This is a genomic window from Mannheimia granulomatis, assembly GCF_011455695.1.
Classification (GTDB): Bacteria; Pseudomonadota; Gammaproteobacteria; order Enterobacterales; family Pasteurellaceae; genus Mannheimia; species Mannheimia granulomatis_A.
Window position 1 is genome coordinate 230,686 of the sequence record NZ_CP015030.1, and the last position, 57,671, is coordinate 288,356.

57 protein-coding genes and 1 pseudogene (2 of these 58 only partly in view) are annotated in these 57,671 nt (G+C 38.3%); 34 read left to right on the forward strand and 24 right to left on the reverse strand.

Going from position 1 to position 57,671, the window contains the following annotated elements; genetic code table 11:
* From pyk to tyrA, 4 genes are all read left to right on the forward strand, one after another.
* Positions 1-1,073, forward strand: partial view of a pyruvate kinase gene (gene pyk, locus A4G16_RS01105; protein WP_165888332.1) — the 3' portion only. Its footprint begins 367 nt before the window's first position; only the last 1,073 of its 1,440 coding nucleotides appear in the window; the start codon falls outside the window, past its left edge; it ends in the stop codon at positions 1,071-1,073.
* A 93-nt stretch (positions 1,074-1,166) separates the two neighbouring features.
* The gene (locus tag A4G16_RS01110) at positions 1,167-2,204 is read left to right on the forward strand and encodes a glycosyltransferase family 9 protein (protein ID WP_165888333.1); all 1,038 of its coding nucleotides are present in this window, start codon (positions 1,167-1,169) and stop codon (positions 2,202-2,204) included.
* A 37-nt stretch (positions 2,205-2,241) separates the two neighbouring features.
* Positions 2,242-3,306 (forward strand): 3-deoxy-7-phosphoheptulonate synthase, encoded by a 1,065-nt coding sequence (locus A4G16_RS01115; protein WP_165888334.1) that lies wholly within the window; start codon positions 2,242-2,244, stop codon positions 3,304-3,306.
* 56 nt (positions 3,307-3,362) lie between these two features.
* On the forward strand, positions 3,363-4,484 hold the full coding sequence (tyrA, locus tag A4G16_RS01120; RefSeq protein WP_165888335.1) for a bifunctional chorismate mutase/prephenate dehydrogenase: 1,122 nt from the start codon (positions 3,363-3,365) through the stop codon (positions 4,482-4,484).
* A gap of 37 nt (positions 4,485-4,521) precedes the next feature.
* Here the strand turns inward: tyrA and recF are convergent, their stop codons facing one another.
* On the reverse strand, positions 4,522-5,607 hold the full coding sequence (gene recF / locus A4G16_RS01125) for a DNA replication/repair protein RecF (RefSeq protein WP_165888336.1): 1,086 nt from the start codon (positions 5,605-5,607) through the stop codon (positions 4,522-4,524).
* 138 nt (positions 5,608-5,745) lie between these two features.
* Between recF and A4G16_RS01130 the strand changes: the two genes are divergently transcribed.
* The 6 genes from A4G16_RS01130 (at position 5,746) to A4G16_RS01155 (ending at position 9,201) form a co-directional block, all read left to right on the forward strand.
* A complete protein-coding gene (locus A4G16_RS01130; RefSeq protein WP_042802372.1) occupies positions 5,746-6,075 on the forward strand; it encodes a YbaB/EbfC family nucleoid-associated protein in 330 nt (109 codons plus the stop codon).
* A 2-nt stretch (positions 6,076-6,077) separates the two neighbouring features.
* Positions 6,078-6,683: a recombination mediator RecR gene (gene recR, locus A4G16_RS01135; protein ID WP_165888337.1), complete on the forward strand. Its 606-nt coding sequence runs from the start codon at positions 6,078-6,080 to the stop codon at positions 6,681-6,683.
* Between the two features lie 80 nt (positions 6,684-6,763).
* The gene (gene grxD, locus A4G16_RS01140; RefSeq protein ID WP_027075207.1) at positions 6,764-7,090 is read left to right on the forward strand and encodes a Grx4 family monothiol glutaredoxin; all 327 of its coding nucleotides are present in this window, start codon (positions 6,764-6,766) and stop codon (positions 7,088-7,090) included.
* 127 nt (positions 7,091-7,217) lie between these two features.
* Positions 7,218-8,270 (forward strand): branched-chain amino acid aminotransferase, encoded by a 1,053-nt coding sequence (locus A4G16_RS01145; RefSeq protein WP_336217456.1) that lies wholly within the window; start codon positions 7,218-7,220, stop codon positions 8,268-8,270.
* Positions 8,271-8,346: 76 nt separating this feature from the next.
* Positions 8,347-8,847: a membrane lipoprotein lipid attachment site-containing protein gene (locus A4G16_RS01150; protein ID WP_165888339.1), complete on the forward strand. Its 501-nt coding sequence runs from the start codon at positions 8,347-8,349 to the stop codon at positions 8,845-8,847.
* Between the two features lie 9 nt (positions 8,848-8,856).
* Positions 8,857-9,201: a RidA family protein gene (locus tag A4G16_RS01155; RefSeq protein WP_165888340.1), complete on the forward strand. Its 345-nt coding sequence runs from the start codon at positions 8,857-8,859 to the stop codon at positions 9,199-9,201.
* An 80-nt stretch (positions 9,202-9,281) separates the two neighbouring features.
* Here the strand turns inward: A4G16_RS01155 and A4G16_RS01160 are convergent, their stop codons facing one another.
* Positions 9,282-9,851 (reverse strand): elongation factor P hydroxylase, encoded by a 570-nt coding sequence (locus A4G16_RS01160; protein WP_165888341.1) that lies wholly within the window; start codon positions 9,849-9,851, stop codon positions 9,282-9,284.
* 18 nt (positions 9,852-9,869) lie between these two features.
* Positions 9,870-11,573 carry a protein-disulfide reductase DsbD gene (locus A4G16_RS01165; protein ID WP_165888342.1) on the reverse strand — a complete coding sequence of 568 codons (1,704 nt, stop codon included), beginning with the start codon at positions 11,571-11,573 and terminating at the stop codon, positions 9,870-9,872.
* A 226-nt stretch (positions 11,574-11,799) separates the two neighbouring features.
* Here A4G16_RS01165 and artP point away from each other — a divergent pair, with 226 nt between their 5' ends.
* The 4 genes from artP to artM are packed head-to-tail and all read left to right on the forward strand — an operon-like array spanning position 11,800 to position 14,640.
* A complete protein-coding gene (gene artP, locus A4G16_RS01170) occupies positions 11,800-12,534 on the forward strand; it encodes an arginine ABC transporter ATP-binding protein ArtP (RefSeq protein WP_165888343.1) in 735 nt (244 codons plus the stop codon).
* A 26-nt stretch (positions 12,535-12,560) separates the two neighbouring features.
* The gene (locus A4G16_RS01175) at positions 12,561-13,286 is read left to right on the forward strand and encodes an arginine ABC transporter substrate-binding protein (protein ID WP_165888344.1); all 726 of its coding nucleotides are present in this window, start codon (positions 12,561-12,563) and stop codon (positions 13,284-13,286) included.
* Positions 13,286-13,957: an arginine ABC transporter permease ArtQ gene (gene artQ / locus A4G16_RS01180; RefSeq protein WP_165888345.1), complete on the forward strand. Its 672-nt coding sequence runs from the start codon at positions 13,286-13,288 to the stop codon at positions 13,955-13,957. Before A4G16_RS01175 ends, artQ begins: the two co-directional genes overlap by 1 nt.
* Positions 13,957-14,640 carry an arginine ABC transporter permease ArtM gene (gene artM / locus A4G16_RS01185; protein ID WP_165888346.1) on the forward strand — a complete coding sequence of 228 codons (684 nt, stop codon included), beginning with the start codon at positions 13,957-13,959 and terminating at the stop codon, positions 14,638-14,640. Before artQ ends, artM begins: the two co-directional genes overlap by 1 nt.
* A gap of 259 nt (positions 14,641-14,899) precedes the next feature.
* On the opposite strand, the gene potC is transcribed toward artM, so the two are convergent.
* From potC to potA, 3 genes are read right to left on the reverse strand one after another with little or no spacing between them, the layout of a single operon-like run.
* Entirely contained in the window at positions 14,900-15,667 is a 768-nt protein-coding gene (gene potC, locus A4G16_RS01190) for a spermidine/putrescine ABC transporter permease PotC (protein WP_165888347.1), read from the reverse strand.
* Complete coding sequence (potB, locus tag A4G16_RS01195; RefSeq protein ID WP_165888348.1) at positions 15,667-16,530, reverse strand: spermidine/putrescine ABC transporter permease PotB; 864 nt, start codon at positions 16,528-16,530, stop codon at positions 15,667-15,669. Before potB ends, potC begins: the two co-directional genes overlap by 1 nt.
* Positions 16,517-17,632, reverse strand: a complete 1,116-nt coding sequence (gene potA, locus A4G16_RS01200; protein WP_165888349.1) for a spermidine/putrescine ABC transporter ATP-binding protein PotA — start codon at positions 17,630-17,632, stop codon at positions 16,517-16,519. Before potA ends, potB begins: the two co-directional genes overlap by 14 nt.
* 248 nt (positions 17,633-17,880) lie before the next feature.
* On the opposite strand from potA, the gene rep reads away from it, so the two are divergent.
* The gene (gene rep, locus A4G16_RS01205; protein WP_165888350.1) at positions 17,881-19,899 is read left to right on the forward strand and encodes a DNA helicase Rep; all 2,019 of its coding nucleotides are present in this window, start codon (positions 17,881-17,883) and stop codon (positions 19,897-19,899) included.
* A 61-nt stretch (positions 19,900-19,960) separates the two neighbouring features.
* On the opposite strand, the gene aspA is transcribed toward rep, so the two are convergent.
* From aspA to rsmD, 7 genes are all read right to left on the reverse strand, one after another.
* Positions 19,961-21,388 carry an aspartate ammonia-lyase gene (gene aspA / locus A4G16_RS01210; protein WP_165888351.1) on the reverse strand — a complete coding sequence of 476 codons (1,428 nt, stop codon included), beginning with the start codon at positions 21,386-21,388 and terminating at the stop codon, positions 19,961-19,963.
* Positions 21,389-21,538: 150 nt separating this feature from the next.
* On the reverse strand, positions 21,539-21,808 hold the full coding sequence (locus A4G16_RS01215; protein WP_165888352.1) for a DUF1294 domain-containing protein: 270 nt from the start codon (positions 21,806-21,808) through the stop codon (positions 21,539-21,541).
* Between the two features lie 77 nt (positions 21,809-21,885).
* Positions 21,886-22,923: a phosphoribosylformylglycinamidine cyclo-ligase gene (gene purM / locus A4G16_RS01220; RefSeq protein ID WP_165888353.1), complete on the reverse strand. Its 1,038-nt coding sequence runs from the start codon at positions 22,921-22,923 to the stop codon at positions 21,886-21,888.
* Between the two features lie 156 nt (positions 22,924-23,079).
* Positions 23,080-23,952 carry an SAM-dependent methyltransferase TehB gene (tehB, locus tag A4G16_RS01225; RefSeq protein ID WP_165888354.1) on the reverse strand — a complete coding sequence of 291 codons (873 nt, stop codon included), beginning with the start codon at positions 23,950-23,952 and terminating at the stop codon, positions 23,080-23,082.
* Between the two features lie 125 nt (positions 23,953-24,077).
* Positions 24,078-24,590, reverse strand: coding sequence for a 4-hydroxyphenylacetate 3-monooxygenase, reductase component (gene hpaC / locus A4G16_RS01230; protein WP_165888355.1), 513 nt, complete (start codon positions 24,588-24,590; stop codon positions 24,078-24,080).
* 12 nt (positions 24,591-24,602) lie between these two features.
* Positions 24,603-24,914: an HI1450 family dsDNA-mimic protein gene (locus A4G16_RS01235; protein WP_027075226.1), complete on the reverse strand. Its 312-nt coding sequence runs from the start codon at positions 24,912-24,914 to the stop codon at positions 24,603-24,605.
* A gap of 83 nt (positions 24,915-24,997) precedes the next feature.
* Positions 24,998-25,588, reverse strand: a complete 591-nt coding sequence (rsmD, locus tag A4G16_RS01240; RefSeq protein WP_165888356.1) for a 16S rRNA (guanine(966)-N(2))-methyltransferase RsmD — start codon at positions 25,586-25,588, stop codon at positions 24,998-25,000.
* A 78-nt stretch (positions 25,589-25,666) separates the two neighbouring features.
* Here rsmD and ftsY point away from each other — a divergent pair, with 78 nt between their 5' ends.
* The 3 genes from ftsY to ftsX are packed head-to-tail and all read left to right on the forward strand — an operon-like array spanning position 25,667 to position 28,745.
* Positions 25,667-27,154 carry a signal recognition particle-docking protein FtsY gene (gene ftsY / locus A4G16_RS01245; protein WP_165888357.1) on the forward strand — a complete coding sequence of 496 codons (1,488 nt, stop codon included), beginning with the start codon at positions 25,667-25,669 and terminating at the stop codon, positions 27,152-27,154.
* Positions 27,147-27,800, forward strand: a complete 654-nt coding sequence (ftsE, locus tag A4G16_RS01250; protein ID WP_027075229.1) for a cell division ATP-binding protein FtsE — start codon at positions 27,147-27,149, stop codon at positions 27,798-27,800. The genes ftsY and ftsE overlap by 8 nt, the downstream gene beginning before the upstream one ends.
* A 9-nt stretch (positions 27,801-27,809) precedes the next feature.
* Positions 27,810-28,745 (forward strand): permease-like cell division protein FtsX, encoded by a 936-nt coding sequence (gene ftsX / locus A4G16_RS01255; protein WP_165888358.1) that lies wholly within the window; start codon positions 27,810-27,812, stop codon positions 28,743-28,745.
* Positions 28,746-28,856: 111 nt separating this feature from the next.
* Here the strand turns inward: ftsX and A4G16_RS01260 are convergent, their stop codons facing one another.
* Both A4G16_RS01260 and A4G16_RS01265 read right to left on the reverse strand, forming a co-directional pair.
* Entirely contained in the window at positions 28,857-29,783 is a 927-nt protein-coding gene (locus A4G16_RS01260; protein ID WP_165888359.1) for a LysR family transcriptional regulator, read from the reverse strand.
* 247 nt (positions 29,784-30,030) lie between these two features.
* Positions 30,031-30,774 (reverse strand): YdcF family protein, encoded by a 744-nt coding sequence (locus tag A4G16_RS01265; protein ID WP_165888360.1) that lies wholly within the window; start codon positions 30,772-30,774, stop codon positions 30,031-30,033.
* A 125-nt stretch (positions 30,775-30,899) separates the two neighbouring features.
* Here A4G16_RS01265 and A4G16_RS01270 point away from each other — a divergent pair, with 125 nt between their 5' ends.
* From A4G16_RS01270 to A4G16_RS01315, 10 genes are all read left to right on the forward strand, one after another.
* A complete protein-coding gene (locus tag A4G16_RS01270) occupies positions 30,900-31,541 on the forward strand; it encodes an acetyltransferase (protein WP_165888361.1) in 642 nt (213 codons plus the stop codon).
* Positions 31,541-32,578 (forward strand): N-acetylneuraminate synthase, encoded by a 1,038-nt coding sequence (gene neuB / locus A4G16_RS01275; protein ID WP_165888362.1) that lies wholly within the window; start codon positions 31,541-31,543, stop codon positions 32,576-32,578. The genes A4G16_RS01270 and neuB overlap by 1 nt, the downstream gene beginning before the upstream one ends.
* 64 nt (positions 32,579-32,642) lie before the next feature.
* Complete coding sequence (locus tag A4G16_RS01280) at positions 32,643-33,902, forward strand: cytidylyltransferase domain-containing protein (protein ID WP_165888363.1); 1,260 nt, start codon at positions 32,643-32,645, stop codon at positions 33,900-33,902.
* A complete protein-coding gene (gene neuC, locus A4G16_RS01285) occupies positions 33,903-35,063 on the forward strand; it encodes a UDP-N-acetylglucosamine 2-epimerase (RefSeq protein WP_165888364.1) in 1,161 nt (386 codons plus the stop codon).
* A 33-nt stretch (positions 35,064-35,096) separates the two neighbouring features.
* On the forward strand, positions 35,097-36,302 hold the full coding sequence (locus A4G16_RS01290) for a flippase (protein WP_165888365.1): 1,206 nt from the start codon (positions 35,097-35,099) through the stop codon (positions 36,300-36,302).
* The gene (locus A4G16_RS01295; protein WP_165888366.1) at positions 36,299-37,237 is read left to right on the forward strand and encodes a glycosyltransferase family 52; all 939 of its coding nucleotides are present in this window, start codon (positions 36,299-36,301) and stop codon (positions 37,235-37,237) included. The genes A4G16_RS01290 and A4G16_RS01295 overlap by 4 nt, the downstream gene beginning before the upstream one ends.
* A 1-nt stretch (position 37,238) precedes the next feature.
* Positions 37,239-38,021 (forward strand): glycosyltransferase family 25 protein, encoded by a 783-nt coding sequence (locus tag A4G16_RS01300; RefSeq protein WP_165888367.1) that lies wholly within the window; start codon positions 37,239-37,241, stop codon positions 38,019-38,021.
* Positions 38,022-38,031: 10 nt separating this feature from the next.
* On the forward strand, positions 38,032-39,219 hold the full coding sequence (locus A4G16_RS01305; protein ID WP_165888368.1) for a hypothetical protein: 1,188 nt from the start codon (positions 38,032-38,034) through the stop codon (positions 39,217-39,219).
* Positions 39,212-40,096, forward strand: a complete 885-nt coding sequence (locus tag A4G16_RS01310) for a glycosyltransferase family 2 protein (RefSeq protein WP_165888369.1) — start codon at positions 39,212-39,214, stop codon at positions 40,094-40,096. The genes A4G16_RS01305 and A4G16_RS01310 overlap by 8 nt, the downstream gene beginning before the upstream one ends.
* Complete coding sequence (locus tag A4G16_RS01315; protein WP_165888370.1) at positions 40,096-40,896, forward strand: glycosyltransferase family 2 protein; 801 nt, start codon at positions 40,096-40,098, stop codon at positions 40,894-40,896. Before A4G16_RS01310 ends, A4G16_RS01315 begins: the two co-directional genes overlap by 1 nt.
* Before the next feature lie 50 nt (positions 40,897-40,946).
* Here A4G16_RS01315 and msrA read toward each other — a convergent pair whose 3' ends face one another.
* Complete coding sequence (gene msrA / locus A4G16_RS01320; protein ID WP_165888371.1) at positions 40,947-41,453, reverse strand: peptide-methionine (S)-S-oxide reductase MsrA; 507 nt, start codon at positions 41,451-41,453, stop codon at positions 40,947-40,949.
* 288 nt (positions 41,454-41,741) lie between these two features.
* Between msrA and A4G16_RS01325 the strand changes: the two genes are divergently transcribed.
* From A4G16_RS01325 to A4G16_RS01350, 6 genes are all read left to right on the forward strand, one after another.
* Positions 41,742-43,004: a NupC/NupG family nucleoside CNT transporter gene (locus A4G16_RS01325; protein ID WP_042802426.1), complete on the forward strand. Its 1,263-nt coding sequence runs from the start codon at positions 41,742-41,744 to the stop codon at positions 43,002-43,004.
* A 144-nt stretch (positions 43,005-43,148) separates the two neighbouring features.
* Positions 43,149-43,925, forward strand: a complete 777-nt coding sequence (gene deoC / locus A4G16_RS01330; RefSeq protein WP_165888372.1) for a deoxyribose-phosphate aldolase — start codon at positions 43,149-43,151, stop codon at positions 43,923-43,925.
* Between the two features lie 26 nt (positions 43,926-43,951).
* Positions 43,952-44,671, forward strand: coding sequence for a purine-nucleoside phosphorylase (deoD, locus tag A4G16_RS01335; protein WP_027075246.1), 720 nt, complete (start codon positions 43,952-43,954; stop codon positions 44,669-44,671).
* A gap of 183 nt (positions 44,672-44,854) precedes the next feature.
* Positions 44,855-45,796, forward strand: coding sequence for an N-acetyl-gamma-glutamyl-phosphate reductase (gene argC / locus A4G16_RS01340; RefSeq protein WP_165888373.1), 942 nt, complete (start codon positions 44,855-44,857; stop codon positions 45,794-45,796).
* A 52-nt stretch (positions 45,797-45,848) separates the two neighbouring features.
* Positions 45,849-46,706, forward strand: coding sequence for an acetylglutamate kinase (argB, locus tag A4G16_RS01345; protein WP_165888374.1), 858 nt, complete (start codon positions 45,849-45,851; stop codon positions 46,704-46,706).
* A 3-nt stretch (positions 46,707-46,709) separates the two neighbouring features.
* Positions 46,710-47,894, forward strand: a complete 1,185-nt coding sequence (locus A4G16_RS01350; protein ID WP_165888375.1) for an aspartate aminotransferase family protein — start codon at positions 46,710-46,712, stop codon at positions 47,892-47,894.
* Between the two features lie 44 nt (positions 47,895-47,938).
* Here the strand turns inward: A4G16_RS01350 and rho are convergent, their stop codons facing one another.
* The 8 genes and pseudogenes from rho to A4G16_RS01390 all read right to left on the reverse strand — a co-directional run.
* The gene (rho, locus tag A4G16_RS01355; protein ID WP_027075250.1) at positions 47,939-49,201 is read right to left on the reverse strand and encodes a transcription termination factor Rho; all 1,263 of its coding nucleotides are present in this window, start codon (positions 49,199-49,201) and stop codon (positions 47,939-47,941) included.
* Positions 49,202-49,382: 181 nt separating this feature from the next.
* On the reverse strand, positions 49,383-50,330 hold the full coding sequence (gene cysK / locus A4G16_RS01360; protein ID WP_165888376.1) for a cysteine synthase A: 948 nt from the start codon (positions 50,328-50,330) through the stop codon (positions 49,383-49,385).
* Positions 50,331-50,541: 211 nt separating this feature from the next.
* On the reverse strand, positions 50,542-51,489 hold the full coding sequence (thrB, locus tag A4G16_RS01365) for a homoserine kinase (protein WP_165888377.1): 948 nt from the start codon (positions 51,487-51,489) through the stop codon (positions 50,542-50,544).
* Positions 51,489-53,945: a bifunctional aspartate kinase/homoserine dehydrogenase I gene (thrA, locus tag A4G16_RS01370; protein WP_165888378.1), complete on the reverse strand. Its 2,457-nt coding sequence runs from the start codon at positions 53,943-53,945 to the stop codon at positions 51,489-51,491. The genes thrB and thrA overlap by 1 nt, the downstream gene beginning before the upstream one ends.
* Before the next feature lie 226 nt (positions 53,946-54,171).
* Positions 54,172-54,984, reverse strand: a complete 813-nt coding sequence (locus tag A4G16_RS01375; protein ID WP_237052400.1) for an HlyD family type I secretion periplasmic adaptor subunit — start codon at positions 54,982-54,984, stop codon at positions 54,172-54,174.
* 23 nt (positions 54,985-55,007) lie between these two features.
* Positions 55,008-56,191 (reverse strand): annotated as a pseudogene (locus A4G16_RS01380) (ABC transporter transmembrane domain-containing protein); the annotation flags it as partial.
* A 505-nt stretch (positions 56,192-56,696) separates the two neighbouring features.
* Positions 56,697-57,230 carry a hypothetical protein gene (locus A4G16_RS01385; protein ID WP_165888379.1) on the reverse strand — a complete coding sequence of 178 codons (534 nt, stop codon included), beginning with the start codon at positions 57,228-57,230 and terminating at the stop codon, positions 56,697-56,699.
* Positions 57,227-57,671 carry the 3' portion of a hypothetical protein gene (locus tag A4G16_RS01390; protein WP_165888380.1) on the reverse strand. It continues 248 nt past the right edge of the window, so only the last 445 of its 693 coding nucleotides appear in the window; its start codon lies off the right edge, out of view; its stop codon occupies positions 57,227-57,229. Before A4G16_RS01390 ends, A4G16_RS01385 begins: the two co-directional genes overlap by 4 nt.

Below are 57,671 nucleotides of genomic sequence, written 5' to 3' on the forward strand. Positions count from 1 at the left end.
TGGGTGATATTCTTTTATTAGACGACGGTAATGTTCAACTTAAAGTATTAGAAGTTGATGGCATGAAAGTTCATACTGAAGTTACTGTTGGTGGTCCGCTATCGAATAACAAAGGGATCAATAAATTAGGTGGTGGTTTATCTGCACCTGCATTAACTGAAAAAGATAAAGAAGATATCAAATTAGCAGCAAAAATCGGAGTGGATTACCTAGCGGTTTCATTTCCACAATCAAGCGCAGATTTACACTATGCTCGTGAATTAGCGAAAGAAGCTGGTTTAGATGCGAAAATCGTTGCTAAAGTTGAACGTGCAGAAACTGTTGCAACCGAAGAGGCAATGGATGACATCATTTTAGGTGCAGATGTTGTAATGGTTGCTCGTGGTGACTTAGGTGTTGAAATCGGTGACGCTGCCTTAGTCGGTGTTCAAAAACGTTTGATTCGCCGTGCACGTAAATTAAATCGTGTTGTTATTACTGCAACGCAAATGATGGAATCTATGATCAAAAAACCAATGCCGACCCGAGCAGAGGTTATGGACGTTGCTAACGCGGTATTAGATGGTACTGATGCTGTAATGCTTTCTGGCGAAACGGCAAACGGTGATTACCCGGTTGAAACGGTAAAATCAATGGCGGAAGTGTGCTTAGGCGCGGAAACTATGCCAAGCATTAATATCTCTCGCCACCGTATGGAAGGTTCATTTAAGTCTATTGACGAAGCTGTTGCAATGTCTGCAATGTATACGGCAAACCATTTAGAAGGCGTTTCTGCTATCGTTTCATTAACACATTCTGGTGAAACGGCAAAATTAATGAGCCGTATCAGCTCAGGCTTACCTATCTATGCGATGTCTCGTAATCAAAAAGCCTTGAATCTCTCTGCTCTTTACCGTGGTGTAACACCGGTATATTACAATGAAGAGAGCCGTACAATGGAAGGTGCAAAAAAAGCGATTGCGACATTAAAAGAGCAAGGTTATTTATTAACCGGTGAATTAGTGCTTTTAACTCACGGTGATGAACTAAGAGCCGGTGGTACAAACACTTGCCGTATTTTAAGAGTTGAATAATTTAAAGTTTTGAAACAAAAATCCACGTAAGAATTTACGTGGATTTTTTTATGTCTTAATATAAAACAATGATTTTTAACTAATGTAATCTTTATGAATTCTAAACCTCTTTCTATTTGTATTCTGCGTTTATCTGCTATTGGTGATGTATGCCATACGCTTGCTGTCATTCAAGCTATTCAGCGTCATTACCCAACAGCTGAAATTAGCTGGATTATCGGCAAAACAGAAGCTGTTTTGATGAAAGATATTCCAAATGTAACACTCATTCCTTACGATAAAAAAACAGGGTGGAAAGGAATATTTACACTATGGAAGCAACTTTCCTACAAGCGGTTTGATTTTCTATTAAATTTGCAAACAGCATTTCGAGCCTCAATACTCTCATTAGGAATTAAAGCCAAGAAAAAAATAGGCTTTAATAAAGATCGAGCCAGAGAAGGGCAATGGTTGTTTACTAATCAAAAAGTGGAAATAACAGACTCACCACACGTTTTAGACGGACAAATGATGTTTGCTAAAGCGATTGGAGTAACCGATTTATCTGCAAAATGGTATTTACCTGTGAGTGAGCAAGACAAAGAATATGCAACTCAATTTGTTGATATAAAAAGAAAAAATGTGCTTATTTCACCTTGCTCTAGTAAAAAAGAGAAAGATTGGTTACCCGAACGTTATGCCGAAATTGCAAATTGGTTGATTGAGCAAAATATCAATGTAATTATTGCAGGCTCCCCTTCAATTTATGAGATGGAAACTGCTGCAAAAATTCAAAAACTTGCGCCAAAATGTGAAAATATTTCGGGGAAAACAACATTAAAGCAATTAACAGCAGCCATTAGACAAGTGGATTTGGTCATTTCCTCTGATTCCGCTGCAGCACATATTGCAACCACTCAGCAGACACCTGTAATTGGGCTTTATGCCATTCATAACCCTAGACGAACAGGGCCTTATCAAGACTTAGATAGAGTAGTGTCGGTCTATGATGAGGCAATTTTACAAAGTTATGGTAAACCTTGGCAGCAATTGGCTTGGGCGACCAAAGCAAAGGGAAAAGATTGGATGGAAAAAATTACGGTTGAAACAGTAAAAGAAAAAATAGTTGAAACTTTAAAAATAAAGTTGTAAAGTTTGTGTATTAAAACTTTTACATAAGGAAACAAAAATGAACACCGTATTCAATCAGGATAGTGTACACAACGTCAACATTAAAGATGAGAAGATTTTATTAACACCTCATGAGCTAAAACAAGAATTTCCATTGCCGGAACATTTACGCAAGCAGATTGAAACCTCGCGTAAAGAAATTTCTGATATTATCCATAGACGTGATAAACGTCAGTTAATCGTTATTGGACCTTGTTCGATTCACGATACCAAAGCGGCTATTGAATACGGCAAAAAATTAAAAGCCTTGGCAGATAAATTAAGCGATAAGCTTTATATTGTCATGCGTGTTTATTTCGAAAAGCCACGTACGACCGTCGGTTGGAAAGGCTTAATTAACGATCCGAAAATGGATGGCTCATTTGATATTGAAACAGGCTTACGTGTTGGACGTAAGCTTTGCTTAGAGTTGGCAGAACTAGGCTTGCCACTTGCAACTGAAGCGCTAGATCCCATGACGCCACAATATTTGGCAGATTTGTTTAGCTGGTCGGCAATTGGCGCGAGAACCACGGAATCACAAACACACCGTGAATTAGCCTCAGGTTTGTCTATGGCAGTAGGTTTTAAAAATGGGACGGATGGTGGTTTAGAGGTAGCGTTAAATGCGATGCAATCTTCATCACAGAGCCATAGCTTTATTGGTATCAACCAAAAGGGGCAAGTTACTTTGCTTAAAACCAAGGGTAATGCTGATGGACATGTGATTTTACGTGGTGGTAAAGCACCGAATTTTGAAAAACAATATGTAGAAGAATGCGAGCAAGCTCTGCGTAAAGCAAACTTGCCGGCTGCGATTATGATCGACTGTAGCCACGGTAATTCCAATAAAGATTACCGCCGCCAGCCGCTCGTTGCTGAAAATGTGTTAGCGCAATTATTAGCGGGCAATACTTCTATTATCGGCTTGATGATTGAAAGCCATTTAAATGCAGGTAACCAATCATCAGAACAGCCGTTTAGTGAGATGAAATATGGAGTGTCCATTACTGATGCCTGTATTGACTGGGAAACTACCGAGAGTTTATTAACGAATTTTGCAGACAAATTACGCAATCAGTAAATTTGCAAAAAATTATGCTTTTTTGACCGCTTGTATTTTATTTTGAGTTAAGAAATATGAACCCATTAGCCCCTTTGCGTGAAAAAATCGACTTAGTCGATCAACAACTTATTGAACTGCTTGCTGAGCGTTTGGCCTTGGTGGCAGAAGTCGGCAAAGTGAAATCAGAACACGGTATTCCTGTCTATGCTCCTGACCGCGAAGCCGCAATGATTGCTGCCCGCCGAGATGAGGCTGAGAATAAAGGTATTTCCGCAGATTTAATTGAAGATGTGCTTCGCCGTGTGATGCGGGAATCTTACAGCAACGAAAATAAGCACGGTTTTAAAACGGTTAATCCAAACATTCAAAAAATTGTGATTGTTGGCGGTAAGGGTAAATTAGGCGGATTATTTGCTCACTATTTAACGCTCTCCGGCTACCACGTAGAGGCTTTGGGGCGTAATGATTGGGACAATGCCTCCGCCATTTTAGCTAACGCAGATTTAGTGATTGTGTGTGTGCCAATTGCTAACACTCTACAAACTATCGAACGTTTACAGCCTTATTTAACTGAAGATATGATTTTGGCAGATTTAACCTCGGTTAAAACTCAGCCACTTAAAAAAATGTTGGAAATCCATCGTGGGGCAGTAGTGGGTTTGCACCCAATGTTCGGGCCGGATATTGCGAGTCAAGCCAAACAAGTTATAGCTTGTTGCCACGGGCGATTCCCCGAACGTTACGAATGGCTGCTTGAGCAGATGAAAATTTGGGGAGCAAAAATAGAGCAAATTGAAGCAGAAGAACACGACCACGCAATGACTTACATTCAAGCATTACGCCACTTTTCCACCTTTGCGTTTGGCTTGCACCTTTCTCGCCAGCCGGTTCAGCTTGCCCAGTTACTCGCACTTTCTTCACCGATTTACCGTTTAGAATTGGCGATGATCGGGCGTTTGTTTGCTCAAGACGGCAGTTTATATGCAGATATTATTTCCGATAAGCCGGAAAATATAGAAGTAATTGAAGCATTGAAAGAGAGCTTTGAACAAAGTTTGGATTTCTTCAAACGCAACGATAAGGCCGGCTTTATTCAAGCGTTTGAAGAGGTTCATCATTGGTTTGGGGATTATTCCGAGCAATTTTTAAAAGAGAGCCGGATCTTGTTGCAACAAGCACATGACTCCAGAAGATAAGATTAGAAAACGCATTGTATTTACAATGCGTTTTTTGTTATCTAGGACTTATTAGACCTTGCTTGACTTCAAACAAATAGTCATCTTGTCTGTCTTGCCATTGCATTTGATTGAGCTGATCTTGGGTAATTGCAGTTACAAACACTTGCGAGCCGCTTTCTCTCAAGCGGTGGGCGAGCAGTTCACGTTTGGTGGGGTCTAATTCTGAGGCAAAATCATCAATCAAAAATAAACATTGGCGTTGTTTTTGGGCGACCAAATGTTCCCCTTGAGCAAGGCGTAAGGCACACATCAATAATTTTAATTGCCCGCGGGAAAGTACATCTTCTACCGGTAACCCATTAGCTTTGAAGCGAAAATCGGCTTTTTGTGCTCCAATCATGGTATAGCCGAGGGCTTTATCCCGTTCAAAACCTTGAGCAAGAATATCGGCGTAATCTGCTCCTTTTTCCCAGCCTTGATGGAAACTTAAGCCGATTTCGACTTCAGGCAAGAAAAATTGGCAGGTTTTTTCAATTTCCGGGCGTAATGCTTCAGCGTATTCAGCACGCATTTCACTCACTGCGTAAGTGGTTTTCACCAACTCAATATCCCACGCTTTTAATTCTTGATAAGACCGCACTTGTTGCAAGGCAGAATTTCGCTGTTTTAATAAACGGCGTAAGTTTGTCCAATGGGTGTAAAAATCGGTATGTTGATGAAATAGTCCCCAATCCAAAAAGGCACGGCGATAGCTTGGGCCACCGTTTAACAGAGTTAAGCCTTCGGGGGTAATCACTTGCATTGGCAGTAAATGGGCAAGATCGGCTATTTTATTGCCGTCTTCACCGTTGATTTTAAGGGTGGTATCGCCCGAGCGTGATTTTTGAATACCGACCGACCATGAATGTTGAGCTTCATCAATTTTACCGTGCAAGACAAAGTTATCGTTATCATAATTAATGATACGGTTACTGATATGGCTTTTAAACGAACGCCCGTGTCCGAGATAGAAAATCGCTTCCAGCAGGCTGGTTTTACCACTGCCGTTTGCCCCTACTAAAAAGTTAAAATGCGGGCTAAATGCCAAATCGGCATTTTGGATATTGCGGAAATGGTTTATTAATAAACGGGTTAAAGCCATAGTGAATGTATCGGTAATCAAAAGAAACGCTATTCTACCAATTTTTGCAAAAAATTTGTAAAAATTAACCGCTTGCAGATTAGAGGTGCGTTCAGTACAATGAGCCGTTTATTTTTATAGCTAAATGGAGAAAAAATTATGTTCGGAAAAGGCGGTTTAGGCGGCTTGATGAAGCAAGCTCAACAAATGCAAGAGCGTATGCAAAAAATGCAAGAAGAGATTGCACAGTTAGAAGTAACAGGTGAATCCGGTGCAGGTTTAGTTAAAGTGACTATTAACGGTGCTCATAATTGCCGTCGCATTGAAATTGATCCATCTTTAATGGAAGATGATAAAGAGATGGTGGAAGATTTAGTGGCTGCAGCCTTTAATGATGCAGTTCGCCGTGCTGATGAAATGCAAAAAGAAAAAATGGCAAGCGTTACTTCAGGTATGCAATTACCACCGGGTATGAAATTTCCGTTCTAATTATGCAGACCAGTCCTTTACTTGAAAATTTGATGGAAGCCCTACGTGCCTTACCCGGTGTTGGGCCGAAATCGGCACAGCGAATGGCGTATCATCTACTTCAGCGTAATCGTTCAGGCGGTGTGGCTTTGGCTAAAGCATTAAACGAAGCGATGAGCCATATTGGGCATTGTCAATCTTGTCGAACCTTTACTGAAGAAGATGAATGCACCATTTGTAAAAATCCAAGACGCCAAATGAGCGGTCAGCTTTGTGTGGTGGAAATGCCGGAAGATATTCAAGCCATCGAGCAGACCGGGCAGTTTTCTGGGCGTTATTTTGTGCTGATGGGGCATTTATCACCTATCGATGGTATCGGACCTCGTGAAATTGGGCTGGATTTACTGCAACAACGTTTGGAAAATGAATCTTTTCATGAGGTAATTTTAGCGACCAATCCAACAATTGAAGGGGATGCTACGGCAAATTATATTGCTGAAATGTGCAAAATGTATAATGTTAAAGCAACTAGAATCGCTCATGGTGTACCTGTTGGAGGCTCACTAGAAATGGTGGATGGTACAACACTTTCGCATTCTTTTGCAGGAAGACGTGATATTACGCTTTAAACATATTTCTGTTGATATCTAATTCTGATACAATTACTCAACTATTTTATAAAAATTCTATTATCTTAAGGTGAACATAAATGGAAACTATTGATAAAATTAAAAAACAAATTAGTGAAAACCCGATTCTGCTTTATATGAAAGGATCCCCAAAATTCCCATCTTGCGGTTTCTCAGCACGCGCGGTTGAAGCAGTTATTAACTGCCAAGTGCCATTTGGCTATGTAGATATTTTAGCGAATCCGGATATTCGTGCGGAATTACCAAAATTTGCTAACTGGCCGACATTCCCACAATTATGGGTGGAAGGTGAGTTAATCGGGGGCTGTGATATCGTATTAGAAATGTTCCAAAAAGGCGAACTTCAGGAATTATTAAAGGCGACAGCAGCAAAACAGCCTGCTTAATTGAAATATGGTGGTTAAGGCTCTTAATTTTTATTAAGAGCCTTAATTTTTTCATTTAATTTTATGGAAAAATATTACCTAGTTTGTTATTTTGTTTTAGAATGACGAAATTATTTCGCAACATAAAATAAAAGGACACAACATGGCATTAAAAGATTTAGATTGGGCAAATTTAGGCTTTTCGTATATTAAAACCGATTATCGTTTTGTCGCACATTGGAAAGACGGCAAGTGGAATGAAGGTAAATTGACACAAGATAACGTATTACACATTCACGAAGGCTCCACGGCGTTACATTACGGGCAGCAATGTTTTGAAGGCTTAAAAGCTTATCGTTGTAAAGACGGCTCAATTAACCTATTCCGCCCAGACCAAAATGCAGAGCGGATGCAACGCACCGCGGATCGTTTATTAATGCCTCGCGTGCCGACTGAATTATTTATTCGTGCCTGTAAAGAAGTGGTGAAGGCTAACCAAGAATGGTTAGGGCCTTACGGCTCAGGGGCAACGCTCTATTTGCGTCCGTTTTTAATCGGTGTAGGTGAAAATATTGGCGTAAGAGCTGCTCCCGAGTTTATCTTTTCTGTATTCTGCTGCCCGGTAGGCGCTTATTTTAAAGGCGGATTAGCACCATCTAACTTTATTACGACCGAATATGACCGTGCAGCTCCAATGGGAACAGGCGGAGTGAAAGTAGGCGGTAACTACGCAGCGAGTTTACTGCCACATGAATTAGCCGTAGAGCAAGGTTCGGCAACGCGTAAATTTGCTGATGCGATTTATTTAGATCCGAAAACTCATACTAAAATTGAAGAGGTAGGGGCGGCGAATTTCTTTGGTATTACTAAAGATAATAAGTTTATCACCCCGATTTCCGAGTCGATTTTACCAAGTATCACTAAATACTCATTATTACATATCGCAAAAGAACGTTTAGGTATGGAGGCGGTTGAAGGGGATGTGTATATTGATCAACTAGATCAATTTATCGAAGCAGGTGCTTGCGGTACTGCTGCGGTAATTACTCCTGTTGGTGGTATTCAGCATAAGGATAATTTCCACGTCTTCTATTCTGAAACTGAAGTAGGTCCGATTACCCGTCGTTTATACGCGGAATTAACCGGCATTCAATTTGGTGATTTAGAAGCACCGGAAGGCTGGATTGTAAAAGTAGAATAATGTAAAACAGAACCGCAAGCGGTCGAATTTGCAAAATTTTTTGCAAATTTAACCGCTTGATTTTTTTAGACAGAATATGAAAAAGTTAATTTTTTTAGGTTTATCAGCTTTGGCTCTTGCCGGCTGTTCCTCAAGCGTTTCTAATTCTAACCAACTGATTGGGAATTGGCGCTGCACCATTGATTACGATGATTTTAATATCCGCACTGTGGATAATCTAAAATTTGCTACAGATGGCGGTTTGATTGGGCAGGGTACTATTCATTACCCGATGAAAAAGCCGATTTTTATTTATACGGTACAAAATAATGGTCGCTGGGCGCTTAAAAATAATCGTATTGTTTACCGTGTATTAGCAGAATCCATTCAACGTAACCATAGTGCTAATGTATGGGCGGAGTTACAGCGTGATAGTGAATTACAGCAGTATGAAGACAGTTTGTTTAATACCCTGTCGGAGAACGATCGTAATAAAACTATTGAATTGACAGTAACTGATTTTAATGATACTGAAATGGATATTAAACAAGAGATTAAAGGCCACCGCGTTTATAAAGGTCAATGTGTTAAAAAATAGGGGACTGTTATGATTCAACGTTTTGAAGTAGGCAGCCGTTTTTCGGAAATGGCGGTGTATAACGGAGTGGCATATCTGGCAGGGCAAGTGCCTCTGGATGAAAATGCCGATATTTACACTCAGACCCAGCAGACTTTAGCTGAAATTGATAAGTGGCTGGAAAAAGCGAATACGGATAAAAGTAAAATCTTAATGGCAACGGTTTATTTGCGAGATATGACTGATTATGCGGAAATGAACCGCGCATGGGATGAATGGGTAGCTGAAAATAATGCTCCGCCACGAGCAGCAGTAGAGGCAAAATTAGCTAACCCAAACTGGAAAGTGGAAATTGTCGTTACAGCCGCAATTTAAAGAGAAAGCAGAGATAATATCTCTGCTTTTTTCGTTAATGGTGAGGTGTAAGCGGTTAAAAAAGCGCAATTTTTTGCGAATTAAATTCGCTCAATATCAAACTGTGATAAATCAATTACATCAGGTGTACCATAAAATTCGCAGAGTGCTTTACGTAGTGTCTCTGCTCGTTTTGGTAAGTATCCTCTCTCCGCATATATTTTAACTTGCTCATACACCGCTTGCTTAAAGGCGGAGTTATCTCCCGGATTACCTGTCAGATTGTCGCTACTTGCAAAATAGCGAAAACCTGCAGCGGTGGCGAGAACCCATTCAATTGCTTGCGGTTTAACTTCTACACTTTCAAATTCCCGCTGGCGTTCAGCAGAGCGTCCGTCCGGTTCATACCAATAACCAAAATCTTCTAATTTACGGCGTTCGGCACCTGCAACCAACCAATGTGAGATTTCATGTAAGGCACTGCTGTAATAGCCGTGCGCAAATAGAATCACGTTATAAGGTCGCTCACTTTTGATTCCATCTTCATCAATATATTCAGGTAAATAAATAGGATAATCTTCACCTCGCTCTAAACGAGTGTTATATTCTGTTGCAAAGCATTCATCAAATATTCGGATAATATCTGCAATTTTATGATGGTCTTGATTCATTGTGTTCCTCTTAATTTTCTATAGCTGATTTAGCCAGCGTAAAAATTCATTTGCATCTAAAAAGCCGGTTACTCGAGATTGGGTCATTTCTTTGCCGTTTTCATCAAAAAACAAGATGGTCGGTAAACCTTGTATCTTAAAACGTTCTATAAACGCAAAATTTTCGTCGGAGTTTTTAGTCATATCCAGTTGTAACACTACCATTTCATTTAATTTTTCTTGTACTTTGGCATCAGTAAAGGTGTATTTTTCAAACTCTTTACATGCGACGCACCAATCGGCATAGAGATCCAGCATCACTTTTTTGCCTTTAGAAGCGGTCAGTTTTTTTTCTAAATCTGCAAGTGATTGAATACGTTCTAATTGTAAATGTTGAGCATTTTCAAGCTGTATTTTTGAACCTCCCCAAACTAAGTCTGCCCAAGGTTTTGCTGATAAAGCTAAGCCTATTAATAATATCACTTTAAAGACTCTTTTTAGGATAGAGCTAGATGGAATCAGCTCAAATAACCAAATTAAAAACGCTATAGCTAAGGCAGACCATAGAAAAGGTTCATAATGGTTTGGCAAAACACGTGTTATTAAAAATATAGGTAAGGCAAGCATAACAAAACCAAATGCGGTTTTGACGTTTAATAGCCAGTCTCCCGATTTAGGTAGAATTTTATTACCAAATAGGGTGATAAGAATCAATGGAATGCCCATCCCCAATGCAAGCAGATAAAGTGCCAGCCCACCGGTTATTAAATCGCCACTTTGTGCAACATAGAGCAATGCGCCTGAAAGCGGTGCAGAAGTGCAAGGTGAGGCAATTAGTCCTGCGATCATACCCATTAAAAAGACACTACCAAAAGCGCCGCCTTGCTGTTTTTGGCTTAATAAATTTAACTTTTGTTGCCATGAATTAGGTAATTGCAATTCAAAGAGTCCAAACATTGAAGAGGCTAAAAGGGTAAATACAATTGCTAATCCGATAAGAACAGGCGGGCTTTGCAATGCTATTTGGAAAGGTAAACCGATTGCCGCTACGATTAAACCTAATAAAGTATAAGTAATCGCCATACCTTGCACATAAGCTATGCTGAGTAATAGTGCTTTGGTTGAAGAAGGGCGATTTTGATTACCAATAATAATCGCAGATAAGAGCGGTAACATTGGTAATACGCAAGGAGTAAAAGCTAAACCTAAGCCTAAAACAAAAAACCAAAATATAGAAAATTTATTGCTGGATAATTCTTCTGCTAACTTATTTTGATTGGAGTCTATAATATTTTGTGTCTCTTCGATGGCTTGTTCACTTGGAATAATAGTATTTAAGGTAAGTTCTAATTTTTCCGGTGGGTAGCAGAAACCTTTAGTACAGCCTTGATATTCCACCGCTATAACTGCATTATCTTGAGATTCTAAAAGAGGAAGTGATACTTGTAATTGGTTTCGGAATATTTCTACTTGTCCAAAAAACTCATCATTATATTGTTCGGCTTGTGGAAATTGCGGCTCGCCTATAGTTATATTATGAGGCGTAATTTTAATTTCTTTCTTATAAAGATAGTAACCTTCTGCAATTTGCCAATTTAGTAAAAGGTTATTTTCTTGTTGGCCTAATGAAAAGATAAAAGCATCTTCTGATTTTAAAAATTCGTTTTTAGATGAAAAGAGGCCTGCATAGGCAGGTTGAATCATCAATATACTAAGGAAAATGGACAAAAAATATTTAATCATAGTAATCTTATGACTCTTGAGGATGGTTTAAACATTAGTAAATATGACAAATTATAGCGGAATAAATTACAAAATTCTGAAGAAATTCGACCGCTTGCCTAGGTTTGGTTTAGCAAGCGGTTATTTTTTGTAAAAATATTGCAATATAATGAAAAATTAATTGCATAGTTATGCAAAAATAATTAGTATTCATTCATTATTTAAAAGTGTAATAGGATTTTAACGAATGGCAATTCGTATTCAAAATGTCAATTTTTTTTATGGTTCAAATCAAGCCTTATTTGACATTAATTTAGAGATTGAAAAAGGCGATACTGTAGTTTTATTAGGGCCTAGTGGTGCAGGAAAAAGTACTTTAATTCGTACTTTAAATCTTATTGAAGTTCCCCAATCCGGAACATTAGAAATTGCAAACCATAAATTTGACTTAACAGCGAAAGCAGATAACAAAGCTGTCAGTTTATTACGCCGTGAAGTAGGTATGGTGTTTCAGCAATATCATTTATGGCCGCATTTAACGGTGCTGCAAAACTTAATTGAAGCTCCGATGAAAGTACTCGGATTAAGTAAAGAAGAGGCAATTTTACGTGCAAAAGTACATTTAGATCGTTTGCGCTTAGCGGAGTTTTCCGAGCGTTTTCCATTACAGCTTTCCGGTGGACAGCAGCAGCGTGTAGCGATTGCCAGAGCATTAATGATGCAGCCTCAAGTGCTGCTTTTTGATGAGCCAACTGCGGCACTTGATCCTGAGATTACAGCGCAAGTTGTTGATATTATTAAAGAGCTTCAACAAACAGGTATTACGCAAGTTATCGTAACCCATGAGGTTGGCGTTGCACGTAAAGTGGCGACTAAAGTCGTTTATATGGAACATGGCTCAATTATCGAGCAAGGGGATGCAAGTTGCTTTGAACAACCTAAAACGGAACAGTTTGCACAATATTTATCTCATTCTGAGTAAATTAAAACAGAAATAAGGACACAACAATGAAAAAACTATTTTTAGTCTCAACAATTGCACTAGCTTCTCTTTCCGCTTCAGCGCAAGAAACGATTACTTTCGCAATGGAACCTTCTTATGCACCTTTTGAAATGACTAATGAAAAAGGTGAGGTTGTTGGTTTTGATGTGGATATTGCTAAAGCATTATGTGAAGAAATTAAAGCGACTTGCCAATTTAAAACACAGTCATTTGATAGTTTGATTGCCGGCTTAAAATTTAAAAATTTCGACGCGATTATTTCTGGGATGGATATTACTGAAGCTCGTCAGAAGCAGGTTTCTTTTACAGACCCGTATTTAGAAAATTCGGTGAGTTTTATGGCAGTAAAAGGTAAATTTACACCGGAAACTGCAAAAAACGTGGGCGTGCAAAATGGCACAACCTTCCAGCAATATTTAACGAAAAATGCAAAACAGTATAATTTAAAACCTTATGCTACTCTGCAATCTGCGGTATTAGATCTGAAAAATGGTCGTATTGATATGGTATTTGGTGATACTCCTGTATTAGCTGAATGGTTAAAAACAGAAAAAGAGTTAGATTTTGTGGGTGAAAAAGTAGTGGATAAGGCATTTTTTGGTAATGGATATGGTATTGCGGTAAATAAATCCAATACTGCATTGTTAGAAAAATTAAATGCTGCATTAGCCACTATCAAAACCAATGGCAAATATGAGCAAATCTATAATACTTGGATGGCAGGAAAATAATGTCTTCTGATATTTTTAACTTACTTGCCAGTGCAACCTTGATGACATTAGGGATTGCAGTGGCAAGCCTTTTTATTGGTATGTTGCTGTCAATCTTGTTTGTGGTACTTGAAACAAGTAAGATTGCTTGCATCCGCAAACCGACAACTGTCATGATTACATTATTAAGAGGTTTACCCGAAATTTTAGTGGTATTCCTCATTTATTTTGGATTAATCCAAATTATTTTCTTAATGACAGATGAATTTGCAGAGTTGAATGCATTTTGGTGCGGTTCTATTGCTCTTGGGATTATTTTTGCTGCTTATGCATCCCAATCTTTGCGTGGAGCGATTAAGGCTATTCCACTAGGCCAGTGGGAATCAGGTGCTGCTTTAGGATTAAGTCGCGCACAAGTTTTTATCCGTATTGTGATGCCACAAGTATGGAGACACGCATTACCGGGGTTGAGCAACCAGTGGTTAGTATTATTAAAGGATACCGCTTTGGTTTCTTTGATTGGAGTAGATGATTTAATACGTCAGTCGGAATTAATTAATGCGAACACTCATCAACCTTTTACTTGGTATGGTATTGCTGCTCTTATTTATTTAGCGATCACTCTTATCAGTCAACGAGTGATTAAGCTGTTAGAAGCCCGCTTTACCCGTTTTGAGCGAGGAGTTGCCTGATGTTGTGGGATTATTTAGTTGAAATTTCACAAGGTATTGGTACAAGTCTTCAATTGACCTTTGTGGCGTTAATTATTGCCTTTATTTTGGCTATTATACTTACGTTTATTCTTTCACTAGAAAACCGTCTTCTTAAATGGCTGGTGAATGGTTTTATTACTTTATTTACCGGCACGCCATTATTGATTCAGTTCTTCTTGATTTATAGTGGCCCCGGACAGTTTGAGTGGATTACACAAAGCCCGCTATGGTCAGTACTTTCTGATGCTTGGTTTTGTGCTATGCTGGCATTAGCGCTGAATAGTGCTGCCTACTCAACATTGCTTTTCCATGGTGCAGTAAAAGCAATTCCAAAAGGACAGTGGGAGACCTGTGATGCTTTAGGTTTAAGCAGACTAGATACGCTTAAAATTTTGATTCCTTATGCTTTAAAACGTGCGTTACCGTCTTATAGTAATGAGATCGTGTTGGTGTTTAAGGGGACATCACTTGCCTCAACTATTACTATTATGGATATTATGGGTTATGCTCGCCAGTTATATGGTACAGAATATGATGCTCTATCTATTTATGGTATGGCAGGAGTTATATATCTTGTAATTACAGGTATTATGACATTAACGTTAAGAAAATTAGAAAGCAAAGTATTGGCATTTGAACGCTTTGAAGCAGAGAAAGCATAATTTTACTTATGCAAAATGCAAGCGGTTGAATTTAAGTAATTTTTTGCAAATGAAAGGCATAGACAGTGAGTCTATGCTTTTCTTTTTTATCTTTTAGTAAACCTTTTAAACAATATAAACATCGCTTTAACCTTGCTTTTACTATTTTTAATTATCTGGTATCTAGAAATTTTATCAATTTCCGGCATAAAAAAATCTGCCCTTTGCAAAGTGGTTACTTTGTAAAGGGCAGATTGTTATTTCTTGAATTTTTATGGGGTTATACCTTCTTTCTCACCACTAATTGACTTAACACTACTAAAGTTAATGAGAAAATAATCATAATGGTTGCAAGTGCGTTCACTTCTGGTGTTACGCCAGTTTTAACCAATGAGAAGATTTTCAGTGGTAATACTTCATAGCTTGGGCTGGTCACAAATGATGATACGATAACGTCATCAAGTGAAATCGTAAAGCTTAATAACCAGCCTGAAATAATTGAAGGCAAGGCTAACGGTAAAATAATTTTACGTAAAATAGTGACTTCACTTGCCCCTAAATCTTTTGCGGCCTCTAACATTTTGCCGTCAAAATCGCTTAAGCGTGATGAAATAGCGATTACGACATAAGGTAAGCAGAATGTAATATGAGCAATTAAAAGCGAAATAAAGCCAAGCTTAATTCCCATAATCATAAACAGTACAAGCATAGAGACTGCCATCACAATATCAGGTGACATCATCACCACAAATAGCATGCCGCCCACTAATTTTTTACCACGAAAACGGTAACGATAAAGTGCGATAGAGGTTAAAGCACCTAAAATCGTTGAGAATGTCGCAGCAAAGAATGCAATAGTCAATGAATTCATTGTTGCTTGTACTAAAGTGTCATTGCTGAATAGACGCTCGTACCAGTTCCAAGTAAACCCTTTCCAATTTAAACCAAAACGGTCTGCATTAAATGAATTTACTACCCAAATGATGATTGGGATATACAAATAAGCAAACACCACGAACATAAAAAGGTTTCTAAATGTCTTTTTCATTATTCAAGCTCCACCTTTTTATTTAATAATTTATTTGCACGATAGTAAACATAAAGCATCAATGCCATCAAAATTGTTAATGCAATACTTACCGCAGAGCCTAAAGCAAATTGGTTTGTATTTAAGAATAAGCTCTTAATAATGTTACCGACTAATGGTGTTTTACCACCACCGAGTAAATCTGCTACATAGAACATACCCATTGCAGGTAGTAATACTAATAAACAGCCTGCAACAATGCCCGGCATTGTCAGAGGAATGGTTACCCTGATAAAGCGTTGGAAAGCGTTTGCTCCCAAGTCTTTGGCGGCTTCTAGAAGACGGTGATCAATTTTCTCAATAGATGAATACAGTGGTAAAATCATAAATGGTAATAATATATAAACCAAACCAATAATAATCGCTATTTCAGAGTTTAATAAACGTAAAGGCTCACTAATTAATCCGAGCGATAATAATGTTTCGTTTAAGACACCTTTCACACCTAAGAAAATTTTAATTCCGTAAATACGAATGAGTGAGTTAGTCCAGAATGGTAACACCACTAAAAACAGTAAAAACGGTCTGATTTTTGCCGGCATTTTTGCAATGATAAATGCAAAAGGATAACCGATGATTAAACAGAGAAATGTAGCAATGCCCGCCATATAAAGCGAGTTCCACAATACTGTGGCATAGGTATCGTTGAATAATGATTTATACGCTTCAAGACTAAATGCAAAATCAACGAAATATTGGCTTTGACGGTTTTCTGTTAAGAAACTGATAATTAAAACGAGTACGTTCGGCACTAATACGAAAAGCAATAGCCAACCGAAAATAGCAGAGACCGCACCATTTTGGAATTTACTATTCGCCTTCATCGTTTAACACAACCTCCCAGCCTTCATACCAGGTTAATGCCACTTTTTGACCGACTTCGTGGTCGATATTCGGGTCATCTTCGTTAAAGAATTCGCTAACCAATACGTTTAAACCGTTATGATCTAACTTAACGCTTGATTCAAGCGTCATCCCTTTATAGTTACGATCAATAATATGACCGATAATCGCTTTAGAACTTTCGTTTTCATCTAGTTCTTCGATCACAATATCTTCAGGGCGTAATAGCACTTTTAGTTTCTGGTTTGGATGAACATCCATATTTTCCACTTTAATATTGCAGATACGACCTTCTACATTTGCTTTCACGTTTTGTGCATCGACACGCTCAATCACCGTTGCATCGAAAACATTAATTTCACCGATAAAACGCGCTACAAACAGATTACTTGGCTCTTCGTAAATTTCACGAGGCGTGCCGTCTTGAGCAATTTTACCACCGTTCATTACGATAATACGGTCAGACATGGTTAACGCTTCTTCTTGATCGTGGGTAACGAAAATAAAGGTAATACCTAATTGGCGTTGTAATGCTTTTAATTCATTTTGCATCTCTTTGCGCAATTTATAATCTAACGCCGAAAGAGATTCATCTAATAATAATACTTTAGGTTTGTTTACAACCGCACGAGCGATAGCAATACGTTGTTGCTGACCGCCTGAAAGTTGAGCCGGTTTTTGCTGTGCTCTATCTTCAAGTCGAACCATACGTAATGCTTCCATTACACGAGGCTCAATTTCAGCATTCGGCACTTTTTGCATACGTAAGCCAAACGCCACATTTTCAAAAATAGTCATATGTGGGAACAAAGCATAGCTTTGGAATACGGTATTAACAGGACGTTGTTCCGCAGGAATATCAGAAACATCTTGACCATCAAGAATAATTGAGCCATCTGTTAAATCTTCAAAACCTGCAATTAAACGTAATGCGGTAGTTTTACCACAACCTGAAGGGCCTAAAATTGTTAAAAATTCACCATCATTAATGGTTAAATTTAAATTTTTAAGAATCGTTTTACTACCGTAGCTTTTTGTTACATTTTTAAGCTCAATGATAGCTTTTTGTTCTAATTTTTCCATCTACTGCTGTTTTCCCTTAAATCAAAAAGAAAAGGACTAATCAAATCAGGCGTTTTGCCCCCAAAAAATCAATTGATAATAATATAGCTAAAGGGGCAAGATTGAAAGGAAAAATTTACTTTTTAAGGATTTTTCTTACCTTTTACAAGCGGTTATTTTTCCCAAGATTTTGCAAATTTTTGAAGAAATTAGACCGCTTGTCAGCTTTTCGCTAAAATAGGGCATCAAAATAAAATATCTATTATCCAATGAAACTAAATTCTCAACAACAACAAGCGGTGGAATATACTCAAGGGGCTTGTTTGGTGCTGGCGGGAGCTGGCTCGGGCAAGACTCGTGTGATTATTAATAAAATCGCTCACTTAATTGCAAATTGCGGCTATTCGCCGAAGCAGATTGCTGCGGTAACCTTTACCAATAAAGCCGCTCGCGAAATGCGTGAGCGGGTGGCTCACTCTATCGGTAAAGAGCAGAGCAAAGGGCTGACGATTTCTACTTTTCACACCCTAGGTTTTGAGATTTTAAAGCGTGAATATAAATTGCTTGGTTTTAAATCGGGGATGACCTTATTTGACGAATACGACCAAATCGCCTTGCTCAAACATCTATTGCCGGAAAATGTGACAGAAGATAAAGATCTGCTTAAAACCCTGATTTCTACTATTTCAAATTGGAAGAATGGTTTACTTTCGCCCGAAATGGTGGTTTCTCGTGTATGTAATGAACGTGAGCGGGTGTTCTCACATTTCTACCAGCTATATCAAAATCAGCTAAAAGCCTATAATGCGTTAGATTTTGATGATCTCATTATGCTTCCCGTGCTCCTTTTCCTCCAATTTCCTGAAGCAAAAGCTCGCTGGCAGCAAAAAATTCGCTATTTGTTGGTAGATGAATATCAAGACACCAACACCAGCCAATATGAGTTGATTAAACTGATTGTTGGCGATGAGCCAAACTTTACGGTGGTGGGTGATGATGACCAATCCATTTACTCTTGGCGTGGGGCGAAACCTGAGAATATGCAACGCTTACAAGAGGATTTCAACTTAAAAGTTATCAAGCTGGAACAGAATTATCGCTCGAGCCAGCGGATTTTACATTGTGCCAATATTTTAATTGATAACAACGCCCACTTATTCAGCAAACGCCTTTTTTCAGAGCTGGGCGAGGGCGAAAAGCTAAATGTGATTGAGGCAAAAAATGAAGAACATGAAGCCGAGCGAATTGTTGGCGAGCTGATTGCTCATCGTTTTTCTAAAAAGACCAAATATAAAGATTATGCAATTTTGTATCGAGGCAACCACCAATCCCGTTTGCTTGAAAAATTACTGATGCAAAACCGTATTCCCTATAAAATTTCCGGCGGCACCTCGTTTTTTTCCCGAGCGGAAATCAAAGATATGATGGCGTATTTACGGTTGGTAGTAAATCAAGATGATGATGCCGCTTTTTTACGCATTGTGAATACACCAAAACGGGAAATAGGGGCGGTAACGCTTGAAAAACTAGGGATGCTCGCCAATGAAAAGCAGGTTAGCTTGTTTGAAGCGATTTTTGATTTTGAGCTGATTCAGCGCCTAACACCAAAACCTTACCAAGCCTTGCAGGACTTCGCCCGCTGGATTGTGGAAATTGCTGATCAAGCAGAACGTTCCGACCCGATAGACGCAGTGAAAGATTTATTGGCAAAAATTCAATACGAAGCCTATTTGTATGAAACTGCGGCTACCCCGAAAATGGCGGAAATGCAAAGCCGTAATGTCCAAACCCTGTTTGAATGGGTGCAAGGTATGCTTGAGGGGGACGAAATTGAAGAGCCAATGAATTTGGTGCAAGTAGTGAATCGCTTGACTTTACGAGATATGCTCGAACGAGGTGAGGACGATGATGAGGCTGACCAAGTGCAACTAATGACCCTGCATGCCTCAAAAGGCTTGGAATTCCCTCATGTATTTTTAATTGGAATGGAAGAAGGTATTTTGCCGCACCAAACCAGCCTTGATGAAGATAATGTAGATGAAGAACGCCGTTTGGCTTATGTTGGTATTACCCGAGCACAGCAAACTTTGACTTTTTCTTTATGCAAAGAACGTCGCCAATACGGTGAAATCATCAAGCCTGAACCAAGTCGCTTTTTGCTTGAGCTACCGCAAGATGATTTGGTATGGGAAAGTGAAAAACCTAAATTGACCGAGCAACAGCTTGTGGAAAAAACCTCTGCCAATATCGCTAACCTAATGGCAATGTTAAAGGCGAATAAAAAATAAAGACAAGCGGTTAAATTTGTAAAATATTTGGCAAATTTAACCGCTTGATTATTAATTAAGATTACTCATCTTCGGTAAAGCGTTTAGCTTTGTAAGTCGGGTTCATTAAGTTTTCGAGAGAGAGAATATCATCTAACTGCTCTTCGGTGAGTAGACCTCGCTCTAAAACCACTTCTCGCACGCCTTTACCTGTAGTTGCACAAATTTTGCCGACAATATCACCATTATGATGACCGATAAACGGATTGAGGTAAGTCACAATACCAATTGAATTAAAGACATAATTTTGGCAAATTTCGCGGTTAGCGGTAATGCCGTCAATACATTTATCACGTAAATTAATACAGGCGTTAGCAAGTAGTTCGATAGATTCAAACATCGCTTGCCCGATAACAGGCTCCATAACATTTAATTGTAATTGACCGGCTTCGGCTGCAAAGGTGACGGTGGTGTCGTTACCAATCACTTTAAAACAAACTTGGTTGACCACTTCCGGCACAACAGGGTTGACTTTTGCTGGCATAATAGAGGAACCGGCTTGAAGTTCAGGCAGGTTGATTTCATTTAAGCCCGCACGTGGACCGGAGGAAAGTAAACGTAAGTCGTTACACGCTTTAGAGAGTTTCACTGCTGTGCGTTTTAACGCACCGTGAACCATCACATAAGCCCCGCAGTCGGAAGTTGCCTCGATTAAGTTTTCTGAAAGCGAGCAAGGAAGCCCGGTGACTTCTGCTAAATATTTGACTGCTAATGCCGAATAACCTTCAGGGGTGTTTAAGCCTGTACCGATTGCTGTTGCGCCTAAATTTACTTCAAGCAGTAATTCGGCAGTACGTTTGAGGTTTCGCACCTCTTCTTCTAATAACACCGCAAAAGCTTTGAATTCTTGACCGAGCGTCATTGGCACTGCATCTTGTAATTGGGTGCGACCCATTTTTAACACATCGGCAAATTCAGTGGCTTTATTTTCAAAGGCAGTTTGTAGATAAACAATTTTATCGACTAATTTGATAATGCTGTTGTAAACCGCGATACGGAAACCGGTTGGATAAGCATCGTTGGTAGATTGACTAGCATTAACGTGATCCATTGGATTAATGATGTCATATTTGCCTTTCGCTTCGCCTAAAAGCTCTAACGCAAGGTTAGCAATCACTTCGTTGGTATTCATATTTACCGAAGTACCAGCCCCGCCTTGATAAACATCCGATGGGAACTGATCTAGGCAGCGTCCTTTAACTAATACTTCATCACAGGCTTGTACAATCGCTTTTGCGACTTTCTTTGGAATTGCACCCAATTCGCCGTTGGCTAATGCTGTGGCTTTTTTCACCATTACCATGCCACGAACAAACTCAGGTACATCTGAAATGGTGATATTAGAGATATTAAAGTTCTCAATAGCTCTTAATGTGTGAATTCCCCAGTAGGCATTATGAGGGACTTCTCTTTCACCTAATAAATCGTGTTCAATACGCATATCTGACATATTTATCTCCTTAGATATAATAAAATAAGTTTTGTTAGATAATAGCGATTTTAATAGATAAATAATGCGATCTAAATCAAATTTCTTGCGAGAGAACTAGGATATAAATTGTGCTTTTAGATTAAAAAAACTAATGATGAATTTATGTCATTACAAGGCCAAATAAAAATAAGGCAAACCAATTAGCCAAGCAAAAGTAGAAAAGATGATTGCAACATGAAAATACCAATGCTGCGTTTTATGATGAAAGTATTTCATACCCAAATAAGTTCCAATAGCACCACCTAATAAGCAAAAAGAGAGTAGGGTAACTTCCGGCACTCGCCATGCTTTTTTAATGGCTTTTTGTTTATCGCTATACATTAAATAAAGCGCTGCTAAGTTCATTAGTATAAAATAGAAAAGCCAAAATAGCTGCATTTGCATTCCTTATTAAAAATTTAACCGCTTGTAGGCAATGTTCTACAAGCGGTTGATTTTAGCATTTATTTTGCAAATTAGTTGATTTCAACTTGCTCTGTGCCATTGCCGAGATCTTCAATTTTACCGATGACCCAAGCATTTTCTCCACTCTGTTTTAAGGAGAATAATGCTTTTTCAACATCAGCAGCCGGTAGTACAATTACCATACCAACACCGCAGTTGAATGTGCGGTACATTTCGTAACGGCTAATGTTTCCTTTTTCTTGGAGCCATTTAAATACGGAAGGCCATTGCCAGCTTGATTCATCAATCACCGCTTTCGCTGATTCAGGTAATACGCGAGGAATATTTTCCCAGAAACCGCCGCCGGTTAAGTGAGCGATAGCGTGAACATCCACTTCTTCCACTAATTTTAAAATGGATTTCACATAAATTTTGGTTGGAGCAAGTAGATGCTCGCTTAATAATTTACCTTCAAGCACATCTTTAGCCGGGTTTGCACCGCTCACTTCAATTACTTTACGGATTAATGAGTAACCGTTTGAGTGCGGGCCGCTTGAACCTAATGCGATTAACACATCGCCGGTTTTAACTGCAGAGCCGTCAATAATTTTTGATTTTTCCACCACGCCCACGCAGAAACCCGCTAAGTCATAGTCGCCTTCGTGGTACATGCCTGGCATCTCCGCGGTTTCCCCTCCGACCAATGCACAGCCGGAAATTTCACAGCCGTCTGCAATACCTTTTACTACAGAAGCAGCGACATCCACATCAAGCTTCCCTGTTGCGTAGTAATCTAAGAAAAAAAGAGGTTCTGCACCTTGAACAACTAAGTCATTTACACACATCGCCACCAAATCTTGGCCTATCGTATCATGTTGATTGAGATCGATCGCTAAACGTAATTTTGTGCCTACACCATCAGTGCCCGACACTAAAATAGGTTCTTTATATTTGGTAGGTAAGGCACATAAAGCTCCAAAACCACCCAAACCACCTAACACCTCTGGACGGCGTGTGCGTTTTACATCACCTTTGATACGTTCTACCAATTCATTACCAGCATGAATATCAACGCCTGCATCTTTGTAACTAAGTTGTGTTCTGCTCATTTTAACCTCGATAGCAATTTGAAGAAAACGATGGCATTATAACAGCAAAGCAAACGTTTGCGTAAGATGAATTTAAAAAAGAGATAAAATAAAAAAACGCTGTTTTAGCTTAATTTACTAAAACAGCGCGTTCAACTTAATTTAATCAACTTTAGCTTAGGCTATTTTTTTAGCTAACATAGTCGCAAAGCGTAGCTGGATACGGTTACCTTGCTCATCGGTTTTATGTAAATGCCCTAAATCTTCATTATATTTAACCAACTCCCAATCTTTGTAATAATTGGCTAATTCTCCTTCGGCAAAGGTGAAGGAGAACGGCAGAGAGCATGGATAGTCTTGAGTATCCATTGCACAAACAATTAAGTTATAGCCTCCTACTTTAGTATTTTTTTGCATATTATCAATAATAGCGGGAATGCGATCTCGGTTTAAGAACATCATCACAACGGTGGAAACAATCAGATCATATTCGCCATTTTGATTGCCGATAGTTGCTTCGTTAATATCATAAATGCTTGCAGTAATATTTTTAGACTCTTCTTTCTCAATCATATAGTTAAGAAAATCAATACTTTCCGGGTTTTGATCAAGTGCAGTAACATCAAATCCTAACAGATTCAAATAAAGAGCATTACGGCCACGCCCGCAACCTAAATCTAACACCTTGCCGCTTTTAACATAATTTACCGCATTTAATACTTCAGAGTGTGTGGTGGTGAGATTATATTTTTTAGCAAAATAATCTTCGGGTTTGCAGTAAAAAGCCAGTTGGCATTCTAAATCATCAGATAGTGCTTCAACCTTGTGCCACAATTGAGGCTCAACCATTGGACGTTGGTGGTTGGCATCAAAAATTTCTGCTTTAATCACTTCGCCTTCTTCGGTAAGTTCGTAATATTTCAGAGAGCCTTTTAAAATAGTCAGTTTTGCCCAAGTACCAACTTTGGTATTGTGCTTTTCTTGGAACATTTGTGGTAGAGTGGCTTTTGTCCATACCGGCATTTGTTTATAGCAAATTAAGTTTTCCATAGAGTTTTCCTCGTGAGTAAACATAGAACGCTAAAAATTTTAGCACTGTTTAACGAGCAGAAAAGATAAATCCGACTAAAAAAGTCGGATTTGATCAAATTTATGTGAAATATATTTTTTGTATGTTATTTAACACTTATACTTTTAAATTGACGAGCAAAATAAACAAGGCTGTGATTCGGCTCAACATTAATATGGCTTAACTCCACTACAAAAATGGTATGAGTGCCGACAGCGTAGGTATCAACAATATTACCTTGTAAAGCAGAAATAGCGCCACGTAATACCGGTTGCTCATCCACACCTATATCCCAAATATCCCAATTAAAACGTTCTTCCATTGTACTTTCAAGGATTGCCGCAAAGTGTTTGGCAAGATCTTCTTGCTCGTGGTTTAACACATTAATACACACTTTACCGTTTTGTTTAATAATATCGTGAACATGGCTGTTTTTATTAATACAGAATAAAGCAGTCGGAGGAGCATCTGTTACTGAACAGACTGAAGAAACGGTAAGCCCTGCTTTTCCTGCAATACCGTTTGTCGTAACAATACTCACTGCTGAGGATAGGTGTGCCATTGCTTCACGAAATTGAAGTGAAGCCTCAATTGGTTGAGATGTATCTATGTTTGACATATTTCTCCCTTATTATTCTTTCCAAACAACATGATATTCACGATTTTCTTCATCGTGCGAAATTAAGAAGCGGGCGAAAACATCGTCCATTTCATCTTTCTCGTTGACCAGTCCGACCCAAACTTCGGCAAAGGCTGCAGGATCGATTAATGTACCGATTTCTTGATCCCAATCTTCAGAAGTTTCGACCATTTCAACTGCGCCACGTTCTTCAAATTGTAAATTAAACAGTAAAATATCGGCAGGATCTAAATGTTCTCCTGCCATTTCTAAGAAAATATCGTAAGCGATATCAATTGCTTCATCAGGTGTTAATTTTGTCATAGGCTAATTCTAATCGGATTGTTAAGAAAATATTAGATAGATATATTTTATTGTATGCTTTTTAGTTATAAAAAACAAAGAGATTATCGTTTTATTAATCGGCTTGTTACTATACCTGCGGTTTTTTCTTTTGTTATCTGCCAATTTTCAGGCAAAGTTAATGGCGGATGATTTTTTTCCGTTTCTATATAGAGTATCGCATTTTCTGCCAACCACTGATTTTCAATCAGTAATTTTAACACTTGAGGCACTAAATTTTGATGAAAAGGTGGATCGATAAAAACGATCTCAAAGGGTTCACCGCTGTTTTTTTGGGCCAGATATTGCAAGGTATCGACATTCATCACAGAACCGTTCTCAGATTTTAAAACTTGTAAGTTTTTTTTGAGTTGGTTTGCCGCAGTTGCAAATTTTTCTAAAAAAACGACCGCTTGAGCTTGGCGGGATAAGGCCTCGATTCCCAATGAACCACTGCCGGCGAAGCAATCTAAACAGCGAGCATGGGCGATATCGTGCATTAACCAGTTGAATAAAGTTTCTTTAACACGATCTGTGGTAGGTCTTAGCCCTTCTGCATTGAGTACAGGGAGTTTTCTACCTCTCCAAAGACCGGCAATAATTCTAACCTCGCCCATTTGATGAGCAGATTGCGGAGAATTTCGATTTTTTTTCATACTAACTAAAGGAAAATAAAGGATTATTTGATAAACTAGTCAAGTTTAGTCTATTTTCACGAGAAATGAGAGAAAAATATGTCAGAGAAGAAAAAAGGTTTCTGGTCTTGGTTTGGTCTTGGTAAAAAAGATCCGCAACAGGAAGAGCAAAAAGTTGAACAGAGAGACGAGACTCAATTACAGCCGGTACAAGATGAACAAACTCAAATTCAAGAGCAGGAATTTGAGCCATCACTTATAGAAAAAGTAGAAGAAAAATTTGAGCATCTAGAAGAGAAATTTGACGATTTTATTGAAGAAAAAGAAGAGAAAATCGAGCAATTTGTTGAGCAAATAGAAGATAAGCTTGAGCAAAAATCAGAACAAGTTGCAGATTTTATTGAAGATAAAGTAGAAGAGGCTAAAGCATTTTTTAATGATGTAGAAGAAAAGATTGAAGAAGAAGGCGAGCAAGCGGTCGAAAATTTGCAAAATTTTGCAAATGAAGAGCTTGCTCTTCACGAGCAACAGCAATTGACTGAACAAGTAGAAGAAGCTGTTGAAGCGGAGCTTGTTGAGCAAGCATCAGAGGAAGAGATTGTTAAAAACAGTGAAGTCGAAACCATTCAAGATGAATACCAAGAAAAACCAAGCAAAGGCGGATTTTTTAACCGCTTAATTCAAGGTTTAATTAAAACTAAGCAGAATATCGGTTCCGGTTTCCGCAATTTTTTTAGCGGCAAAAAAATTGATGATGAGCTGTTTGAAGAATTAGAAGAACAGCTACTTGTGGCAGATCTCGGTATGCCGACCACTCAAAAAATTATCCATAATTTAACCCAACACGCTACTAAGCAACAATTAAAAGATGCAGACTTACTCTATCAACAACTTAAAATTGAGTTAGGGGAGGTGTTGAAACCGGTTGCTCAACCTTTAGTGATCGAGCCGAAAAAGCCGTATGTGATTTTAATGGTAGGCGTAAATGGCGTTGGTAAAACGACAACTATCGGTAAATTAGCCCGCAAATTCCAAAACGAAGGAAAATCGGTGATGTTGGCTGCAGGTGATACTTTCCGAGCGGCAGCAGTTGAACAGCTACAAGTTTGGGGAGAGCGTAATAATATTCCGGTGGTGGCTCAATCAACTGGGTCAGATTCTGCTTCGGTCATTTTTGATGCGATGCAGTCGGCTGCTGCAAAAGGCATCGATATTTTAATTGCAGATACCGCAGGCCGTCTGCAAAATAAAAATAACTTAATGGATGAGCTGAAAAAAATTGTGCGGGTGATGAAAAAATATGATGAAACCGCACCACATGAAATTATGCTCACCCTTGATGCCGGCACAGGGCAAAATGCGATTAGCCAAGCGAAATTATTTAATGAGGCGGTTGGTTTAACGGGCATTACTTTAACTAAATTAGACGGTACAGCAAAAGGCGGTGTGATTTTTGCAATTGCTGACCAATTCAATATTCCTATCCGTTTTATTGGGGTAGGTGAGAAAATTGAGGATTTACGTCCGTTTAATGCGGAGGAATTTATCGAAGCCTTATTTAGCCACGAGGACGAAAATAATGATTAAATTCACAAATGTGAACAAAGTTTATAAAGGTGGTAAACCTGCATTGCAGGGGATTGATTTCCATCTTCCCGCAGGTGGAATGGCCTATATTACCGGCCATTCCGGTGCGGGTAAAAGTACGTTGTTGAAATTAATTATGGGCATTGAGCGTGCCAACGGCGGGCAAATTTTATTTAACGGGCATGATATTACCCGACTTGCCCATCACGAATTGCCGTTTTTACGCCGCCAAATCGGTATGGTTCACCAAGATTACCGTTTATTAACTGACAGAACGATTTTAGATAATGTTGCTCTGCCGTTAATTATTTTAGGTATGAATCAAGTCATTGTAGAGCGTGAAGCCCGTATTGCTCTTGAGCGTGTCGGATTAGGCGATAAAGCGAATTATCTTCCGCTACATCTCTCTGGCGGTGAGCAACAACGTGTTGATATTGCACGTGCGATTGTCCACCGCCCAACGCTTCTGTTGGCAGATGAACCAACGGGAAATTTAGATGAAAAACTCTCGTTTGAAATCTTCCGTTTATTTGAAGAGTTTAATCAAGCTGGTACGACCGTTCTTATTGCGACACACGATACCAATATTATTTCAAAGCGTCCAAAGCCGTGTTTAGAGCTAGAGCAAGGGCATCTTAAGTTTTAAGGGAAGATTATGATTCGTTCATTTGCAAAATTAGGGGCTCAAACCAGCTATTCGTTACGTGCAGTTTGGCAAGATTTAATGAAGCGTAAACTCGGTACCTTTTTAACGGTGCTGGTGATTGCGGTTTCTTTAACTATTCCAACTGTGAGTTATTTACTTTGGAAAAATACTCACGAAGCAGCAACGCAATTCTATCCGGAGCCACAGCTTACGGTCTATTTACATAAAAACTTAGCAGAACACGATGTAAATGCAGTTGTTGATCGTATTCGTGCTTATGAAGCAGATAAAATTGAATCCTTTAATTACATTTCTCGTCAGCAAAGTTTGGAAGAGTTCCGTTCTTGGTCCGGCTTTGGCGAGGCATTAGATATTTTAGATGATAATCCGCTACCGGCTGTTGTTACTCTTAAACCAAAAGCGAATTTCAATAATGCGGATGCGATGGTGGAATTGCGTAACGGTTTACAGCAAATCAAAGGGGTACAAGAGGTTCGTTTAGATAATGGTTGGCTAGAAAAACTAACGGCTTTAACTTGGTTAATTGCCCGCATTGCGATTGTGTGTACATTATTGATGTTATTAGCAGTGTTTTTAGTGATTGGTAACAGCGTGAGAAGCGATGTTGCAAATAGCAAGGCGGCTATTGAGGTACAACAAATTCTAGGGGCAACGGATCACTTTATTGCCCGCCCATTTCTTTATACAGGCATGATCTATGGCTTTTTCGGCAGCTTACTTGCTGTGTTGTTTAGCTCGGTAATGATTAGCTATTTTACCGGTGTTGTGAAATATGTTACAGATATGTTCACTGTTAAATTTGAATTGCATGGTCTGAATTTTAGCGAAGCCTTTTTCCTAGTGGTAATGTGTGTGTTCATTGGTTGGTTATCAGCAAAATTAGCCACAATGCGTAATATTTTCCGTATCGGAAGCCGAACTTAATTAAGCCTTTTAAAATACAAGCGGTCTTTTTTCTTGTTTTTTTCGCAAATTGCAAAAAAGTGATGAAAAAAGACCGCTTGTGGTTTCTGCTCAATCTTTTTGACTCAATCGCTATTCCAATACCATCAGCCCAGGTAAAGTAGCGAAGCTTTGAGATTTTACCGTGTTATGGAAATCATCTAAGTAAGCAAGAGATGAATCGGCTTCACGAATGGCACCGTAAAGTGTGCTGTATAAGCCTTCTTTAGTGATTTTTCTTGCGACTACATAACCTCTATCTAAATATGGTTTAACCGCCCAATAAGGAAGTGCAGCAACACCACGGCGACTGGCAACAAGCTGAATAATTGCAATCGTTAATTCACTATTACGACGTGTAACTTTAATTCCTGCCGGTGTTAATACTTTTCGTAATAAATCCAGCATGTCATCGGGTACTGGATACGTAATTAAGGTTTCGTCTTTGAAATCTTCCGCTTCCCAAACTTCTTTTATTGATAGTGGATGATCTTTTGAACAAATCGCTACCATTTCATAGGAAAATAAAGGTTTATACAAAATGCCAGCGTTATCTTCTTCCTCTGCAACAATTGCAATATCGGCACGATGGCTGAGTAGTAGCCCTACTGTATCGGTATGGAAACCGGAGACAATATCTAATTCTACTAATGGCCAATGTTGGCGGAATGTGTCCATTGCCGGCATTAACCAATCAAAACAGGTATGGCATTCGACGGCAACCCGAACTTCTCCAACCTCACCTTGTTTTACTCTAGCTAAATCAAGCTCTGCTTCAATAATTTGCGGCAGAATATCATGGGCAAGTTTAATTAAACGTTCTCCGGCTGCGGTGAAACGAATGGGGGAGCTTTTGCGTTCAAATAAGGTTAGATCGTATTGTTCTTCCAGTAATTTAATTTGATGAGAAAGAGCAGATTGAGTGAGATGTACACGTTTGGCTGCAAGCGATATACTTCCACTCTCTTTCAACGCAATGAGAGTTCTCAAATGACGAATTTCAAGAAAAATAGGCTTCATAATTTATTCATCTAAAACAGGAAAAAGATGAATAGGATTATAACAGAATATTCAAAGGCAGACACTTTAAGCTATCGGTTTTCGTTCATATACTACGAAAAGTAGGGAGGAAATTACTTCTTAGAAAACTATTTTTACTCTTGATAAATGCAATAGCCTCTTTGCAGAGGCTATTTTTAGGAATTGAGTATAGAAATAAAATTTGCAAGAAATAAGTAAAATATAACCGCTTGCAGCAGATGAAAATTTACTTTTCTTTCCAATAACCAATCCATTCTTTTAAGGCGAGCATATTGCTGTTCATTGCACCTGCTTGCGGAATAAAGTGCATGAAATTGAGACTGTAATGATCTGGCGTATCGCCTGAGCCTACACTTGCCGGCAGCACCTCAAAACCTTGTTGTGTAAACAACATTTCAGCACGTTTCATGTGCCATTGATTAGTGACTAAAATAATCTTATTGATGTTCTCTTTTGCTAAAATTTCTCGACTAAAAATAGCGTTTTCTTTAGTTGTTTTGGCGTTGTTTTCCTGCCATTTTATTTCAATATTGAAAAACATTTTGAATTCATCCGCCATCACTTTAGCTTCAGAGGTGCCGTTTAGACTACTACCGGTAACCAAAATAGGCAGTCCGGTTTCTTTATGTAGATAAGCGGCATAACGCATTCTTTCTAGCGGAATCCCTGTAGTGGCTAATTGACCGAATAGTTCTCGACTGTCTCTTAACCCTCCGCCTAATACCACAATTGCTTGAGCTGTTTTATATTTGTCGATAGTCTTTGCTTCCTGCTCGACTAATGAATCTCCCAATTTTTGAGAGATATAGGGGATACTGAATACATATAAAATGATCATGCCTAAGATGGCAAAAAAATAGGCTGAATATTTATAGTTACAAGCAAAAAGAATAAGTGCAAGAAGCCATAAGATTATAATATTAAACGGTGGTAAGATGATTGCTGTAATCAATTTGGTTAATTCAAACATAAAAATATCCATGTAATTAAATGATTTCCTATTCTCCTAAATTACAGGTGAATTGTCTATTTTTTCACAATAAAAAGTATTACAATACTCCATTTGAATTAAAACTCATTTGGGAGTAATGCAATATGGGGCATTCTAGACGAGAAAAATTAATTTTAATTGGGGCTGGTGGTTTTGCTAAATCAGTATTGGACTCACTCGATTTTGAGCGTTATGAATTTTGTGGATTTATTGATAACTTCAAGCCGGAAGGAAGTTCTCACTTAGGCTATCCAGTGCTTTCATCAACTATTCAAGAGTTTAGTCACCGCGAGCATTACAGCTATTTTATTAGTATTGGCGATAATGCCCATCGTTTGGAAAAATTCTTAAAATTACAGCAACTTGGTTGTAAAGTGATTAATGTAGTTGATAAAACCGCCTTAGTTTCTCGCCATTCTACTTTGGGCATTGGCGTTTTTGTCGGAAAGATGGCAATTGTGAATAGTGGCGTTACAGTGGGTAATAATGTGATTATTAATACTAAATCGTTAGTAGAACATGGTTGTTTTATCGGCAATCACTGCAATATTTCAACCAATACGACACTAAATGGCGATGTGATTGTCGAAGATTACGCATTTGTAGGCAGTTCTTCTGTTGTAAACGGTCAATTAAGAGTAGGCGAGAGTGCATTGGTAGGTTCTGGTGCGGTTGTGATTAGAAATGTAGAGCCTCGTACGGTGGTAGCAGGGGTTCCGGCAAAATATATTAAGGATATTAAATAATGCAAAAAGTATTTATTGTGGCAGAAATAGGCTGTAATCATAATGGTGATCCGGCATTAGCTAAGAAAATGGTATATGTTGCAAAAGAGTGTGGTGTAGATGCCGTTAAATTCCAGACTTTCAAGGCAGATAAACTGATTTCAAAATATGCTCCTAAAGCTGAATATCAGAAAGTGACTACAGGCACAGCAGATTCTCAATTAGAGATGACGCGTAAATTAGAGCTGCCTTATGAAGAATTTAGTAAATTAGAAACTTATGCCCGTGATTTAGGATTAGAGGTGTTTTCCACTCCATTTGATTTCGAGTCAATTGATTTTTTGGCAAGCCAGAACCAAAAAGTGTGGAAGATTCCCTCCGGTGAATTAACCAATTTACCTTATTTGGAAAAAATCGCTCGCTTGCCGATTGAAGGGAAAACCATTGTGATCTCCACCGGTATGGCAACTATTGAGGAGACAAAAGCCTCACTTAAAGTGCTTGAAGATAATGGGGTTGCTAAAAAAGATATCACTATTTTGCATTGCAATACCGAGTATCCAACGCCTTATGAAGATGTTAACTTAAATGCTTTCCACCAGCTTAAGAAAGAATTTGGAGAATATAGTTTAGGTTTTTCCGACCATTCATCAGGTTATTTTGCAGGTTTGGCGGCAGTGCCTTATGGCATTACTTTTATTGAAAAACACTTTACTTTAGATAAAAACTTTGAGGGCCCGGATCATAAAGCTTCTGTAACGCCTGATGAGTTAAAATTACTATGTGAAGGGATTCGTGCGGTGGAAAAATCACTAGGTTCTTCAGAGAAGTTAGTCACTCATTCCGAAGCAAAAAATAAAATTGTGGCACGTAAATCAATTATTGCATCTCGACCGATTAAAAAAGGTGAGATTTTTACTACAGATAATATTACTACTAAACGACCGGGTAATGGCATTAGTCCAATGTTCTGGTATGATGTACTTGGAAAAGAAGCTCAACAAGATTTTGAAGAAGATCAATTAATCCAAGATTCTCGTTTTCAAAATCAGATGTAATAGCATATAGTGATGGGGTAAAAGCCCCATCATTTATTTATATAGATAGCAAGCGGTTAAATTTATGAAAAAAATTGCAATTATCACAGCCCGTGCCGGCTCAAAAGGCTTACCGAACAAAAACGTATTGTTAGCTGACGGAAAGCCGTTAATGGCATATTCAATTGAGGCAGCGATTGAGTCTGGTCAGTTTGAAAAAATCATTGTTAGTACCGATTCTCAAGAGTATATCGATTTACTTTCGCATTATCCGATTGAGTTTATTAAGCGTGCGGAACATTTGGCGAGTGATAAAGCAAGTTCTTTTGTAGTGATTGAAGATGTTTTGAATCAATATAAATCGCTAGATTTTGACTATTTTGTCCTGCTACAGCCTACCTCTCCGTTAAGAACGGCACAACATATTAAGGAATCTTGCGAGAAATTTGAGAAGAATTTTGAGCAGTTTGATTTTTTAGTATCAGTATCAGATGCCCATAAACCCACTACATTAACCCGTGTAATTGAAGAAGATGAGAGCTTAAAACATTTTCAGTTGGATTATTCTAACTATGCTCGTCAGTTGTACCGTCCGGAATATTCTCCAAATGGTGCAATTTTTTCGGCAAAACCGACCGCTTATTTAGCTCAGAAGCATTTCTACGGTGCGAAATGTTTGGCCTACTTTATGGGTAAGGATGTTTCAATTGATATTGATGATCGCCAAGATTTTGAGTATTTCTATTTTATTTTGCAGCAGCGTAATAAAGAAAAGCTCCTATTAGAGACGATTAAACGCTCAATTTTAATGAAAAAAGAGAATTTCAAAGAAGTTAAAGAAATTGCTTTGATCGGGCATTCTATTTTGGAATATTGGGATGTTAAGCAACTCAATGGCAAGGCTGTGAATAACTTAGGCATTGCAGGCATTTCAACCAGTCAGTATAGTGAGCTAATTTTAGATAAAGGCTTGATTTCTGCATTACCAAAAGATGTTGTACTTATGTTGGGAACAAATGATATTGTTCGTCATGGTTGGAGTGATGAGAAAGTGTTAGCAGATATTAACCATTTAATTTCGCAGCTTAAAGCTATTCGCTCTGATATTAATCTCTATTTCTTAGAAATTACGCCAACAGCGTTTAGGGTAGATCGCAATAACGACGATATTCGTTTGTTAAACCAATATTTAAAAGATAATTTAGCCGTAAAATGGGTAGCGTTAGATCAAGCCTTTAGCGATAAATACGGTAAATTGGACTTAGCATACAGCAACGATGGGTTGCATTTAAATGCAAAAGGTTATGAAAAATTGACCGCTATTTTAGAGAAAGAGCTAAATTAAATGAAACATATCGCTTATATTACCGGTTCTCGTGCAGAGTACGGAATCGTCAAACGTTTACTAAAAAAATTGGAGCAAGATTCGGCGTTAAAATTTTCACTGGTTGTAACTGCCATGCACCTTGCGCCTGAATATGGCAACACCGTGAATGTGATTGAACAAGACGGTTTTGAGATTGCAGAACGTATTCCGCTAACTTTAAATAGTGAAAACAACCAGACTATTATTCACTCAATGGCAGAGTGTTTAAGTCGTTTTGGTGAGCATTTTCAGCGCCATAAATATGATGCTGTTATAGTATTAGGCGATCGTTATGAAATGTTAGCGGTTGCAACTGCTGCTGCAATGCATAATATTCCTTTAGTGCATTTACATGGCGGTGAGCAGACTTTGGGTAATTATGACGAATTTATTCGCCATTGCATCACTAAAATGTCTAAATTCCATTTAACCTCAACAGAGGAGTATCGTCAACGTGTGATTCAGCTTGGTGAATTGCCGGAAAATGTAGTGAATACGGGATCACTTGGGGCTGAAAATAGTTTAAGTTTGGTGTTACCAACAAAAGATGAGTTAGTTGAACGTTTAGGTATTCCAACTACGCCATATTTTATGGTAGTGTTTCACCCTGAAACTTTAACCGATGTGTCGGTGTTAGATCAAATTGAAGCCTTATTACAAGCGTTTGATAGTTTTAAAGATAATTATTCGTTTGTGTTTATCGGTTCGAACTCCGATACTAACTCAGAGCAGATTTATCAACGTTTTTACACTTATACTGAGGAGAATCAGTTTAAGTTTTTTGCTTCAGTAAAGCCGGAGGAATATTTGGCTTTAATTAAATATTCAAACGGCTTAATTGGTAATAGTTCATCCGGTTTGATTGAAGCTCCAAGTTGTGGAGTTGGAACGATTAATATCGGGAATCGTCAGCAAGGGCGTGTGCGTGGTGAGTCAGTAATTGATGTGGCAAGTGATAAAGCATCTATTATTCAAGGTATGAACAAGTTGATTTCAGACGAGTTCCAAAAGCGTTTGCCGAAAATGACGAATCCTTATTTTCAACCAAATGCAATGGAAAAAGCTTATTCTGCCATTAAAGCATTTCTTGCCGATAGTAGTAATACTCAGCCGAAAGGATTTTATGATATACGCTTTTAACAAGCGGTCAAAAAACACTAAAAATTTGCAATTATGAAAGCAGTTAAAGACAGCGTTATTTACTTAATTGGGGAATTGGCTTCTAAGTCAATTCCTTTCTTACTCTTACCTTATTTTTCCCGAAAATTAGGAGTGGAGGGTTATGGTGAACTTTCTTATTACCAAACCTTCTCCGCCTTATTTGTCATTTTTATCGGCTTAAGCCAAGAAGGAGCGGTTGCCCGTTATTTTTATTTCTATGGTAAACGCTCGCTAAATTTGGTACTGACGACAGGTTATTTATATACGCTTTTTATGAGCTGTTTGATTTTACTGGGGTGCTGGTATTTTAAGGCGGAAATGATCGCTTATGTAGCAATCGGTTCAATGTTTCAGTCGTTTTTAAATGTACAGTTAAGTGTTCGACAGTGCCAAAAACAGGCAATGGCTTATACGACGGTTCAATTAATGTCAGCTGTTTCTTCTGCTGTCATTACTGTTGCGATGATGGAGTATTTCAATACCGAACTGGTGGAAAAGCGCATTTTAGCGATTCTTTTCAGTAATGTGTTGGTTTTTACCATTGCTTATTTATTGTATGCAAACAAAGCAAAAAATAAGAAATTTAGCTTTGCTCGCTATAAAACAGCATTGTTTTATGTACTTGGATTTGGTTTGCCACTGATTTTGCATCATTCCAGTATGTTCTTAAAGGGGCAGTTAGATCGTATTTTTATCTACCATAAATTCAGCGAAGCAGATTTAGGTTTATATGCGATGGGAGCACAAATTGCTATGATATTAGCGGTTGTGATCCAAGCTTTAAATAAAGCTACGCTACCTTATTTTTATGAAGCTTTAAAACAGAAAAGAATTAATGTCAGCCATATTCATAAATGGGCATTCTATGCCTTATTTATCGTACCGGTTCCGGCTTTGGTGATGTGGTTGATTCCCGAAGAGCTTGTGGTTTGGATTCTAGGTTCACAATTTATCGGTACGAAATATTATATAATGCTGTTTTTAGTCGCAACCATGCTTGTTGTACCTTATCTTATTTTAGTAAACTATCTTTTCTTTTATGGCAAAAATAAGCTGATTTCATTATGTTCGATTTTATCGACGGTCTTTTACTTGGTAAGCTTATTTGCGCTAACTTTTACTCAAATAGCCTATATTCCTTTTGCCAGCATTATTGGTGCAGTGAGCATTATCCCGATTTTGTATGTAATGACGGCAAAAGTAGGAAAAACAGTATGAATTTAATTATTTGTTGCACACCTTTGCAGGTACTAATTGCGGAAAAAATTATTGAAATGCACCCTAATGATGAATTTTTTGGGGTAATGCTTTCCACTGTTAAAAATACAAAATTTGATTTCTACCAATCAAGGTTGGAGAAAAAATGCAGTCAATTTTTTGCGATGCAACAACATAGTGAACGCTTGCAATTATTAAAAGAAATTGTTTATTTAAAATGGACATTTATCGGTAAAAATTTTGATAAAGTTTTTGTTGCGAATATTAACGAGCTGGAAATTCAGTTTATATTAAGTACCATTCGATTTAATCAACTTAATACCTTTGATGACGGCACTGCAAATATTGTGCTACAAAGTCTTTTTTATAAAGAAGATAATGTAGGCTTAAACCGTAAATTAATTAATACTCTTTTAGGTAATAAATATAGTTTAGATAAACTCAAAGCGTTATCTGTAGCACACTATACTATTTATCGTGATTTTCCGAATATTATCAGCAATACTATTTATGTGGATTTAATTGAAGCGCGTGATATAAAGAATGTATCGCAGGAAAATGATAAAATAATAAATATCTTATTAGGGCAGCCGATTTTTGAGCGTGAAGATGAAAAAAATATTGCTTTGGCGGAAAAGGTGATTAATACCTTTGATATTGATCTTTATCTGCCTCACCCAAGAGAAACATATAGATTATCGAATGTAGAGTACATCAATACAAATTTAATTTTAGAAGATTATATTTTTCAAGAATTTAGCCAGAAAAAATGCCGCGTTTATACCTATTTCAGTAGTGCTGTGATTAATATTTTAAACAAAAGCCCGAATATTGAAGTGGTAGCGTTAAGGGTGGATACGGATAATCCTGCCTACCTTGCCAGTTATGATTTGTTAGAAAAGTTAGGCATTCAGATTATTGATATTAGAGAATAAAATGAAGAAATATTTAATTTCATTAGAGAAAGATGTAAAACGCCGAGAACTGTTTTTTTCTCAGCCGGATACAGCAGATTTTCAAATTTTTAATGCCATTAATACGATGAGTGCAGAGTGGCATGAGCTAAATGACCGTTTTAATTTAGAAAAATTTGAACAACATTATGGGCGAAAAACCACTAAAGGTGAGATTGGCTGCACACTAAGCCATTTAAGTGTTTATCAGTTGATTGCAGAAGATGATTCAATTCAGAATAATGACTATTGCCTTGTGTGCGAGGATGATGCTTTATTTGCTGCGCATTTCCAAAAAAACCTGAATTTACTTCTTGCTCAAAATCTAAATGCCGATATTGTATTGGTAGGGCAATCTAAAATCCCAAGCTTTGATGATAGCGAACTGGAAATCAATTACCCTTCTACCTTTGGCTTTTTGCAAAAAACAGTTCCGAATACGCCATATAAATATGCCTATCCGTATCGTAATTATTTTGCCGGCACGGTTGCATATTTAATTAAAAAATCGACCGCTTGCCAGTTTTTAAACCAAGCCGGAGCGGAGCGTCCTTATTGGTTGGCAGACGACTTTATTTTATTTGGTAGTAAATTTAAGGTGGATACTTTAATTATTCGCCCATTGATGGTAATCGAAAATCCGGTTCTAATCAGTAATTTGGAAGATTTGCGTGGTTCACTTAATAATAATTTATGGAAGAAATCACTCAAATATCCTCTAAAAAAGGTCTTGGCGATACAACGCAATTTATCCCAATTAAAATAGCAGGTTTGCCATGTCAGCATTAGTGAATTTATTTTATTTATACGATCCGTGGTTTTTCCATTTTTTGCGAATGGCATTTGTGGTAGGTGTATTCGCCTGTGGCTATTTGGTTTGGCAAATTATGCGTGGAAAGCCAAACGGTATTATGATCCCTAAAGATAGCCTGATTGCAATTATTGCCTTAATCGGTTTTAGCGTGATTCCGCTTTTAATTAACGGCACCAAAGAACTTGGGGTATTGGCAATGTATATCAAAATGTTGATTTTATTTATCTTCGGCATTGCGGTTTATAATGTGTTTTATCGGGTAGAAGACGGCAAAGCCCTGTTGGTGCGGGATTTAAAAATAGGCATTGGAATTCAATGGGTTTTCGGGGTAATAGCATTATTAGGCGTGCCCTTTATGGTGGATTTTTTACTTTCTACTAATGCGATGATGCCACGCTTTTTCGGCTCGGAGCAGGAATATCGTCTATACAATATTACTTCGTCTGCTTTTTTCCAATTAAGTATTTTCTACTTAATGTTGCTGCATTTTTTATTGGCTTATAATAAAAAAACGGATTCCATTAATGGCTGGTTTCTGTTTTTAATTTTGTGTATCGGCTTAATTTCAGGCAGAACTTTTTTATTGCTGTCGGTTATCAGCATCGCATTGTATTTCAAATGGCGATACGTGTTGCCGTTAGTGGCATTTACTGCTTTGATTTTATTTCTAGCCATTGTTTTTCCAGAAAATCGCTATGTGGAACACGCCCTAGAGCCGGTGATTAATCTGTTATCCGGTTCGGGAAAAGTGAGTTCTTCCACCGATAATTTAGTGAAAAACCATCTGTTTTTACCGACACTTAGCCAGTTTATTTCAGGCGATGGTTTGTACTACACTGAAAAAGGTGGCTATTATGGCGGCTCGGATTCAGGCTATATCCGCCAAACGCTGTATGGTGGTGTAAGCTATATGTTGGCTTGCTTTGCCTTTACCTTTTATTTTGTGCGAAAAGTGGCAGTGAATTGGTTTGAAGGAAATTGGATTTTCACCTTATCAACGATAGGCCTTTTAGCCATTTTAAACATTAAGGCAGATACTTTCGCCTTCCCGGGGTTGATGATGTTGTTTTTAATGTTCTTATCGTTGTTTGGTACAAGCGGTCGAAATTTAGTGATTTTTTGCAAAAAAAATGAGGCAGGAAATGTTTAGTATTATTGTGCCGTCTTATAACCGCAATGCTGAAATTAAGGCGTTGCTGGAGAGTTTAAAACAGCAAACGGTGTATAATTTTGAAGTGATTATTGTTGATGATCATTCCCAAACGGTGGTTGAAGTGAATGATGATTATCCATTTGAGGTCAAAGTGATCCGCAATAACCCGAATGTGGGGGCGGCTCAAAGTCGTAATGTGGGAGCAAATCACGCCAGCCGAGAGTGGCTGCTGTTTTTAGACGATGACGATCGTTTTATGCCTGAAAAGTGTGAGCGATTGGCGAAGGCGATTAGCCAAAATCCGCAGGCTAATTTTGTTTACCACCCGGCAAAATGTGAAATGGTGAATGAAGGTTTTACCTATGTCACCAAGCCGTTTAAAACACGTGACGAACTGACCAAAGAGAATATTCTCAAAGCCAACAAAATTGGCGGTATGCCGATGATTGGTTTAAAGAAAGCGTTATTTTGCAAAGTTGGCGGATTATCTGACCGCTTGCGTTCGTTGGAAGATTACGATTTCCTATTGAAGTTGTTGGAAGAGTCAAGCTTTGAGCCGCTTTATGTGGATGAGCCTCTCACTTATTGCACCTTCCACACCAAACGTTCCAGCGTTTCAACGGATACTAGCAATACACAAAAGGCGATTGACTATATTCAGCAAACTTATATTAAAACGCCAGAACAAGCTGAGAATTTTAAGCTCAATTCACTGTATATTTTAAGCTATCCACACGTGATGAATTTATCGCGTAGTGCGGCAAAATATTATATTGAAATGTTTAAACAAACAAAAAATATCAAGCAACTGATTATTGCGGCTGCTATTTTTATCTCGCCGAAATTGGCGATTAACTTAAAAAGGTTTATCTAATGAAATTTTCCGTTTTAATGTCGTTATACATTAAAGAGCAACCTCAATATTTAAGAGAGTGTTTTGAAAGCCTAAAAGTACAAACTGTACAGGCTGATGAAATTGTTGTTTGCTTTGATGGGGCAATTACCCCTGAATTGGATGCGATTGTAGAAGAATATAGTGCCATTTTACCGATAAAAGCAGTGAGATTTCCACAAAATCGCGGATTAGGTAAAACCTTGAATGATGGCTTAACCCATTGTTCAAATGAGTGGGTTTTCCGTATGGATACGGACGATATTTGTGTGCCTGAGCGGTTTGAAAAACAAGTAGCGTTTATTGAGAAGTATCCTGAAACTGTGATTTTCGGCGGACAAATTGCCGAATTTGGGCAAAATATTGAAGATATTGTGGCTTATCGCAATGTGCCGACTTCTGCCGATGAAATCGTGAAATTTACCCGTTTGCGTTGCCCGTTTAATCATATGACGGTAGCTTACCAAAAATCTAAAGTGTTAGAGGTTGGGGGCTATCAAGATTTGCAAGAAGATTACTATCTATGGATTAAACTGATTGCACAATTTAAACAAGTAGCAAATTTACCGGATTTATTGGTTTATGCCCGTGTTGGGAACGGAATGGTTAGCAGACGGCGTGGTATGGCACAAGCAGAAGCAGAATGGCGTTTATATAAATTGAAAAATAAATGCAAAATCCACGACCCAATCTCAGGGTTCGCGGTGTTCTTAATGCGTGCAATTCCAAGATTATTACCACTTTCCGCATTAAAAGCGGTATATGGCTTATTAAGAAAATAAGTTTGAAGAAATGTTGAAAGAGCCACAGTTAAAAACTGTGGCTCTTTAGGTTACTGATTTTTTAAGATTTTATTCATTAGTTGGATATCAATATGGCAGTATCCATTCGGATTTTTCACCAAATATTCTTGGTGGTATTCTTCTGCCGGAAAATATTGTTCCAACATTTCATTTTCAACCGCAAGAGGCTTGTCAAAATGTGTTTGTAGTTCGGCAAGCGCTTGGTTGATCACAGGAATATCTTGTGGATCAACATAATAAATACCTGTACGGTATTGGATACCTACATCATGACCTTGCTGGTTAATGCTAATCGGATCAATCACTTGAAAGAAATAATTTAATAATTTGGCAAGGCTGATTTTATCGGCATCGTAAGTGACTTTAACTACTTCAGCATGACCACTGCCGGAGCAGACATCTTGGTAGCTTGGGTTATCAGTATTGCCATTGGCATAGCCAGACTGAGCTTTAATCACTCCGTTAATGCGTTGCATAAAAGACTCTACGCCCCAGAAACAGCCACCTGCTAAATAAATTTCACGAATGTTTTGCATAATTTGCTCTCCTATAAATCATCCTATAATGTATAAATTTTTGCGGGAATTTATTTCAATCTGTGTTTAGATTGTTCGCCCCATGCTGTAGTGGTAAAAATAAGGTGTAAAATGACCGCTTGTAAAAGGTATTTCGTAAGTTTACTGATGTTAAAGATTATGCTAAATGAAATACCATAATTTGTTTTTTGTCAATTTATGTTTTATTTGTGTAATTTTTACAAGATTTTTTACGTAAAAATAGGTATATTAATACTCCCTTTTTAACATGTTTATCTTAGAGGTCTTATGGGTACGCTTAACAGCCTTTTAGGCATAGTTGTTTTACTGTTGATCGCATTTTTATTTTCAAATAATAAACGTGCGATTAGTATGCGAGCAGTATTGGGTGCATTAGCATTACAAATTGCTATTGGTGCATTAGTGCTTTATGTGCCTGCAGGTCGTGATGCATTAAATGCGATTGCTAATGGAGTTTCGAAAGTCATTTCTTATGGAAATGAGGGGATCTCATTTTTATTCAGTGGCTTAGTTAGTGATAAAATGTTTGAAGTATTTGGTGGTGGCGGTTTCGTTTTCGCCTTCCGCGTACTTCCGGTTATTGTATTCTTCTCAGCATTAATTTCACTTCTTTACTATATTGGTGTAATGCAATGGGTGATTCGTATTTTAGGTGGTACTTTACAAAAAGTGTTAGGTACATCGAAAGCAGAATCCATGTCGGCAGCCGCAAATATCTTTGTAGGCCAAACTGAAGCCCCGCTTGTGGTAAAACCTTATATCAGTAAAATGACAGAGTCTGAATTATTTGCCATTATGGCTGGTGGTTTAGCATCTATTGCCGGTTCTGTAATGGCGGGCTATGCAGGAATGGGCGTACCATTAACCTATTTGATTGCAGCATCCTTTATGGCTGCTCCAGCAGGTTTACTTTTTGCTAAGATTATGGTGCCACAAACAGAAAAATTCAGTGATGATTTGGAAAGTGTGGATTTAGAAAAACCGGCAAATGTTTTAGATGCTGTTGCATCTGGCGCATCATCAGGTATGCAATTGGCATTTAACGTAGGTGCAATGTTAATTGCTTTTGTTGCGTTGATTGCTTTAATCAATGGTATTTTAGGTGGTATTGGTGGCTGGTTTGGTTATGAAACCTTAAGTCTAGGCCAGATTTTTGGCTGGGTGTTCAAACCACTAGCTTGGGTCATCGGTGTACCATGGGAAGAATCTGAAATTGCAGGTCAGATGATCGGCTTGAAATTAGCTGTGAATGAATTTGTGGGCTATGTTGAATTTTCTAAATACTTAGCTCCAGAATCTACAGTTCAATTGAGCGAAAAAACAGTGGCGATTATCACTTTTGCACTTTGTGGTTTTGCTAACGTAAGTTCAATTGCCGTGTTAATCGGTGGTATTGGTGCGATGGCTCCAAACCGTCGTGCAGACATTGCACGTTTAGGCATTAAAGCTGTTATCGCCGGCTCATTAGCTAACTTAATGAGTGCAACAATCGCAGGATTGTTTATCGGCTTAGGCGGAGCGGTATTATAAATTACCTGATTAAAACCACTAGAAATAGTGGTTTTAATCTTTTGGGCTGTACGTAAACGGTTGCATAAAATTTTACTATTTACAAGCGGTTAGATTTTTATATTATTTTGCAAACAAATTGTTAATTTGAAAAAGGAGAGGACGATGATGTTAAAAGATTCGGCAAAACTTTCTTTGTCTTTGATGGATCTAACGACCTTAAATGACAATGATACAGATGAAAAAGTTATTTCACTCTGTCAACAGGCTAAAACTTTATTTGGTACGCCTGCAGCGGTTTGCGTTTATCCTCGTTTTGTGCCTATTGCACGTAAAGCATTAAAAGCAGAAGGTATTGAGCAAGTTAAAATTGCAACGGTAACAAATTTCCCTCATGGTAACGATGATATTGAAATTGCCGTAACTGAAACCAAAGCGGCTATTGCTTACGGTGCAGATGAGGTTGATGTTGTTTTTCCTTATAAAGCTTTAATAGCCGGAGAGGAAACTGTTGGTTTTGAATTAGTTAAACAATGTAAAGCAGTCTGTACAGAAAATAACGTTTTACTCAAAGTTATTATTGAAACCGGTGAGTTACAAACCACAGAGCTGATTCGCAAAGCGAGCGAAATTTCAATTCAAGCGGGGGCTGATTTCATCAAAACCTCAACAGGTAAAGTGGCGGTTAATGCTACATTAGAAGCTGCTCGCATCATGTTGGAAACAATTCGTGATTTAGGCGTAGCAGAACATGTTGGCTTTAAAGCTGCAGGTGGTGTAAAAACAACTGAAGAAGCAGCTCAATATTTAGAATTAGCGGATTCGATTTTAGGGAAAGATTGGATCAACGCTTCACATTTTCGTTTTGGTGCTTCAAGTTTACTTGCTAATTTATTGGCAACTTTAAATAATGAGCAGCAACAATCTGTTCAAGGTTATTAATTTTTATCTATTAAGAGGACAAAAATATGGCAACTCCACATATTAATGCACCAGAAGGTGCTTTCGCAGACGTTGTAATTATGCCGGGCGACCCGCTTCGTGCGAAATATATTGCAGAAACCTTTTTAGAGGATGCAAAAGAAGTAACCAATGTGCGTAATATGCTAGGTTATACCGGCACTTATAAGGGACGCCGTATTTCGGTTATGGGCCATGGTATGGGGATTCCATCTTGCTCTATCTATACTAAAGAGTTGATCACAGAATATGGTGTGAAAAAAATCATTCGTGTCGGTTCTTGTGGTGCCGTCCGCAATGATGTGCATGTACGTGATGTAATTATTGGAACAGGTGCTTGTACGGATTCTAAAGTAAACCGCATTCGTTTCCGTGATCACGATTTTGCTGCGATCGCAGATTTCGATATGGCACTTGCAGCTCACCAAGCAGCTAAACAAAAAGGCTTAAATGTATTGGTAGGTAATTTATTCTCTGCTGATCTATTCTATTCACCGGATGTTGAGATGTTCGATGTGATGGAAAAATACGGCATTTTAGGTGTTGAAATGGAAGCAGCAGGAATTTATGGTGTTGCAGCTGAATTCGGTGCGAAAGCATTAGCTATTTGTACTGTATCAGACCATATTCGTACAGGTGAGCAGACCACATCAGAAGAGCGTCAATTAACCTTTAATGATATGATTGAAATTGCTTTAGAGTCTGTGCTTATTGGCGATAAGATGTAAGCGGTTACTTTTTTCAAAAAATTTGCAAATCCCTAGCGAGTTTTTCGTTAGGGATTTTTTATACCTTGTGTTGAATATTAATTTATTTTTAATGAATAAGTATTCATAAATAAACTTGAATTTTCGTTTGAATAGACTTAGACTAAAACCAATTTCATCAAGATAAAGATATAAGGGTGTGAAATGAGCAAATACAAAATTTTTGTGGACGGAGCGGTCGGCACAACAGGGCTACGCATTCATGAGCGATTAAGTGAAGCTGAAGATATTGAGCTGTTGACCTTGCCGGACGAACTACGAAAAGATCTGAATGCACGATTGAAAAAAGTTGCCGAAGCAGATTTAACCTTTCTCTGCCTGCCGGATGAAGCCTCAAAAGAGTTAGTGGAAAATGCACCGAAAAATGCTCGTATTTGCGATACTTCCACTGCACACAGAGTCAACCCTGATTGGGTTTATGGTTTTGCCGAATTAAGCGGACAGCGTGAGAAAATCAAAAACGCCAACCGCGTTGCAGTGCCGGGCTGCCATGCAACAGGTTATATCGCGTTAGTTCGCCCGTTGGTGGAAAAAGGCGTGCTACCTGTTGATTATCCGTTAAGCTGCCATTCTCTCACCGGCTATTCAGGCGGTGGAAAATCCATGATCTCTGATTATAAAAGTTCGGAACGCCCTCAGGCATTCGATGCTCCGCGTGTGTATGGTTTAGCTTTAAAACATAAGCATTTGCCAGAAATGCAAGCCTTAACTCTCATGCAAAATCCACCGATTTTCACCCCTGTGGTAGCCGATTTCTATAGTGGAATGCTAGTTACTGTCCCTTTACCGATAAGCGCTTTACAAGCGGTCAAATCTGGCGAAGAAATTGCAAATCTATTGGTTGATTATTATAAAGGTAACCCATTGATTAATATACACCCTTATCAAGATTTTCCTGAAGACGGTATGCTTGCGGCCAACGCGTATTCAGGCAAAGATAATCTTGAGATTTTTGTGTACGGTAACGAAAGCCAAATTCTACTTGCCGCCCGTTTTGATAACTTAGGCAAAGGGGCCTCAGGAGCTGCGGTGCAATGTATGAATATTATGTTGGGTAGGAGTGAGGTTTCGGGGTTAGAAATTTAACTTGTTGTTTTCTTTGCTTACGCAAAGAAAACAACAGAAAACAGGAGATGTAATGGATATTCAAGAAATCAACCAATTCGCAAATTTATTAGAAAAATCAACCGCTTGTCTTGCTAAATGGCAGGATAAAATCATCGTGGTGAAATATGGTGGCAATGCGATGATTAACGAAGAGCTGAAAAAATCGGTTATGGAAGATATTTTGCTGCTTAATCGCTTAGGCGTGAAAGTAGTGCTGGTTCATGGTGGTGGGCCAGAGATTTCACAAGGGGTGAAATTGCTAGGCAAAGAACCGCAATTTATTAATGGCTTGCGTGTAACCGATAACGATACCATCAGCGTGGTGCTGCAAATGTTAGCGGGTAAGGTGAATAAAAGTTTAGTGGCGTTGCTCAAAGGTAAAGGAATCGGCTTATGTGGTATTGATGGAGCAATGTTACAATGTAAAAAATTAGAGTCTGAGATTGATTACGGCTTTGTTGGTGATATTGTCAAAGTGAATCCGCAAGTAATTGAAATTGCCCTTAACGCAGGTCTAATCCCGGTTCTTTCAACGGTTGGGGTAGATGAAAACGGGCAAGCCTATAATATCAATGCCGATACTGCTGCCAGCGAAATTGCTATCGCTTTAGGGGCTGCAAAATTAGTTTCAATGACTGATATTGCAGGCTTATTACGAGATCGCTTTGATGAAAGTACCTTAATTCCCGAGGTGGAGGTTAATGAGGTACAAGGCTTAATCGAACAAGGCATTATCGCAGGTGGTATGATTCCTAAAATTGCCTGCTGTACCGATTTTATCAATGCGGGCGGCATTGAGGCGAATATTATTGACGGGCGAATTGACCACGCGATTTTAGTAGAACTCTTTGGCGGCAAAAACGGCACGCGTTTTTATAAAAAAGGATAAAAAATGGTAACAAGCAACAACATCAAACAATTAGATAAAGATTATATCGCTCAAACTTACGGCAGATTTGATCTTGCTCTTTCGCACGGCAAAGGCTGCGATGTATGGGATTTTGAAGGTAACCAATATCTGGATTTTACCAGCGGTATTGGTGTAAACAGTTTGGGCTGGGTAGATGATGAGTGGTTGAAGGCAGTTACGGAGCAAGCCGGCAAATTACAACATACCTCAAATCTCTTTTTTACCGAGCCATCAAGCCGTTTAGCGGAAAAATTAGTGAATGCAAGCGGTCTAAAACGAGCATTTTTTTGCAATTCGGGGGCGGAAGCTAACGAAGGGGCAGTAAAAACTGCTCGTAAATATAGTCATGATAAATATGGGACTGGGCGTTCAACGGTCTTAACCTTGGTAAACTCTTTCCATGGTAGAACTATTTCCACTTTGGCAGCAACAGGGCAGGATGTATTCCATCAACATTTTCACCCATTTACTGATGGGTTTGAATATATGCCTGCAAATGATATTGATGCTTTAAAAGCACGCTTAAAAACAGACAATGTATGCGGAATTTTGGTAGAAGTGGTGCAAGGTGAGGGCGGTGTTTGCTCACTAGATAACGATTATCTGCAGGCGGTACAAGAACTTTGTCAAGAAAAAGATTTGGTCTTTATTATTGATGAAGTTCAAACCGGTATTGGGCGAACAGGTACACTTTTCTCATATGAGCAATTTGGCTTAAAGCCCGATGTGGTCACGCTTGCAAAAGGCTTAGGCGGTGGTTTACCGATTGGCTCATTCCTATTAGGCGAAAAAGTCGAAAATACTTTAGGCAAAAGTGACCACGGTTCAACCTTTGGTGGAAACCCTGTGACCTGTGCCGGTGCGAATGTGGTGATGGATAGAATTAATGCTGATTTCTTGACAGAAGTGCAACGCAAAGGGCGAAAAGTACGAGAGGCTTTGGCAGGATTACCTAAAGTAAAATCCGTTTCAGGTTTAGGCTTAATGCTTGGTGTAGAGTTTGAAGAAGGCGTTTTGGCTTCAGATGTGGTAGCAAAATGTATTGAAAAAGGCGTGTTATTTCTCACTGCAAAAAACAAATTACGTTTATTGCCTCCGCTAACTATTAGCGATGCTCAAATTGAGCAGGGAATGAAGGTGCTGAAAGAAGTATTGGAAACCTATTAATTTGGATAAAAAATCCCGCTTAAAGCGGGATTTTTTCATAGATTTTATGAGCGTTTCATAATCTCAAAAAACTCTTCATTCGTTTTTGCCATCATTAATTTATCAATTAACCATTCAATAGCATCCACTTCATCCATAGGATTAAGTACTTTACGCAACATCCACGTTTTTTGCAGTTCATCGGCTGCCATTAACAAGTCATCTTTACGTGTGCCGGAACGATTAAAGTCAATCGCAGGGAAGATTCGACGCTCAGCAATCTTACGAGATAAGTGTAATTCCATATTACCTGTACCTTTGAATTCTTCAAAGATAACTTCATCCATTTTCGAGCCTGTATCGACAAGAGCGGTTGCGATAATAGTTAAACTACCACCTTCTTCTACATTACGGGCTGCACCGAAGAAACGTTTAGGACGATGTAGTGCATTGGCGTCCACACCACCGGAAAGAATTTTACCTGAAACAGGCGTCACGGTATTGTAGGCACGAGCAAGACGCGTGATAGAGTCTAATAAAATCACTACATCTTTTTTATGTTCTACAGAGCGTTTGGCTTTTTCTATTACCATTTCAGCCACTTGAACATGTCGGGTAGCAGGTTCATCAAAGGTTGATGCAATCACTTCACCACGCACGGTACGTTGCATTTCGGTTACCTCTTCCGGACGTTCATCAATTAATAGCACAATCAATTCACATTCTGGGTGGTTAGAGGTAATGCTTTGAGCAATATTTTGTAGAAGTACGGTTTTACCTGCTTTAGGTGGAGCAACGATTAAAGCTCGTTGACCTTTACCGATAGGGGCGGCTAAATCTAAAATACGAGCAGTTAAGTCTTCTTTCGAGCCATTTCCTCGCTCCATTTTTAAACGCGAATTAGCGTGTAAAGGGGTTAAGTTTTCAAATAGGATTTTGCTACGAGAGACTTCAGGTTTATCGTCGTTAACTGAATCTACTTTTAATAATGCAAAATAGCGTTCACCTTCTTTAGGCGGGCGAATTTTACCTTCAATTTTATCACCGGTTTGTAAGTTAAAACGGCGTATTTGACTTGGAGAAACATAAATATCATCAGGACCGGCTAAATATGAGCTATCTGCAGAGCGCAAGAAACCAAAACCATCCGGTAATATTTCTAGCACACCTTGACCGAAGATATCTTCACCACTTTTCGCATGTTGTTTAAGAATGGCAAAAACAATGTCTTGTTTACGTAAGCGAGCTAAATTTTCTAAGCCCATTTGATTTTCACCCATTTCAACAAGTTCTGAAACAGGCGTGTTTTTTAATTGAGTAAGATGCATAATTGGAATATATATTGATTGATAATAAAAGGTTGGATTTTTGATAGTTAGCCAGATACAGTTAACCGTAAAATGATGTGGCGAAGAATACCGCAACAATAAAAAAATTGCAAATGTTTTATACAAAATGACCGCTTGTAATAATAAAAACGCCAGTAAATGCTGGCGTTCTCATTTTTTATTAAGCCTCAATCCCTTCAAAAAGAAGTGTGCTTAAATAACGCTCAGAAGCGGATGGTAAAACAGCAACAATTAATTTGTCTGCAAATTCAGGTAATTTCGCCAGGCGATCTGCTGCAGCAACTGCTGCACCTGATGAAATGCCGCCTAAAATACCTTCTTCGGCCATTAAACGGCGAGCAGTTGCAAGGGCTTCTTCGCTTGATACTTTTTCAACTCTATCTACTAATGAGAGGTCAAGATTTTTTGGAATAAAACCTGCACCAATACCTTGAATTTTGTGTGGAGCTGGTTTGATTTCTTCACCGTTTAAGGTTTGAGTAATCACCGGAGATTCAGCCGGTTCTACTGCAACAGAAATGATTTGTTTACCTTTATCTTGTTTGATTGCACGAGAAATACCGGTAATAGTCCCACCTGTACCCACACCTGCGACCAATACATCGATTTTACCTTCGGTTGCATCCCAAATTTCAGGGCCGGTAGTTTGCTGGTGAATAGCCGGGTTAGCCGGATTTTCAAATTGTTTTAATGTGACGTAATGATCAGGGTTTGATGCTGCGATTTCAGCCGCTTTTTCAATTGCCCCTTTCATTCCTTTTGCCCCTTCGGTTAAAACGAGATTCACGCCTAAACCACGTAATAAACGTTTACGTTCCGTACTCATTGTTTCAGGCATGGTTAAGGTAAGTTTATAGCCACGAGCTGCTGCAACATAAGCAAGAGCAATACCCGTGTTACCACTGGTTGCATCTACAATTTCTTTTCCTTTGGTTAAGATTCCATCTTTTTCTGCTTGCCATACCATATTCGCACCAATACGGCATTTTACGCTAAAGCTTGGATTACGTCCTTCTACTTTTACAACAATGTTGCCATTACCGAAATTCTTTAAACGAACAAGAGGAGTATTACCAATAGAATATGAATTGTCTGCATAAATAGTCATAATGATGTTCCTTTTAGATTAGGTTTTAAAATTTTAAACTTATCATACTTATTTCTTAGCTATTTGCTAGTAGCAATAAGGCATTTAATATAACTAAATGAAATATGTTTAGGCAATAATTAGTATGCTTTAAAGAAGGGGAATGAAAACTAAGCGGTCATATTTTGCAAAAAATTTGCTAAATATGACCGCTTGAATGTAGTAGAGAAGGCTATTTCAGCTCTCTTGCCCCTTGGTTATCCACTTTGCAAATATGGATGAAACCTTCATTATTTTGTAGATACTCTTTTTCCAAGTAGTTAACTAAGCGCTGAGCGTGTTCTAGATCAGGGGCAATCGCAAACATAGTTGGACCGGATCCGGAAATACCAACAGCTAAAGCACCTAAATCTTTACAGCCTTGGCGGACAGTTGGGAAGTTCGGTAGTAAATCCTCACGATACGGTTCGGCAATTAGGTCTTTCATCATTGTTGCAGCCAACACATCTTGGTGGGTATGGCAAGCGTGAACAAATGAACCTAAGTAGCGGGCTTGCTGAATCATATCTTGGCGAGTGTAGCTTTTTGGTAAAATAGCTCTTGCTTCAGCGGTTGAAACTTCCACTCCTGGGTAGGCAAGTACCCAATACCATTCATCAAAAAATGGCAATGGCTGGCAGATATTACCGAGTGATTGGGTCATTAACTGTAATCCGCCTAAATAGCAAGGGGCGACGTTATCATAGTGGATAGAACCTGAAATTCTTCCTTCCAATTCGCCCATCATTTCCAATAATTCCATTTTTGAGAAAGGTTCATCGTGGAATTTATTAAGAGCTACTAAGGCTGCTACAATCGAGCAGGCGCTTGAACCAAGGCCTGAGCCAATTGGCATATTTTTCTCAAGCGTTAAACGTAAATTTTTTACGTTACCGCCACGTAATTTTAAGCGTTCGCTAAAAAGTACATAGGCTTGATAGACGATATTTTTTTGCGGCTCTTTTGGCAGCTTTCTTACAAAATAGCCGGCACTTTCTAATTCAAAGACTTGAGCGCAATCTTCAATTTGGACCACATCGCCTAATAATGAGCCGTCAATAGGGGAAATTGCTGCTCCTAGAGAGTCAAAGCCGACACTAATATTAGCGCTTGAAGCTGGGGCATAAATACGTAGAACCATTAGTTTGCTCCTCCTTGTAACGTGCGAAGAATATCGGCAAAAATACCCGCTGCGGTGACACTATTGCCGGCACCGTAACCGCGTAAGAGGAGTGGAATTGGGTTGTAATAGCGAGTTAAGAATGCAAGAGCATTTTCACCATCTTTCACTTTGTAAAGAGGATGGTTTTCATCCACTGCTTCAATTGCCACACGGCATTTATCACCGGTAATTGAACCTACATAACGTAATACTTTGCCCTCTGCTTTTGCGGCTTCAACACGTTTGCTGAATTCTTCATCCAATGAAGGTAAAACTTGCAAGAATTCATCACGGCTCATACCTTCCGAGAAACCTTTTGGTAATACACCTTCAATTTCAATATCATCAAATTCAAGCGGTAAGCCGGTTTCACGAGCAAGAATTAAGAGTTTACGCGCCACATCAGCACCAGATAAGTCATCACGAGGATCAGGCTCGGTAAAGCCTTTTTCTTTTGCTATCAATGTTGCTTCAGAAAGAGTTAAACCTTCTTCTAATTTGCCGAAAATGAACGATAATGAGCCTGAAAGAATTCCTTCAAATTTTTCGACTTCATCACCGGCTGCTAAAAGATTTTGTAGGTTTTCAATAACAGGTAAACCTGCTCCTACATTGGTTTCATATAAGAATTTGTGTTGACTTTGGCGAGCATTTTCACGCATTTCTAAGTAATATTCATAGCCTGAGGTGTTTGCTTTTTTGTTTGGTGTTACTACGTGGAAACCCTCTTTTAATGCTCGAGCATAAAGATTGGCGACAGATTGAGCTGAAGTACAATCCACAAACACAGGGTTTACAACGTGATGGAATTTGATGAATGAAAGCAATACATCAAAATCAGACGGCTGAATTGCTTTTTCTAAATCTTCTTTCCAGTTATCTAAATTTAAGCCGTTTTCGTTCAACAACATTTTATCCGAGTTAGCCAAGGCACAAATTCGGATCTCAATGTCCTTCTTTGCTAAAAACTCCTTTTGTTGTTTTACCTGCTCGATTAACTCACTGCCGACACCACCTACGCCAACTAAAAACATATCAACTACACGTTTGCTGTTGAATAAGGATTTATGCGTTGCTTTTACTGCCTCAATGGCTTTATTAAGAGGTACAACGGCAGAAATAGAACGTTCTGACGAACCTTGTGCAATCGCTACAATGCTGATATTAGCTTGAGCGAGAGCAGAGAAGAAGCGGGCAGCAATGCCTTTAGCAGTACGCATACCATCGCCTACTACAGAAACGATAGATAAATCTTTAATAATATCAATTGGATCGAGAAGATTGTCTGATAGCTCTTGAGTAAATTCGGTATTAAGTGCTTGTAATGCTTTGTCTGCGGATTTTGCCGGTACACAGAAGCTGATACTGTATTCTGAGGAAGATTGAGTAATTAAAATGACCGAAATGCCGGCTTTTGACATAGTTGAGAAGACGCGGGCAGCCATCCCCACCATACCTTGCATTCCTGAACCTGAAACGTTAAACATCGCTACGTTATCCAGGTTTGTGATCCCTTTTACTTTTAAATTATCGGCTGCAACGTTATTGTCAATTAATGTGCCTTTTCCCTCAGGATTACCAGTGTTTTTAATTAAGCACGGAATATTTAATGGCACTAACGGCCCGATAGTGCGAGGGTGAATCACTTTCGCCCCAAAGTAAGAAAGCTCCATCGCTTCTTGGTAGCTCATTGACTCTAAACAAACAGCGTCAGGCACTAAACGAGGATCACAGGTATACACACCATCTACATCTGTCCAAATTTCACAGATATCTGCTTTTAAGCACGCGGCTAAACAAGCAGCAGAGTAGTCAGAACCGTTACGGCCTAATAATACTAATTCGCCTTTTTCATTACCGGCAGTGAAGCCCGCCATTAATACTACATTTTTCTTTGGAATAGAGAGCGCATCAACACGTTTGGTTGATTCTGTAATATCAACAGAAGATTCTAAATAGCTACCATGAGCCAATAATTTCTCTACGGGATCGATACGTGTTACATCATAGCCTTTCGCTTCAAACCAAGCTTGCATCATAGCAATTGAGAGTTTTTCTCCTCGACAGTGAATAGTAGCTGCTACATCATCAGACAAGGATTTACTTTTTGCAGCATCTGCCGCAACTTGTTGAATTTGTTTCAATTCGGCATCGACCAAGGCTAATAATTCATCACGTGCAAAGTTATTATTTGCTTCATATAAGCCATTGATAATATTATGGAAAATAGACGTTGCTTCAGAAAGGTTAGATTCAAATGATTCGCCGGCAATCGCTTTATCGACAATAGCAACAAGATGGTTGGTAATTTTGGCAGGGGCAGATAAGACACCGGCTGCCTGATCTTTTAAATGTGCTTTTTCGATGATATCCGCTGCTTGCATAAAGCGTTCGGGGTTGGCAAGTGATGTGCCTCCAAATTTAAGAACTCGCATAGTTTCTCCTGATATTTATATTTGCAAATTTTTATATAAAAAAACCCGCTTGTAGCGGGTTTTCTAAACTCTGTTTTTCAGCAACACTAACCCGCATTATGTGATTGCATAATGGTAATTGTGGTCATAATAATAGTTGCTAAATGTAACATTTGCTGATTTCTCATTAGCGATAAACTAGTTGAGAGAATGATGGAAAATAAGACCTTTGTCAATCATTTTTTATTTAGCGTTCTCTTAGACTTTCATCAATTGTTGTGCGTAGTGGACTTAGGAAATAATCCATCACATTTCGTTTATCTGTTTTTATTTTTGCTGATACTTGCATACCTTGTTTCAGATAGATTGGTGAATCTTGTATATTCAGGAAATTTCTATCCATTAAAATCGTGGCGGCAAAGACATAACCCAGCTTTTCATCTTGTATAGCATCTAAACTGATATGTTTCACTTTGCCGGTAATATATCCATATCGGGTATAAGGGAATGCGGCAATTTTTAGTACAACGTTTTGCCCTACTTTTATAAAACCAATGTCTTGATTAGTAATCAATGCTTCAACTTCTAGTTGTTCATCTTCAGGAGCAATAACCATTAAGGTTTGAGCAGTGGTTACTACGCCACCTATAGTATATGTCTGCAATTCTTGTACGACTCCGTCAATTGGAGAACGGATTTCCATAAAACTTTGTCGTTGTTTAGCTTTATCCTGCTCTAATTGAGTTTGTAGAAGAGTATCAGAAACTTTTTTTAGTTCGTCGAGTATATCGCGTTTAAAGGATGTAATGAATGTTTGGTATTCTTGCTCTGTTTGTTGAATTTCTTTTGCGATTTCTGATAATCGACTCTGTTGTGTACCTAAATTGTTTTCAACTTCAAGTTGCTTATTCTGTTGTTCATAAAATTCGTGCTTAGAGGCACTTTTTTGTTGGTATAGCTTGTAAAAATCACGGGTACGCTCTTTTTCATAGCGTTGAATTTGATTTAATTTAATTAGGTTTCCCTCAATTGTTTTCTTTTCTTGCTGTTTTTGTTCAATAAGGGCAAGTAAGCGTTTCTTTTGTGCAGTCCACGCCTGATATTGGCTACCATCACCAGTTTTTGAATCAGCATAATGCCTTGCTGTCCAACCGTTGCCAGCTTGGTCACTTTAAAACTGGCATTCACATAGCCTGCGAGTAGTTTATCCCAGCTTTCCGTCATTTGTGGAGAAACTGACATAGATTTTATCGTATTCATTGCACTGACGGATTCTACTAAGAAAGAGTGGTTATCGGCATTTCTTGCAAATTTATCATTTAAGCGGTGGCGTAAAATAGGGCTAATTGTAGCCGACCAAATTGCGTAACAAGGCAGCGAGGCTAAAACGACCAAACTTAGCCAGATGCTGTATTGCCACATGACGACTAAAAAGATAAAGGAGAAAATCAGATCCAGTACTGATGTTAATGCTTGTCCGGTGAGAAATATTCGGATCTGTTCTAACTCCCGTACTCTTGCTACGGTTTCACCGACACGTCGTGTTTCAAAATAGGCAATCGGCAGAGCAAGTAAATGGCGAAACAGCCTCGCACCGAGTTCAACATCAATGCGGCTGGTGGTATGTGCAAAGACATAGGTCCGAATACCGCCGAGGATCACCTCAAACAGCACAACAACCAATAAGCCGATAGCCACCACATTCAGTGTGCTAAATCCTTGATGAACTAGCACTTTATCCATCACTACTTGGAAGAAAAGCGGTGAAATTAGTGCAAAAATTTGCAAAACAATTGAAATTACTAAAACTTCGATTAAAATTCGCCTATATTTTACAATAGCAGGAATAAACCAAGTGAAATCAAATTTTGCCAACAAACCGAGAATAGAGGCACGAGAAGCCACTAAAATCAGCTCTCCTTGATAAATTTCACGAAATTCCGCTTCACTCAGTAATCAAGGCTCTTCGGTCAGCAGATCGTGAATTAAATAACGCCCACCTTCTTCATCTAATTGAGCCAAAATAAAATGATGCCCATCATCACTCCAAACCATGGCAGGCAAATGCACAAACGGCAAACGTTCAACCGATTTCCTCACCGCTTTGGCTTTTAACCCCAAGCTTTTGGCGGCTAATAGCCAGTTGGTTTTGTTAAGCCAGTGCCGTTAGTATCGAACTGGTGTTTGATTTGGGCTTCATTTATAGCAAGATTGTGAAAGTAGGTAAGTACGGCTAAACCAGCAAGAGCTAAGTCTTTATTATTCATTATTTTCTTATAAATTTTTTCTAACATATCGATAAAATACCAAAATTCACTTATGAATCCTGCTTGAAATGAACATATTATAAGAATGTATGTTGTAATCTCTTTTATGTAATTTCCATCGTTACTACTAAATAATTTCCATTCTTTTATCCATAAAAAATAAAATGTTATAGGGATAAATAATAGTGTGAAAATATAGTGTGTTGCTTTATTTAAGTTTCTTGGGTGTTTTCTTGATTTTCTAAATATAAATAGAGCTATAATAATGAAAATCGTCATTATAGAAATTATGAGATTGAGTAATTTGCTATATTCTACTGCTAGATAAGTGTATCCGCCTCCAAAAAAGTAGTAGTTCTCAATGAATTTTTGAATGTGTAATAGCCCATTTGTGGGCAGGCTTTGCATATAAAAATATAGCAATATAGCCACAAGGATATATAATGTTAATATTGCTTCTATGATATGCTTTTTAAGTTTTTCATTTTTCATTTTTTGTTAAAAATTATGTTGGATTGATATGTTCTTTGTTGTCTTTCTTATTTTTTATTTTTCTATAGGTTTTTTCTAAGATGTCAATAAAATACCAAAATTCGCTAATAAACCAAGCGTGGAGAGAGCAAGTTACGAATATGTATGCTGATATTTCCTTAATTGGGCTTATATGGTTGCTGCTAAATAAATCCCACTCACTTATCCATAAAAAATAAAATGATATAGGTATAAATAAAAAAACAAAGACATAGTGGCTTATTACATGCCTATTTCTAGGATGTTTTCTTGAGTTCCTAAATCTAAATAAAGATATAATGAAAAAAAGAGTAAGTGTCGACAATAAGGTGTTTAATATTTTGCTATATTCTATAGTTAATCTAGTTTGTAATCCCTTGGTTAAATTATAGTTATTAGCAATATCTTGGATCATTAAAAAATCTTTCTGTGGTAGATTTTCTATATAAAAATATAGAAAAGTGGCAATGGTAATATATAGTGCAAAAATTAGCTCTATTATGTTTTTCTGTATGTCTATTTTTTTCATTTTGTTCCATCCTGAATGATATTTGGGTGATAAAGATCAAATAAATGGTTGTTATTTGTGTCAATAACACTTTCTTTTGTTGTTTTAAATGAACTCATTTCTTGTTTTATTTTTTCTGATTGTGTTGCATATTTTTCTAGATTGTCAAACTCACCTTTTCTGAAATTAAAATGTTCATTTTTATGTATTAGTTTATTAATAATCCATTCTCTTTTTTCTTTATCTGAACCCATCGCTCCAAATATGACACTTAGAGCAGCAGATCCTAGTGCCCCCCCTCTAGCCCCAATTTTAGCTCCAACATATGCGCCAGCTAAACCACCGGATATATCAGCCAGTTTATCACCTGCTTTTTCTTTATTGTTCTTAAATGCATAATTAACAAATTCAAATAAGTCTGACATTTGGCTTGCTGCATTAAATTTTTTGGCAGAAGCAACC

What these genes read in the sequence shown, in the direction of transcription:
- A4G16_RS01290 (WP_165888365.1), top strand. Translation starts at nt 35,097, where the DNA reads ATGAAAGCAGTTAAAGACAGCGTTATTTACTTAATTGGGGAATTGGCT.
- potA (WP_165888349.1), bottom strand. Translation starts at nt 17,632, where the DNA reads ATGGAAAAATTAGAACAAAAAGCTATCATTGAGCTTAAAAATGTAACA.
- A4G16_RS01270 (WP_165888361.1), top strand. Translation starts at nt 30,900, where the DNA reads ATGGGGCATTCTAGACGAGAAAAATTAATTTTAATTGGGGCTGGTGGT.
- cysK (WP_165888376.1), bottom strand. Translation starts at nt 50,330, where the DNA reads ATGACTATTTATGCAGACAATTCATATTCTATTGGTAATACTCCTCTT.
- A4G16_RS01385 (WP_165888379.1), bottom strand. Translation starts at nt 57,230, where the DNA reads ATGAAAAAAATAGACATACAGAAAAACATAATAGAGCTAATTTTTGCA.
- A4G16_RS01115 (WP_165888334.1), top strand. Translation starts at nt 2,242, where the DNA reads ATGAACACCGTATTCAATCAGGATAGTGTACACAACGTCAACATTAAA.
- potB (WP_165888348.1), bottom strand. Translation starts at nt 16,530, where the DNA reads ATGAAGGCGAATAGTAAATTCCAAAATGGTGCGGTCTCTGCTATTTTC.
- A4G16_RS01175 (WP_165888344.1), top strand. Translation starts at nt 12,561, where the DNA reads ATGAAAAAACTATTTTTAGTCTCAACAATTGCACTAGCTTCTCTTTCC.
- thrB (WP_165888377.1), bottom strand. Translation starts at nt 51,489, where the DNA reads ATGGTTCTACGTATTTATGCCCCAGCTTCAAGCGCTAATATTAGTGTC.
- artM (WP_165888346.1), top strand. Translation starts at nt 13,957, where the DNA reads ATGTTGTGGGATTATTTAGTTGAAATTTCACAAGGTATTGGTACAAGT.
- aspA (WP_165888351.1), bottom strand. Translation starts at nt 21,388, where the DNA reads ATGTCAGATATGCGTATTGAACACGATTTATTAGGTGAAAGAGAAGTC.
- tyrA (WP_165888335.1), top strand. Translation starts at nt 3,363, where the DNA reads ATGAACCCATTAGCCCCTTTGCGTGAAAAAATCGACTTAGTCGATCAA.
- A4G16_RS01235 (WP_027075226.1), bottom strand. Translation starts at nt 24,914, where the DNA reads ATGACAAAATTAACACCTGATGAAGCAATTGATATCGCTTACGATATT.
- purM (WP_165888353.1), bottom strand. Translation starts at nt 22,923, where the DNA reads ATGAGCAGAACACAACTTAGTTACAAAGATGCAGGCGTTGATATTCAT.
- A4G16_RS01310 (WP_165888369.1), top strand. Translation starts at nt 39,212, where the DNA reads ATGTTTAGTATTATTGTGCCGTCTTATAACCGCAATGCTGAAATTAAG.
- A4G16_RS01315 (WP_165888370.1), top strand. Translation starts at nt 40,096, where the DNA reads ATGAAATTTTCCGTTTTAATGTCGTTATACATTAAAGAGCAACCTCAA.
- A4G16_RS01160 (WP_165888341.1), bottom strand. Translation starts at nt 9,851, where the DNA reads ATGAATCAAGACCATCATAAAATTGCAGATATTATCCGAATATTTGAT.
- grxD (WP_027075207.1), top strand. Translation starts at nt 6,764, where the DNA reads ATGGAAACTATTGATAAAATTAAAAAACAAATTAGTGAAAACCCGATT.
- A4G16_RS01260 (WP_165888359.1), bottom strand. Translation starts at nt 29,783, where the DNA reads ATGAAGCCTATTTTTCTTGAAATTCGTCATTTGAGAACTCTCATTGCG.
- A4G16_RS01215 (WP_165888352.1), bottom strand. Translation starts at nt 21,808, where the DNA reads ATGCAGCTATTTTGGCTTTTCTATTTTATACTAATGAACTTAGCAGCG.
- thrA (WP_165888378.1), bottom strand. Translation starts at nt 53,945, where the DNA reads ATGCGAGTTCTTAAATTTGGAGGCACATCACTTGCCAACCCCGAACGC.
- deoC (WP_165888372.1), top strand. Translation starts at nt 43,149, where the DNA reads ATGATGTTAAAAGATTCGGCAAAACTTTCTTTGTCTTTGATGGATCTA.
- rho (WP_027075250.1), bottom strand. Translation starts at nt 49,201, where the DNA reads ATGCATCTTACTCAATTAAAAAACACGCCTGTTTCAGAACTTGTTGAA.
- recF (WP_165888336.1), bottom strand. Translation starts at nt 5,607, where the DNA reads ATGGCTTTAACCCGTTTATTAATAAACCATTTCCGCAATATCCAAAAT.
- A4G16_RS01155 (WP_165888340.1), top strand. Translation starts at nt 8,857, where the DNA reads ATGATTCAACGTTTTGAAGTAGGCAGCCGTTTTTCGGAAATGGCGGTG.
- ftsY (WP_165888357.1), top strand. Translation starts at nt 25,667, where the DNA reads ATGTCAGAGAAGAAAAAAGGTTTCTGGTCTTGGTTTGGTCTTGGTAAA.
- potC (WP_165888347.1), bottom strand. Translation starts at nt 15,667, where the DNA reads ATGAAAAAGACATTTAGAAACCTTTTTATGTTCGTGGTGTTTGCTTAT.
- tehB (WP_165888354.1), bottom strand. Translation starts at nt 23,952, where the DNA reads ATGGAAAACTTAATTTGCTATAAACAAATGCCGGTATGGACAAAAGCC.
- argC (WP_165888373.1), top strand. Translation starts at nt 44,855, where the DNA reads ATGAGCAAATACAAAATTTTTGTGGACGGAGCGGTCGGCACAACAGGG.
- A4G16_RS01350 (WP_165888375.1), top strand. Translation starts at nt 46,710, where the DNA reads ATGGTAACAAGCAACAACATCAAACAATTAGATAAAGATTATATCGCT.
- ftsX (WP_165888358.1), top strand. Translation starts at nt 27,810, where the DNA reads ATGATTCGTTCATTTGCAAAATTAGGGGCTCAAACCAGCTATTCGTTA.
- A4G16_RS01300 (WP_165888367.1), top strand. Translation starts at nt 37,239, where the DNA reads ATGAAGAAATATTTAATTTCATTAGAGAAAGATGTAAAACGCCGAGAA.
- A4G16_RS01280 (WP_165888363.1), top strand. Translation starts at nt 32,643, where the DNA reads ATGAAAAAAATTGCAATTATCACAGCCCGTGCCGGCTCAAAAGGCTTA.
- artQ (WP_165888345.1), top strand. Translation starts at nt 13,286, where the DNA reads ATGTCTTCTGATATTTTTAACTTACTTGCCAGTGCAACCTTGATGACA.
- neuC (WP_165888364.1), top strand. Translation starts at nt 33,903, where the DNA reads ATGAAACATATCGCTTATATTACCGGTTCTCGTGCAGAGTACGGAATC.
- A4G16_RS01325 (WP_042802426.1), top strand. Translation starts at nt 41,742, where the DNA reads ATGGGTACGCTTAACAGCCTTTTAGGCATAGTTGTTTTACTGTTGATC.
- rsmD (WP_165888356.1), bottom strand. Translation starts at nt 25,588, where the DNA reads ATGAAAAAAAATCGAAATTCTCCGCAATCTGCTCATCAAATGGGCGAG.
- recR (WP_165888337.1), top strand. Translation starts at nt 6,078, where the DNA reads ATGCAGACCAGTCCTTTACTTGAAAATTTGATGGAAGCCCTACGTGCC.
- ftsE (WP_027075229.1), top strand. Translation starts at nt 27,147, where the DNA reads ATGATTAAATTCACAAATGTGAACAAAGTTTATAAAGGTGGTAAACCT.
- A4G16_RS01130 (WP_042802372.1), top strand. Translation starts at nt 5,746, where the DNA reads ATGTTCGGAAAAGGCGGTTTAGGCGGCTTGATGAAGCAAGCTCAACAA.
- A4G16_RS01110 (WP_165888333.1), top strand. Translation starts at nt 1,167, where the DNA reads ATGAATTCTAAACCTCTTTCTATTTGTATTCTGCGTTTATCTGCTATT.
- deoD (WP_027075246.1), top strand. Translation starts at nt 43,952, where the DNA reads ATGGCAACTCCACATATTAATGCACCAGAAGGTGCTTTCGCAGACGTT.
- A4G16_RS01295 (WP_165888366.1), top strand. Translation starts at nt 36,299, where the DNA reads ATGAATTTAATTATTTGTTGCACACCTTTGCAGGTACTAATTGCGGAA.
- A4G16_RS01165 (WP_165888342.1), bottom strand. Translation starts at nt 11,573, where the DNA reads ATGATTAAATATTTTTTGTCCATTTTCCTTAGTATATTGATGATTCAA.
- artP (WP_165888343.1), top strand. Translation starts at nt 11,800, where the DNA reads ATGGCAATTCGTATTCAAAATGTCAATTTTTTTTATGGTTCAAATCAA.
- rep (WP_165888350.1), top strand. Translation starts at nt 17,881, where the DNA reads ATGAAACTAAATTCTCAACAACAACAAGCGGTGGAATATACTCAAGGG.
- A4G16_RS01150 (WP_165888339.1), top strand. Translation starts at nt 8,347, where the DNA reads ATGAAAAAGTTAATTTTTTTAGGTTTATCAGCTTTGGCTCTTGCCGGC.
- hpaC (WP_165888355.1), bottom strand. Translation starts at nt 24,590, where the DNA reads ATGTCAAACATAGATACATCTCAACCAATTGAGGCTTCACTTCAATTT.
- A4G16_RS01305 (WP_165888368.1), top strand. Translation starts at nt 38,032, where the DNA reads ATGTCAGCATTAGTGAATTTATTTTATTTATACGATCCGTGGTTTTTC.
- argB (WP_165888374.1), top strand. Translation starts at nt 45,849, where the DNA reads ATGGATATTCAAGAAATCAACCAATTCGCAAATTTATTAGAAAAATCA.
- A4G16_RS01265 (WP_165888360.1), bottom strand. Translation starts at nt 30,774, where the DNA reads ATGTTTGAATTAACCAAATTGATTACAGCAATCATCTTACCACCGTTT.
- neuB (WP_165888362.1), top strand. Translation starts at nt 31,541, where the DNA reads ATGCAAAAAGTATTTATTGTGGCAGAAATAGGCTGTAATCATAATGGT.
- msrA (WP_165888371.1), bottom strand. Translation starts at nt 41,453, where the DNA reads ATGCAAAACATTCGTGAAATTTATTTAGCAGGTGGCTGTTTCTGGGGC.